Here is a 56,778-nt window from a genome sequence, read left to right on the forward strand (position 1 = left end):
GGGTCCTGGGCGCGAGCCGTCGACACGAGTGCGAGGAGCCGGGCGAGGCCGGTCGCGACCAGGTTGACGTCCGTACGGGCCGCCTCGTCCCAGGCCGCGCCGCCACCGCGTTTGGCGAACTCCCGGGCGATGTCGGGGACGGTGACGGGGAGGTAGCCGGCGACGTCGAGGAGGGCCCGGATGAGGTTGTGCTGGCGGAGTTTCCTGCCGAGTTCGAGGGGGTCGGCGAAGTCCATGCCGACGACGAGTTCCGCCAGTCGGTGGATGGCGGTGGGGTCGTTGAGGGGGTCGGGGATCGCGGCGAGGGCCACCGGTGAGGGGACGGGGAGGAGGAAGTCCGGCTCGGCGACGAAGTCGGCGGGTGACTGGCGGTCCTCGCCGATGAGGGCGGTGTCGGGGAAGGGCGTTCCGAAGACCTTCTCGGCGAATTCGAGGAGGAGTTCGCGGTCCGACTTCTGCGGGCCGTCGGCGTCCGGGGCGACCTTGTCGGCGGAGGCACCGCCGCCGAGGGTGGCGGAGGTGGCGACGGGAGTGATCGTGCCGAGCGGGCGGCCCGGCTCCGCCTTGCCGGTGGCCGCGCCGAGGCGGCGCAGCAGCATGGCGACGTCGGTTCCCTGGGCTCCGTCGTAGGTGTGGAACTCGTCCAGAACGACGTAGGTCAGCCCACCGTCCTTCCAGAGCGGGACGTCCGGGACCCGCTGGAGGAGGAGGTCCAGCATCTTGTAGTTGGTGAGGAGGAGGTCCGGTGGGTTGGCCCGGATCGCCTCGCGGTCGGTGATCAGGCGGCTGTCGGGCGACAGCTGGGCGGGGGTGATCGTGCTCGCGCCGGCCTCGCGGGCGTAGGAGCCGGGGGCGTCCTCGTCCTCGTCCTCCGGAGGGCGGTTTCCGGCGGTCCCGCCGATGTAGACGCCGGCGGTGACGGAGGAGAGGGCGGGGTTCTCGGCGAGCAGGTCGTCGATGCGGCGGGCCTGGTCGTCGGCCAGCGCGTTCATCGGGTAGAGCAGGAGGGCTTTGACGCCCTTCACTCCGGCGGCTCGGGCGCGGGCACAGTGGTCCAGGATCGGGATGAGGAACGACTCCGTCTTGCCGGAGCCGGTGCCGGTGGTGACGATCGTCGGCTCGGGGGCGTGGCCCGCCTTGCTGGACAGGCGTTGCCAGGCGGTGGCCTGGTGGGTGTAGGGGCGGAAGCCGTCGGGGTACCAGTCAAGGGCCTGTTCCCAGCCCCGGGGTGCCTCCCGGAAGGGGGTGCGGACACGGAGGTACGGGCCGCGGAAGAGCCTGCTCTCCGGCCGCTCCAGGAACGCCTCGAGCTCCTCGCGGACGTCGTCGTCGGCGAGCGCGAAGCTCGTCGTCAGGTACGCGGCGAGGGCACGACGCAGATCCTCGGCGGCCAGAGAGGGAAGCATGGCGGCGACTACTTGCCTTCCGGGGCGGGGGCGGGCGCGGGCGTGGTGAGGGGGTGCTCGGCGAGGTAGGCGGCGTAGTCGCCGTACTCGCCGGCGTGGAGGCGGGCGGTGAAGTCCGCGTGGGCGCGGGTCATCTCTGCCTCGCGGTTGGGCTTCACCCAGCCTTCGGGGATGGCGGGGGTGGGGTCGCCGGCTCGGGCGGCTTTGGCCCAGGCCTTGACGAAGGCGGTCTCTTCGGGGGTCTGACGGATGCCCACGTTGTGCGTCGCCGCGCCGATCTTGTGACCGTCGGGGGCGAAGAACATCTCCCACTCGTACTTACGGAGCACGGCGAACTGGGAGCGGTACATCGCGCAGAGCTGCTCGGCGGTGAGGCCGAGCATGATGGCTACGAGGGCGTCAATCTCGACCAGAGCCATGCGGCGGTCGTACTCGGTGCGGAGGGGGGTTGCCATGGACCAAGTGGGCTCGACTGCCTGAATCGGGGGCCGGGAGGAGCCAGGGTCAGTCCAACGGTCGGTACGCCAAGCGGGATCGAATAGTTCGTTCCAAAGCAGGTCGTAGTCGCGGGTGAGGCAGTTGAGGCGGAGAGTACGAAGGAGAAGAGGAACGACCAAAGGGTGAGCCAATGGGGCAGGAAACTTCGTAACCAACTCCATTTGAATGTCAGCTTTACCGGACACCTTCACCAAATAATCAAGCGGGAGACTTGCCCACATTCCCCCCACGATTGCAGTACCACTATTCTCCTGCAAAGCCAAGGTATGAACAGTGTGAACATGCGTCGGACCCGGCGGAATGAGTGCGGCATGGAAACCCCTCTCCAGCTCCGAAGAAGTCATGCGACGCCACGCAATCCGATAGAATTCAGTGAATTTCTTACCTCCCCACTTCGCTTGAGCACCGCTGAACTCCCAGCCTGCACAGGCGCGCACATAGTTAGTTCTCGGAAGGGCACTTTCCGACAGATCTTCCAGCGAGTGCGGCGAATAATCTTTGTTTGACTTACATTCTGGATTTGGTTGCTTATTGAAGGGGTTGCCGACACTAATGTGAGGCCCTTGGAGGACAACCTCACCCCAAGACGATGGAGTGCTAGTCTGCCATCGAATTAGACCATCCCTTTTGGACGTTTTCTCATTCAGAGCGGATGTCCACCAAGTTCCCACTGCAGCAATCCTGTCCGGGAAACGAGACAACGCGCGCAGGGCTTCGTTATCACTGACGCTGAGCGGCCTCGGCATACGAGCTTGCACAGATGGCGTCCCGAGGCCGTCAAGGAGTGCCGCCCAGTCTGTCAGCACAAGCGGGTCGACCGAAATGACCCGACCGGCATGTGGACGCACATCCCAACCACCGTCCTCAAACTGGAGGCCTGGCATTTCACCGAGGCCAGAATCAATGAGAGACCGCTCAGCAGTATCGGGATGGAAAATTGAACTCATACTGACAAAGCGAGGCACGCCAGGGGAGCCATAAATATGGATACCATATTCGAATGTATTATGCACTTCCTCGAACAGGCGAAGTTCATTTCTAAACTGAAAATGCCTTCTCAGGCGACTGTAAGTTGCTTGACGCAGCACCCCCGCCTTGGGGTCCGTGAAGTGTGACTCGGGGTGCAGCAACCCTACGACCCCATTCCCCCTAGCGCTCCGCCAGGATCGCTCCATGAAATTCATGTAAAGGTTCGTTCGCAGTTTACCCAGCGCCGGATGCTCTGTCGCGGAACCCAAGTATTCTGTCAGGCCAGCCCATGCGCTTAGGTCGGCGAGATATCCGTTCATTGCATCCGGATTGGCTAGCACCAACTGCCGCCTTTGTGTCCTATCCTTTTCCGGATTCTTCTCGTTCAGACCGAACCACGGATCGAACTCTGCAAGCGCAGTGTGGTCTTCCCAGTCCAAGCGGACCCAGGGAGGGTTACCAACCTGCAGGTCAAACCCACCATCTTCAAAAACGTGGGCAAACTCCAACTCCCAGTGGAAGAACCCTTCTCTCCTAGAGATTGCGTCAATCTCAGCCAGCCACGGAAACCGCAACATCACCGATGGCAAGTCCATGCACTGGCTCATGACGCGGTCAAACTCGTCGTCTATAGCCAGCTTTTCGAACTCGCCAGTGTCGGCGAACAGACCGAACTCGTCGTCTAGTCCAGCCGCTCCGCCGCCGATTCGACTGGCTGGCCTTGCCTTCGCCTTGGCGGCCGGAACACCCAGTACTGCCTCGCAGAAGGACAGCCACTCCTCCGTGGTGGGCGGCGTCGGTGTGTCGGGCTGGCCGACCGGCCAGAACCACAGGGCGCACCAGGCGTCCATGACCAGCTTCAATCGGCCCCGCGGCGAGCCCGGCTCATTCAGCGCGCTCTCGATCTGCTCTCGGGTCACGTCTCCCGAAGCCTTGGGCAGCGGCTTGTCGGGGTCGACCTCCCAGACATTGATCTGGCGCCGCACTTCCCGCTCACTCACGATCAGGCGGCGCTTCGTCAGCTCCCACAGGCGTTCGACTCGCGTCGCCAGTGCCAGCAGCCGCTTCCCCTGGGCCACCGACGGCGTCGCCGTGACCGCCGTACGCCACTTCGCCAGGGCGTCGCGCTCGTCCTTGACCAGCTCCTTCGCCTGCTTGGCGTCGGCGACCGCGCCCCAGCCCTTGGCCGGCAACAGGAAGTGGTGGATTTCCTCGCCCGCCCGGAACTGGCTCTCCTCGGCCCCTGCCCTCAGCGGACGGTCCGTCGGGACAGTCGTCAGCCAGGCCTTCTTCTTCAATGCCTCCGCCGCGTACACCGCCCGCCGGGCACCGATCAGCGAGTTGCCGCGCCGCAGGTGCAGGCCGAACCAGGGGGCCTTCAGACCCTCGTGCATCGAGTTCAGCCAGAGCGAGACCTCCGCCAGCTCCACGGCCGTCTGGTTGAGGTCGACGCCGTAGCAGTTGTGCAGCGCCAGGTACGCCTTGACCTTCTGGAGTTCTGCCTCGTAGCGGTCCGGCGGCAGTTGCTCGCCACCGAGTTCGGCCATCCTCCGACGCAGGTACTCCGCCGCGAGCTGGTTGATGGCCTCGTTGAGGAACGCGCCCGAGCCCAGGGCGGGCTCGCACACCGTGAGGTCGAGGATGTCCCGCGCGGGTGTCGTCTTCCCGTCCTGGTCCAGCAGCTCGGCCAGTGCGTGCTTGACCGTGCTCCGGGTCAGGACCTCCGGCGTGTAGTACGACGCCGAGCGCTGCCGCTCACGCCCGGACAGACGGTAAACGAAGGTGCCCTTCTTATGCTCGATGCGCTTGGGCGCACCCGTGAGCTCGTGCGGTCGCTTGGGGAAAAATTTCTCTTCATAGTCATCAGCGTCCTCGAACGGCACCATCCAAGTGCCGCTCAGTCCATCCGACTCTGGCTTGGAGACCTCGTACAGGTCGTCCCACGCGAAGAAGCCGGTGTAGGACATCAAGCCCTCGTATACCGCGCCCAGCTGGTTGATGCCGAGCTGCGCATACGAGATGAAGCCCTTGCCGGTGCCGCCGCCGGCCTTGCCGCGTCCGCTGCGGCGGCCCTGGGTGAGCATCAGCAGGTTGAGGACGCGCCACAGCACCTTGTTGCGCAGTCGCGTGTCGATCCGCTGTCCGTCGATCGACACCGTGCCGATCAACGGAGTCGCGTCGGCCTTGAACAGGTCGCTACGCAGCGCTTCGAAGCGCAGACCGTCCGCGTCGAGGACGGTGACGTTGTCGTCGGAGGGCTTCTTCTCCGTGCCCAGCGGGCGGTGGCCCTGGTCGACCAGGCGGAACAGTAGGTCCAGGGATTCGGCGAAGTGCGTGCCGTCCTGGGCCTCCTCCGGAAGGTCGTAGGAGACCAGTTCGCCGAGCCGTGCCAGGCCGTAGCCGTCCTGGTAAGCCTCGTCCTTGCTGGGCAGGATGCCGAGGTCGGGGCGGGCCTCCGCGTAGAGCAGGAACAGGATCCGGTAGAGGTAACGCAACGACTCACGGGTGAGGCGGCTCGCGAGGTCGGAGGGGTCGCCCAGTTCCGCCGGGTCCGCGCCGCCCTCCTTGATGCGGTTCAGGATCTCCTGGGCGATGAGCTCGACGGACTGGCGCAGGCCTTCGCGCAGTTCCTTCGACACGCCGACCGCGTGCTTGCGGCCCTTGTCGACCAGGTTGTCCAGGTAGCCGGCGACGCCGCCCTCGGTGAGCAGCGACTCGGCGCCGAAGAGCGCGGCCACCACTTCCAGTTCCTCACCGTCCGCGCTGAGGTTGCGGTCCAGGGCCTCGTCCACGCTCACCGCGAGGAACCTGCCCTCCTGCCACGCCGTGCGGTCGGCGAGCAGCACCGCGCCGCCCGCGAGCAGCAAAACGTAACGCGGGGCGTAGCCGTCGTCGCAGCCGAAGAGGAAAGTAACGGCCTTCTCCGCGCTGGTGATGAAGTCCTTACCGTCGAGCTGGATCGGGTCGAGCAGCCGGGCGCCGCCGTTCTCCACGTCAGCGACGACGAGCTCGCCGTCCACCTCCCATGTGACGTCCAGGGCGACGAGTTCCACGCCCCCGGGGCCCGTGACGGCCAGCGCCACCGGCACCGACCGCTCCTTGTCGCCTTGCATGACGTCGAAGTCGCCCCGGTGCAGCCGGGTGTGGGTGGAACCCTTGGGTTCCGACGTCTCCTCGGCGTCCTCACTCTTCGGCGCGATGTACGCCAGCGCCGCCAGCAGGCGGTCGTTGAGGTCCCGCACCTCGTGGCCGTCGACGGCGTCGTTCTCGGTGATGCGGACCTTGGCCTTGAAGTACTCGCGGCGCAGGTTCTTCACGCCCGAGCGGGACGACGGCGCGCCGGCCCGGTCCGCCGAGGTCCAGCGCTTGCGCAGGTCGGTGAGGTCGCGGGCGAACAGCTCGGCCAGGTAGTGGGCGGAGATGTACTCACCGCGGTTGGTGATCGCTTCGAATGCCACGGTGTCACGCGCCCTTCTGCTGCTGAACTGCTGCGCCGCCGGAGGCGGCGGCCGGTGCGAGGACCCCGATCACCCGCACCATGGATTCGCCCTGGGTGGCCAGCTGCTCGATGAGCTGCTCGACCTCCACCGCGGTCTTCTGCACGCGGTTCTCCTCGTGCTGCCGCCGGATGCCGGTGAAGCTGAGCTGTTCGAAGGCCGAGAAGCTCTCCCTCTTCCAGGCTTCCAGTCGCTTCTCGTACTCCACGAGCTGTTCGATCAGCGGGGTCTCCTGCTCCGCGCGCAACTCCGCCAGGTGCTCACGGGTCGCCCGTACCGCCGCCGGAACCAGCGCCTGCAAGGCGTCCTTGTCCCCGGTGAAGGGACGGTTGAGCATTCCCGGCTCGACCCCGGCCCGCCGGAGCACGCCCACCAGGTCGTCGTCGAACTTCGGCGTGCCGTTCTCCAGGCCCGTCACGCAGGTCCAGGCCAGCACCGTCGGGTGGCCCTTGGCGTTGGAGTACATGCCCTGGGTGAGGAACACCGGCTCGCTGACGTCCGCGGTGATGAGGGGTGCCGTATTGCGGGTGAGTTTGACGAGGACCTTGTCCGTCAGCCACTCCACCACCGGGTGCTGGTCCGTGAGGTAGCTGACGTCGGGCCAGCCGGACGTCTCGGCGCGCTCCTGCTTGGTGAGCGCACCCTTGCGGCGGTTGCTGCTGCGTTCGCGGGCGCGGTCCAGGCGGTCCTGGCCGAACTCCTTGTCGAAGGTGACCCGGAGCTGCTCCAGGACGCCCCGCTCGTCGAGGTACGACTTGGGCAGGACCAGCAGGCGGCGCTGGAGCTCCCGGTCCGGGGTGAAGACCATCATCTTGGGGTGGTCGTCGCTCCAGTGCTTGCCGATGCGCTGCTCCGGGTTCTCGTAGACCTCGTCCAGGGCCTCCTCGACAAAGGCGCGGGTCGACGCGAAGAGCTGCGGCACCTGGTATCCCGTGGAGTCGCTCTCGGGGGTGTGGTCGGCCAGGAATGCCTCGAAGGGGTCCAGCGGGACCGGCGGGACGACCGTGTCGAAGGGTTCGTCCCCGGCCAGGAGGCGTTCGACGATCTCGACCCGCTCGGCATCCTCGTCGCGCAGGCCGAGGATCGAGGCGGCCTCACCGAATGCGCGGTGGACCTCGTCCTCGCGCTCCAGCAGGCGCTGCGAGACGGCTCGGTCGGCCGAGGGGCGGTCGGGGTCCTCGTCGTCGGTGAGGAGCAGCAGGGCGCGGATCTCCGGGGAGTACTGCTGTCCGTAGCGGTCGATGCGGCCGTTGCGCTGCTCGATGGTGATCAGCGACCACGGGAGGTCGTAGTGGATCATCTGGTGGCACTGGCGGTGCAGGTTGACGCCCTCGGCGGCGATGTCGCCGGTGAGCAGCACCCGTACGTCACTGTCGGCGAGGCCGAAGTCCTTGACGGTGCGCTGCTGCTCGTCGTCGGAGAGGCCGCCGTGGAGCTGGCGGACGGCGCCGCCGGTCTTGCCCTTGCCCGGGGTGAATCCGAGGGCCGAGGGCAGGGTGTCCTGCAGTATCTGGAGCGTGGCGCGGCGCTCAGAGAAGATCACGACCCGCTTGTCGGACTTGGGGCCGACCTTGATCTCCTCCTTGAGGACCCTCACCAGCTCCCGGAACTTGGCGGACCCCTCGATGTCGATGGCCTCGGCGAGCGTGCCGAGGCTGACCAGGGCGTCGCGCTCGGCCTGGCGCTCCTGTGCCTCCTTGCTCTCGTCGATGCGGTTGATCCGGTTGGTGACCGTTTCGACGAGCGCCGAGTGGGAGGAGAGGAAGGACTTCAGCAGGGTGTAGGGGAAGAGCCGCGCGCCCTTGCCGGTGACGGGTGCCGGGCGGCCGTCCTTCGGGTGGATCCAGACGTCGTACAGCTCGTCGAAGACCCGCTGCTCGGCCGGGGTCGCCGTGCAGTCGAGGGCGATCGGCTCCTTGCGGGTGGCCCACTTGTGGCCGATCTCGGCGGAGACGTCGGGGGACATCTTGTGCCGCCGGATGTAGAGGTGATCGAGCTGCGTCTCGTCGTAGTCGCTGGTGTTGGGGATGGCCGTCGGGTCGAGCAGGCTCAGCAGTTCGCCGAAGGACTCCCGCTGGCCGTTGTGCGGGGTGGCGCTGGCCAGGATCAGGGCGTCGGTCTTCGGCGCGAGGAGCTGGGCGAGGCGGTTGTTCTTCGTGCCGGTGTTGATCAGCTTGTGCGACTCGTCGATGACGACGGCGTCCCAGGTGACCTGCATGAGGTGGCTGCGCCAGCGGTCGGACCGCAGGGTGTCGATCGAGATGATCGCCCGCTTGTAGTAGGAGAAGGGGTTGCGGCCGGCCGGAATGTCGTTCTTGATCCGCTCGATGCCGGCCGAGTCGAGCCGTACGACCGGGATCGCGAAGCGGGTCCACAGCTCGTGCTGGAACTGCTCCAGGATGTGCTTGGGCGTGACCACGAGAATGCGTTCGCCCCGCCCGCGCCGGATCAGCTCGGACAGCAGCAGGCCGACCTCAAGGGTTTTTCCGAGGCCCACCGCGTCCGCGATCAGCAGCCGGGGGCGCAGGGCGCGCAGGGCGGCCTTCGCGGGCTCGCGCTGGTAGGCGAGGTCGTCGACGAGGTGGGTGCCGACGGTGGCGAGGCGCTGCTCGGACAGGGGCAGCGGGGTCTTGCGGATCAGCGCGTCGATGAACAGGCGCGAGCGTCGGCACTCCTGCGAGGGGTCGGGCTCAAGCACGGTGTCCTCGGGGCGCAGGGGGGTCACCTGGTCGAGGTCGTCGTGGGCGAAGAAGACCGCCCGCTGGTCGCGGACCAGGGCCGAGATGCCGCGCACGTCCAGGCGGGTGCCGTCGTGCTCGGTCTCGGCGACCTCCACGACCAGCCAGTCCTCGTTGCGGGCCCGGACCTGCATGCCGGGGGCGAACCGGGTACCGCCGGATGTGTCGCCCGGAGCGTTGCCCGGGGCGTTGTCGGCAACGGTGGCCATCGGCGGGTCTCCTTCGACTGCTGTACTGCTTGCTGCTGCGTTGTTCGGGTGTGGTGGGTCCCACCACAGTGCAGGGAGGGCTTCCGAGCGAGGGCTCAGCCGCCGTAGTCGCCGCGACGGTCCTCGATACGGCTGCGCCACCGGGCCGCCCAGCGGTCCGGCGTGTCCTCCGGTTCCGGTTCGGCGACCGGTGTGGTCACCACCGGCCGTGGGTGCGGCACGGCATCGGGCTCCGCCTCCGGGACGTCGTCCGGTTCGATGTCCGGTACGGGCACCGGCTCCGGAGCCGGTGCCCGTACCGGCTCCGCCTGGTGCTGGAGGACGTCAGCGAGGAACGCCTCCGGCAGCGGCGGGTAGGCCTGTGCGTCCGCCGGCACCCCTGAGTCGAGCAGGCGGCCCATGGCCTCCTCCAGCACGCTCTGTGCCGTCGGCCGGTCCTCCACGTCGTAGGACAGGGTACGGGTGACCAGGTCGACTAAAGCGGTTGGGAGGCCGGTCAGGTCCGGCTCCAGGTCCAGCGTCCGCTGCACGGGCATCTGCGCGTAGAAGGGGGCATGGCCGGTCGCGGCGTGCACCAGCGTCGCGCCGAGGCTGTAGACGTCGGCCGCCTCGCTCGCCTTACGGGAGTCCTTGGCCTGCTCGGGCGCCATGTAGGCGAGGGTGCCGAGCGCCGCGCTCGCCGTCGTCAGGCCGGTGCCGCCGTTGACGTGGGAGATGCCGAAGTCGATGACCCGGACCCCGTCCGCCGCGACCAGGACGTTGGCGGGCTTGAGGTCGCGGTGCAGCAGCCGTACCGAGTGGATGTGCATCAGGGCGTCCGCCAGTCCCGCGGCCAGCCACCAGGCGCCGATCTCGCTGACCGCTCCGTGCTGGTCCAGCAGTTCCAGCAGCGACGGGGCGTGTATGTACTGGGTGGCGATCCACGGTGTGTCCGCGTTGGGGTCCGCAGCGACCAGGGCCGCCGTGTGGAAGCCGCCCACGCGCCGAATCGCCTCCAGCTCCAGGGCGAAGCGCCTGCGGAAGTACTCGTCCTCCGCGAGCTGCGGCCGGACGACCTTGACGGCCACGGGGCGGGTCGAGCGGTACCCGAGGTACACCACTCCCATCGCACCCTGACCCAGTCGGCCATCCAGCCGGAAGCCGCCGATCCGCTTGGGATCGCCCGCCCTGAGCGGCTGCAGCACCATTCCCCCCACCGTGTCCCGTCCTGAGCGGACAAGGACGAGATTATCAGCGGCTCGGTTCACCGTTCCTGCACATCCGGAGACTGATCCTTCTCTGCGGACACAGTGGTCACGGGGGACTGCAGGATGCTTCAGCGGACCGGGTCAGACCTCGCTACTGGGGCGCGCGGCGAAGCCGGTGAAGGCCGCCCATACGGCGGGAGTCACGGTGAGTACAGAACCAGTAACGATCTTCGAGTCACGGACGTGGACGGCTTGCTGCGAAGCGGCCACCTCTACGCACTCACCGCCCTCTTCACTGCTGTGGCTGCTCTTGATCCACTTCAGTCGAGGCACAGCGGACCCGAACTTGTCGACCTTCACGGCTCTCCCAGCAACTTCTCGACATAGGCAAGGGACTCCCGGGGTGTGAGCGCCTGCGCTCGGAGGATCCCGTACTTCACCTCAAGCCCCCGGACAAGGTGTCGCTCCGTGTGCACGTGGCTCACGTTCTGCACCTCAACGTACGCGATCCTGCGCTCTCCCTTGGTCTCGGTCAAGGTGAAGGGACCGGCCAGTCCTGCGTTCTCCTCTCGTTCCAGAGGCATGATCTGTACCTCGACTGTGGGCTTCTCCCCGATGAGAAGGACCTGCTCCAACTGGCCTCGCAGGATGCCTCGTCCGCCGATCGGCCTCCGCAGTACCGACTCGTCGATGACGAAACTCATCAGCGGTGCCGGGCGTTTGGTGAAGAGGCTCTGGCGAGCCAAACGAGCCGCCACACGCTGCTCGATGACTTCCTCGTCCATGGGCGGCCGCATCATCGTGAATACCGCACGCGCGTAGTCCTCCGTCTGCAACAGACCGGGGACCGCCTGGTTCGCGTACACGTGCAACTCGACCGCCTCGGCCTCCAACCGCGCCGCATCCCGGAAGAACGCCGGATACCGCGCCCGCGCGACCTCTTCCTTCATCGCCCGCAGGATGCCCCCGGCGTCCAGTACCTCGTCCGCCTTGTCGATCAGCTCCGGTTTGGGGATGCGTCGGCCGAGCTCGACCGACGTGATCTGGTCCTCGCCGTAACCGAGCCGGGACCCCAACTCCCTCCGCGTCAGCCCGGCCCGCTCCCGCAGGAGCTTCATCTGCCGCCCGAAGCACCGCAGGAAGCTCGCCCCGTCGTCCTGTTCCACCATGCCCGTCGCCTCCGGCACCTCATCACCCACGGTTCTGGTACGCGGCCGTACAGGCTGAGGCCGTGCACGCAGCGCGAGGCGTCACGCTACGAGCAGTGATGAAGGGCCGACCCTCGAACGCCCACAAGTTCCCTCGTACGAGAACTCACCTCTGTGCGTACGCGCTTGGCGGCCGGCTGTACAGCCCCAGCCAGTACAGGCGTTTCCGCTGGTCAGCGCCGCATTGCCTTCGGCAGGCTCGCCGTCATGGAAACCTCGGACACCACCACCGCACAGGCACCCGAAGTCCCGGCCGCCCTGCACGATTTCGCCATGCAGTTCACCTCCACCCCGCGCGGTGCCCGTCTCGCCCGGCGTCTCGTCTCACACCGACTCGACCAGTGGGGACACCCCTACGGCTCCCCCGTCAACGAGACCCTGACCCTGATCGCAGCCGAGCTCACCTCCAACGCCGTACGACACGGTCACGTCCCCGGCCGAGACTTCCACCTCCGGCTGACCGCAGCCCCGGACGCGCTCCGCGTCGAGGTGACGGACACCCGCACCGAGCAGGTGCCGCCCTCGTCCGTCCATGAGGCGCCCTGTGACGCGGAGTCGGGCCGGGGACTGCTTCTGGTGGCCCGACTGGCCACCCGCTGGGGCACCGACCCGCGGCCCGCCGCACCCGGCAAGACCGTCTGGGCGGAGCTTTCTCCGGCAGCCGCCTGCCCGGCCGCCCGGATCAGCGCGCCGGCTTCTCCGGACGTACGGTCTGGCGGGTAGGCGCACGGAACTCCGCCTGGTCCCGGCGCATTTCCCGGTAGAGGTCCGAGATGCGGGACTTGGCAGCGTCGGTGCGGGAGAAGTCGCCCTGCCGGACTGCCTCGGTCAGCCCTTCACCGGCCTGGCGAATGCGTTGCTGCAACGCCGGGTTCACGCCGTTCTGCGAAGCGAAGGCCAAGGCACTCATCACCTGGTACACGTCCTCCCCCAGGCGGCTTCGTATGGCCATCACCTCCAGGGCGATCTTGTGTCCCCGGTCGAAGTCTCCGGCCTTACGCGTCGTCTGCAGCTCGTTGCGGTGGTGCCGCATCGCCTCCAGGTCCTCCGGCGGCATCAGCTCCGCCACGTGATGCGGGTAGAGGAACGCGAGGGCGGATGCCCAGCGCACGGTCTTCTGCCGCTCCAGCAGGTTGTCCGCCTCTTCCAGGAGCGTGTCCAGGGACCGTCCGGGCGCCTCACCTCTGACGATCAGCTCCAGTGGACCCGCCGTCTCCTTCAGCACGGCGGATTCAGCCGGGGTGAGCTCGTGGCTCCACTCGGCGAGGAACGTCTGAAACCGCTGGTTGACGTCCTTCGCCCGCCTGCGGAACTCGGGAGTCAGCAGGTTGCGCCGGAAGACGGCAGGGACGAACTCCGCTCCGTCGAGCCGGGTCTCCAGGCGGATCGTGCGGTCCTTGTCGAGGTGTACGGCGAGGGTGAGGGGTTTCGTGCCCGTGATGCCCTCGGGCAGCGGGTACATTACGACGCCACACAGATCGTTGCGCTCCGCGGGCTGGAGGTCACCTTCGTACAGCGCGATCTCGAGCAGGTCACCCGCGTTGCCGGTGACGTGGAAATCGTGCCGGGCCGCCTGCTGTGTGGGGTAGGGGTCGCCGGCCGTGATCAAAGGAGTCAGCAGCCCGTCAGCGGTGTGGACGCCGATGGGCAGAGGAATCACCCCGGACGGGTCCGCGACAGGCAGCTCTTCCTTGCAGTACGAGCACGCGACAAGGCCCGGCAGGTTCACCAGCGCGCAGTTCGGGCACTTCAGGCCGCCACTGTCGTGCAGTCCGGCTCCGCACAGGTCGCATTCCAGGGCCTCCGGGGCGTTCACCTCTCCGCACTCGTCGCAGACTGCCGGGGACGGCGTCAGCCGTTCGGCCGTGAGCCCGGTGAGGTCGGACGCGCAGACGGGACACGCCTCCGTGTCCTCAGGAGCGGGTACGTGGCACGTCGGGCACTCCACCGTCGGGGCGCCCACCAGCGAGGTGGCGCATTCGGGGCACGCATCGGCCTCCAGCGTACAAGCCGCACGACATTCGGGACACTCAAGTTCCTCGACGAGCGCCGACTGAACAGCCGCACCCAGCGCGACGCATGTCATGGGGTCCACGTCCGTGCGCAGCTTCTCGCGGCCGAAGACGTCCGCCAGCCGCTCCCGCACCAGCGGGATGGCACTCGAGCCGCCCACCAGGAGAACCTGGTCCATGTCTTCCGGACGCAACAAGGCATCGGCCACGGTCTTCAGCGTCAGACGGACGGTCTCCTCAACCCTGTCGGAGATGAGGCCCTCGAACTCCTTGCGGTCCACGGTCTCCGAGAGGACCTCGCCGGAAGCGCCGAGCGTCGGGACGATCACCTCGGTCGAGGCCGCCGTCGACAGGTCGATCTTGGCACGCTCCGCGGCCTCGCGGATCCTCGCAGCGGCGCCCGGCAGCGGTTCGTATCCGGGGTTGCGTGCGTCGAGGAGTTCCTGAAGGCGATCGGCCAGGCTGCTGTCGAAGTCCGTACCGCCGAGCAGGTTGTTCCCACCCGCGCCGAGCTCGTCCATCACGCCTGGCATCAGGGTGAGGACGGAGACGTCGAAAGTGCCGCCGCCCAGGTCGTAGACGAGGACGGTTGCGGCATCCTCGTCCCGGGCACGTCCGAGACCGTGGGCGAGCGCCGCCGACGTGGGCTCCGACAGCACCCGGACGACGTGGAAGCCTGCCAGTCTGCCCGCTTCGCGAGTGGCGGCGATCTGCCGTTCGCCAAAGTAGGCCGGTGCCGTGATCACCGCGCGGCCGAACTCCGTTCCGAGACGGGCCTCGGCGTTCCGCTTGAGCCTCTGGAGGATAATCGCGGAGATGTGGACGGGGGTGTAGCGGTGTTCTCCCAACTGGATCAGAACGCCGCCGTCCGGCCCTTCGGTGATCTTCGGGCCGCCGTCTCCCATGCGGCGGAGGGCCTGCTGCACCTTCTCGTCCTTGAACTGGCGTCCCATGAGGCGCTTGACGGTGGTGATCACGCGCGTGGCATCCCTCGCCGCCCAGTTCAGCGCCTCCTGCCCGACGAGGAGCCCGTCGTCCGCGGTGAGACCCACGGCCGAGGAGGTCCCGCTGCCCTCCGGAGTGTCGGACACGACTTCCGGTTCGCCGTCCTTGAGCCAGGCCACGACCGAGTTGGTGGTGCCGAGGTCGATTCCAAGGGTTCTGCGCACTTCGGGGTTCCTGTTCTGCGAGTGGGCGGGGCAGGGCGGGGCGCGTGGGAGGGATCAGGAGCGGCGACGGCTGCGGCGTCTGTGCCTCGGCAGCCGGCGAGGCTGTCTGCGTGGGGTGGCCGGACCGGACCGCTTCGGCTCCCCCGTCGGCTCCTCGGGCGCTTCCGGGTCGGGTCCGGGGACAGCGACCACGACCTCGGCGGTCCGCAGCACCCGCTGCCCCAGATAGAAGCCCGCCACCCGCTCCTCCAGCACCGTGTCGGCGGGACACCTGGACGTGGGGCGCGTGTCCACGACCCGGGCAACGTCGGGCACGGCCTGCCGGTGAGTGAGGTCCATCGGCCGGACGTCGGCTTTCAGCAACCGGATACGCAACAGTCTGTGTGCCGCGGAGACCTGTTCGATCAGCCTCTCCATGGTCGCGGCCGTGCGGTTCGGGTCCTGACGGACCGACCACCGCACGGACTCCGCGAGCGCGTCGTCGACGTCGAGCAGGCCGGTGAGCAGGCGGTGCAGGGAAGCCTCCGACTCGGCTCTCTGCCGCGCCAGTTCGTCCTCGTCCCGGGCACGCCGCCGTTCCAGGGCTTCGCAGCGGGTGCGCAACTGCGCGATCAGGCGTTCCGTGTCGGAGTCGGGCCGGGCGGAGGACGGTGCGGTCAACGCATGCTCCAGAGGAAGTGAGAGGAGGGCTGCCGGGTGGCCTCGGGTCTTCAGTCGGGCCGTACGCCCAGGCTCGCAGGGTCGGGAGACAAGGGAGAGACCTCCGCCATACGCCGACGTGCCTCGGCCAGCAGGGCGGCGCCGCCCTCATCGGGCGACAGTCGGACGGGCAGCGGCGTCAGAAGGTCCGCCTCGTGGCGTCCGGCGGGACGCCTGAGGGCTTTGTTTGCCCGGGAGATACGGTCGCGCAGATCACGATCGCCCTGGGCCGACCTCATCGCCCGCCGGTAGGCGGCATGGATGTCGGCATCGGAGGCGCCGACATCCAGCCCCAGCACGTCGTAGGGGGAATCAGTGAACATGCTTCCCGGCACCCCGTCTTCCTGTCACCACAACTGGTCATCCTTATAGAGCCCGAAAAGGGGCAGTTGGCGGGCCGTGTTCCGCCCGCGTCCGGCTCGGCGGTCGGAACGCGCATCTGTACGAGCGCCCTTGGTCGGCCGTCGGCAGGTACGGGCTTCGACGACCGCTGCGTCGAGTCGGCTCCGGTCTTCGACATCGGACGGGCATCGACGGGCGAGGGCGATGACCTCGTCATAGCGCCCCTCCTCGCACAGAATTTCCGCAAGGTCGGCCAGCAGCCATACCTGGACGTCGGAGAGGTCTGGAAGCACTGCGTAGCTGCGGACGACGCTGAGCATGGCGAGTGCTTCTCGCAGCTCCTCCTCGTCCGGCTCCTGGGGCGACGGAACCCTCTCGAAGAGTCCTTGGGCGATGTCGTACTCCGGACTCTCTTCGCCGAAGTGCCGGAACTCATCGTCCGAAGCGTCCGAGAGAAGTCGGGCTTCCTGCATCAGGCGCAGAGCTTCCGCACGGTCGCCTCGCACGGCAGTGACCAAGGAGCGTTCATACAGCACTGGTGCCAAGGCGCGGCGAGCAGGCCGGAAGTCCGCGTCGCGGTCGAGGACTGCGCGTAGTGCGGTGACAGCACTCGTCCGTCCGGATGCGGACCGATCCTTGAGGAGGTGTTCGGCTTTCCTGGTCTCAGCCGCGTTCAGCGCTGCGGCGGCCAACTCGTTAGAGGGGTCCAGCTCGTAGGCGCGAGCGACGCGGACGAGGGCCTCGTCGTGCTCGTTCCGCTGTGAGGCCTGCTCCCCCAGGTTCACGCACCCGACCGCCAGGTCCCGTTTCAGCTGTTCATGAAGCGGGGCCATGGCAAGGGCACGCTCCAGGAGGCCGACGTACGCCTGCCAGTCGACCTTGGCACGGTTCTTGTAGAGGGCGAATCCCGCGTGCACGCCCGCCCGGCCGATCTCTTCCTCGTGGCCGGTGAGGGAGACACCGTTGGCCGCCGCGTCCTCGAAGTCCCGTATCGCAGCCGACCAACGTCTGGCCTCCACGTGGGCACGCGCCCGGGCGAACAGCGCGGCGCCGAGGACTCGCCGAGGACCTTGAAGGGACTCGTCGTTCTCCTGAGCACCGTGTCGTGCGGCGCCTTCGGCTTCGAGGCCTGTGATGACGTCGTCGAACCTGCCGAACTCCAGCAGCGTCAGGTAACGCCCCTCAGGGGACAACAGGCCCTCGATGCGAGCGCCGGCCTCGTCACCCTCGCCGCTTGCATCCGACACCGCACTGTGGACATCCGCGACCAGCTCTTTCCACCGCCCGCCGACCGACGACAGAAGGTCGAGGAAGCCCGGACCGAAGGAGAAGTCGTATCCGCGGGCCGGGGGCGTCAGGGCGCCTTCCATGACCTGGGGCAGTCTCCGGGCAACGGCCAGTTCGACCTCCCAGGCCAGTTCCAGGCTGTCCGCCGTCGGCCGTCCCGCGGTTCTGTCGTCGTCCCGCAGGGCTTGGCGGATGCGCTCGGTGAGAGCGTCCGAAGCGGCCTTCCGCTCGTCGGCCGTCAACGGGCGCCCGGAGTGCTGCCCGAGTTCCCGCCAGTACGAGACGGAGTGCAGAACCATCGCCCAGCAGGCGATGGCCTGCCGCGCGGCCTCCTCGCGCACCCGGTCGTCCGCCTCGGCGTCACCGGCGAAGACCCGCAGAGCCGTGAGCGCCAAGGCGTGCACCGCGGCAGTGTCGACCGGCCTCGCCAGCCACTCCTCGTACCGGACCCGCCACGCCTCGAGGTGACGGCCCGCACGGCTCAGCCGGCGTGCCGCCCATGGACGCAGCCACTCGTGCGCCTCAGGCAACGGCGAGTCCGAGGCGCCGGACTCCGGGACACAGACCCGTTCCAGATCCGTGGGGTGAAGGGTCCTGGACGCGCGGTACAGCAGAAGGGCCGCACGCCGGTCGGGTGCGAAGGAATCGAGAACGTCGGCCTGCTCACCGGGGTTCGCGGCTTCCTCCGGAGCGAGGCAGGCCAGCAGCGCCTTCGCCGTGTCCCAGTTCGCCGTGCGGGCCCAGGACGCGAGCGTTTCCACAGCGGTCCCGACACGGTCGGCCAAGATTGCCGCCTGCACCAGGTTGTGCAACGCCACGTCGAGACACGGACCGCAGCGGGCCACACCGTCTTCGCGCTCCGCGCCGTGCTCGGGGCAGAACCAGCGGTCGCACTGACCGCACAGGTCGCCGGCAGAGCCCGTGCAGTCTTCGGCAAAGCAGAAGAGGGTCTGTTGGCACGCGTGGTCCTCAGGAAGCGAGAAGGCCAGCGCCCGCTCGTACCAGTCACAGCACTCGGTCCAATTCTGCGCGCGGGCCGCGAGCGCTCCCCGTAGGGCGGCGTGACGGGCATCAACCACCGCGTGGCCGACCACCGCTGCTCGTTCCAACCGCCGCAGATGGCTGACGGTTATCGCGAAACGACCTTGGACGTAGGCGATGACAGCCTGTTCGAGCAGGGCGGACGGGTCACCGACCGTCGCACCGTCGTCCTCGGCACCTCCCCATACGGTGTGCGACACCACCGTTCCCCTTCGGTCTGCCCACGGCACGGAAGCAGGCATCGGCCAACGCCCCCTCCGGCCGATCTTCCACATATGCCTGTGCAGCATAAAGTCTCAGACGGCGTCCTCGAACAGCCGTCGCATCAACTCCGGGTACGGCAGATCCACTCCGGCCAAAGTTGTCCTCAATGCTTCGGGCGGACCCGTCCTGAGCGGGGTCGGAGCACCGATGAGGCCGGGGACGGTGGAGAGGTCACCACCGCTGAACCGTGACTCCGGTGTGGCCGGGGAGCGCACCTCGTACGTGCGCCATACGCGAGCAGGAGGGTTCAGCAGAACCAGCCAGGGCTTCGCCCAGGCGGCGAACGCCCAGCGCCTCCTGCCGCGGGCTCGGACGAGCACCCCCTCGGTGTGGTACCGACCGAGTCGGTCGGCGGCTCTGGCCACGACCGGGATCGGGTTTCCGAAGGAACCCCTGATGTCCCAGATCCCGTCCTCGTACGTAACGGACCAGCCCGCCTTGGAGAGCTCCTCGACCACCTCGGCGTGCGGGTCGTCCTCCTCGGCCAGGGCCACGAGCCGTTCCACTTCGGTCCAGGGCGCGACGCGGGCGAGCGCTTGCTCCGGCGGCAGCATCAGGTCCTCGGCCTCGGCGGGGTCGGCACGCGCGATCATGTTCTTGTGGTTCTGCCACGCGCGGGCGGCCAGCACGTCGTGCTCACCGCCGCCGGTGAGGGTGGCGTCCTGGCTGAGCAGGGTCATCAGGACGGCCGCCACCGCGTCCACGCGTCGTCCGGTCTCGGGTGGAGCCTGCTGTTCCGCCGTCCCGTCGTCCGGTGCGCCCTGGAGGGCGAGAGCATCGAGGAGATCGCTCAGTCCCTCGCGCCAGCTGTGGTCGTCGTCGTCCCAGACCCCTGCGGCCATGAGCTGGACGTACAGACCGGCGACCATCAGCCGCGCCGGAAGCGCGTACGCGGGCTTTCCCTCAGGAGTGACGAGTACGTCGACCCAGCGCTGAATCCGACCGCGGCAGCCGGCCCGCAACTCAGCGGGGACGTGGGGTACGGAAGCCGCGCCGTCGACGAGCGGGTCCGCGTCCTCCGTTCCTTCGTCGTACACCTCGTCCTCCCCCGAGACCACAGCGGAGGTGACCGCCGACACGATCCATCGGGAGGACGGCGGCCGGGGAAAGTCGATCGGCCCGGTGCCGAACGCCAGACCGGTCAGGGAAGCCCCGATCATCCGTCGGCAGTCGGCGAGGTAGGCGTCCCAGCGGTCGACGTCGCTCGTGGTCACCGGGCGCGCCGCGCCCTCCGTCGCCGGACTCACCGGAGAGGCGGACCTGCCGGTGGTGAGTTCACGCAGACGCAGCAGGTCCGCCTCGAAGCGTCGCGCCGCACGTTCGTCGGTGAACAACGCCTGTGCCGTGTAGTCGTACCGCAGCCGAGGTCCGCTGTCGTGGGTATGGCGACGTGCGCACTGCACGGGGCTGTAGACGAAGACCACGGTCGATTCAACGCTGCTGCCATCCGGTCTGCGGCAGGTCGCGCGTACGGCCGCGCCAGGCACTTCGGGCGTCGAGAAGGAGGAGGCCGTCCTTCCGGCGGGGATGGAGCCGATGTCGGTCCAGGAGCCCGGTGACCCGTCCGGGGAGGTGCTGATCAGGACGGGGGCCGGCTCGCTGCGGGCCAGGAAGACGTGGAGGCCTTCGCTGTCCGTCTTGGCACCCAGTAGGACGAGCGCACGACCGCCGCCGGTGGTGAAAGGCCGGAGGGTGCGGCCCTTCAGACTGGTGAGCGTGGTGGTCGGTCCTTCTTCGGGGAGCAGGGGCAGGGTGTCGGCGGAGAGCACGGCGAGTTCGCAGTTGCCTCCTTCCTCAGTGCTCGTGCACAGAGCGGCGCGGGTGAGGTTGGGGCTTCCGGTGAGGGCGTGCCTGCGCTCGCCGATGCGCCACTCGACGAACTTGCCGTGCCGCATCCGCGTCTCTTCGAGGAGTCGAATCCCGGTGGAGCGGCCATCGAGCGCCCTCTTGATCGTCTCGGCGTCGTAGCTCGACCAGCGGGGCTGGAGACCGAGAGTGACCTGGCCCGGCATCAGGTGGTCGACGAGTGCTTGCAGGGCGTGGGCCTGCGGATCGATGAACGGGGCGTACGCCTGGACCTCGTCCACGGGCCCCGGTGTCAGCTGTTCCACCAGGCTCCGGTGGAGATTGTGCAGGAGCCGCGGGCCGGTTTCCGGCCCGGCGGGGGCGTTGACGTGTCTTTCGGTCAGAAGGGTCGCCACTTCTCCGAGGTGGCTCGCCGTCCAGGGGGCCATGTCCACGACGGCGGGCAGTTCCTCCAGCCATTCCGCGAGATCGGCGAGCAGGGCGTGGGAGGCGTCGTCCTCGGTCTCCACCACGGTCCACAGTTCGTCGTTGGCTCCCCAGCCGGACAGCGTCGGGTTTCCCGATCCCACGGCCAGTCGACAGGCGTGTTCGCCGATCAGCAGGACCACTTTGGGGTGGAAGGCACCCCGACAGCCGGCGAGCCCATGGAGGTAACTGCGGCCTGCCATGCGTACATCGACCGGGTTGTACAGCCCTTGGGCCGCATCACCGATCACCGCGGTGCGTGCGCCCAGGCCGCGTGCGACCGGGATCGCGACCCGTTCCAGGAACGGGAGGTCGACGGTGAATCCGAGGAGGAGCACTTCGTGCAGCGGTTGCTTGTCGCCGCGTTCGGTCCATTCATGCAGCAGAGTGGCCGGGGACGCGAAGCGGGTGTGCTGCGCCGCGCTCATCGTTCCGTCTCCAGGATCCTCCGGCCGGAGGCCGTGACGACGTGGCAGCCGTCCCGGACGTCGAAGAGACCGAGTTGCCGCCCGAAAGAACCCAGTTGGGGAATGCGCGTACCGATGTCGGAGTCTCCCTCGTCACCGGTCTTGAAGTAACGCTCGTTGCGCACGTGCAGCCGGGAGAAGATCTTCAGCCCGCCCGTCGCCGGATCGGGGCTCAGCTTGGCGAGCGCCACCCGGCGGGACTGGGCCAGCATGTCGTCCACCAGCCGGGCCGCCAGGTCGCGGGCCGGTCGGTCGGAGTAGTCGCGGATGAGGCCGTCGACCCATGTCGGATCGAGGAACTCCGCCGAACGTCGCTGCCGGCCCAGGAAGACGGCACGCACGTCATCGGGCAGGTGACCCTCCCTGGACCGCAGGGCGCCCACGAGCAGCAACCGGACGTTGACCATGGGGGCGTCACCGCCCTTCTCGAGAAGTTCCCGTTCGGCCGGCAGCAGCAGCCCGTCCGGACTCTTGAGCGGCGGCAGATCCTCCAGGAGCCCTCGCACACTCCCCTCCGGAGCCTGCTGCGCCAGCCAGTCGCGCAGTTCCTGTGCCGTCCGGTCGGCCTCGCCCTCCTTGGACCCGATGTCGGCCACGAGAGCGGCCCACAGCCTGCGCCAGGCGCCCACGGAGTAATGCCGCAGCAGCAACCCTCGCCAGCCCGCTGCCTCCGGAATGGCTGCCAGGACGGGATCGGCGGTCATGTCCTCACCGAAGGCGACGGCCGAGCGCAGTGTCTCCTCGTACCCCTCCCCCTCCCGGCCGTGCAGGTCGATCGCCCGGCCGAGAATGCGGAAGGTGGCTCTCCGGGTACGGTCGGACGCCTCCCAGTCCTGAGGCGTGTGGATTCCCCCTGCATCTGTGGCCGTCAGAACTTGCGTCAGCCAGTCCTGCTCGACCGAGGACGGGACACCGAGACCGGCCTGACCGGCCTGCTCCAGCTCGACGAAGGACACCACGTTCTGTTCCACGAGGGAGAGCAACGGGGTGAACAGTTCCCGCAGGGGCTCAGGGCAGGCGTGCCGACCGGGTCGAAGCGCTCCGTCCCGGACCTCCACGGTGCCGAGAACCGTGGCCGATCCTCCGTACTGGTCCCAGAAGCCCCACCGGCGGGGCGAGTACGACTGACTCAGATGTTCCTGGTCGGCCGCGCGGGCCAAGTCCAACTCCTGTACGCAGAAACGTCGTACCCGATCGATTCCATGAGGGAACCATGTCTCGTCGGCAGCCTCCGCGTCGTGCTGGAGCGCGGCCATCAGCACCTCGCAGCGACGGACCAGTCGGCGGCAGGCGGTCAGGTCCAGGGCCTTCCGCTCGGCATGCGCGGCGATCGCCGCGTACAACGAGTGGTAACGGATGTAGCGGGTCACCGTGGAGACACCCGGCACCAACCGGTCGATCGCCCGCATCACCGGGCCCTCCACAGCCAACGGATACCGCCCCGACCGCACTCCGAGCCCTTCCAGCGCCCATGCCGGCCCTTGAACATCCGTGGTCACTACGCCGTTTCCCTCTCAGCAGGCCTGATGAAGCAGCGCACCAGCCGTCACTCTGTGATCCACTCGTCAGACTAGGTGTCGGGTTTCATGCGTGAGGGCGGTTTCGCCGGACTCGTAGGGGATCACAGTGCGGCATGGGACAGCGGCCCGGCACGAACCGCTGATCCGCAGCTCCCGCATCCCGGCCTTGAGAACGATCGGACAGAATGGTCGCCATGACCACACGTTCCTGCCCCTGCGGGTTGCCCGAGGCGTACGAGACCTGCTGCGGCCGGTTCCACACCGGGGCCGCCGCCGCTCCCACCGCCGAGCGGCTGATGCGGTCGCGGTACTGCGCGTTCGTGCGGCGGGACGGTGCGTATCTGCTGCGGACCTGGCATCCGGGGACGCGGCCGGAGCGGGTCGACTTCGATCCCGGGATGCGGTGGACCGGACTGGAGATCCTGGACACGGCCGACGGGTCCGCCTTCCACTCCACCGGGACGGTGACCTTCCGGGCCTCCTACCGGGGCGGCTCACTGCACGAGCGCAGCCGGTTCGAGCGGGTCGGCGGGGCGTGGGTGTACGTCGACGGGGAGTTCCTGGAGTAGTCCGGTGCGGGTGTGGGGTTCACCCCGGTCCTTCGAAGAACCCCATGACCGTCACCTCGTCGAAACGCCGTTCCGCCGCGTTCTGCCTGGTGATCGTCCAGTAGACGTCACCGTCGATGTGTGCGAAGCCGTGCCACTGCACGAGGAGGGCCCAGGCCTCGGGGCGGGGAGGCTTCCCCGTCCTGTCGGCTTCCCTCCACGCGGCGTAGGTGACGAGGTCGGTCTCACCGTAGGGGTCGGTGGAGTATCCGTCGATCTGGAGGTACGAGGCGCCGCGGAGGTGCCGGTCCTCGTACCGCACGTCGTTCCAGGCGCCGCGCAGGGCCTGGGCGTGGGGGTGCTCGGCGGGGTCGAAGAGGGATTCGTTGTCCGGCAGGGAGACGTCGTACCGCAGCCGCAGTTCCCCCGCCGTGCGCAGGCCCGAGTCCAGGCCCTCCCACGCGTCGTCCGGCGCGTGGCCGGAATCCAGCGGGCGTTCCTCGACGGGCGTCCCGGCCGGGACGTACACCGCCTCGCCGCCCGCGTCCAGGCCCTCGTCGTAGGAACGGGCGAAGAGCAGGAGCGCGCCGTCGCGCGGCAGGGGCAGCGTCGTCGCGTCCGCGGGCAGCGCCGCGAGGTCCAGGGACGCGATCAGGTAGGTGCGCTTCGGGAGGTCGGGGAAGTCGGCGGGGAGCAGTGCCGGTCCGCCGAAGCGGCCCACGACCGGTCCGTCCCCGTGCGGGGCGAGGGTCGCGCACGGGCGGGCGGCGTCCAGCCACCTCTCCACCTCGCCGGACGGTACGCCGCGCGCGAGCGCCTTCTCACGGACGCGGTCCAGTTTCCGGAGTGTCTCGGGGTTCATGCGAGGAACCCAGCGCCGAGGTCTGACACCGTACGGCCGTCAGGGCGCCAGGATGTCCAGTTCCTGGAGGGCGCCCTCGGTGATCTCGCGGGTCAGCTTCTCCGCGCGGGCGGCGTCGCGTTCGCGGACCGCCTCCGCGAGCTGGACGTGCAGGGTGACGGCGGCCGGGTCGGGGTCCTCGAACATCACGTCGTGGTGGGTGCGGCCGGACAGCACCTCGGCGACCACGTCGCCGAGGCGGGCGAACATCTCGTTGCCGGAGGCGGTCAGGATCACGCGGTGGAACGCCACGTCGTGGAAGAGGTACCCCTCCAGCCGGTGACCGCTGGAGTTGGCGACCATGCCGAGCGCGCACTCGGTCAGTTCGGCGCACTGCTCGGGGGTGGCGTTGCGGGCGGCCAGGCCCGCCGCGACCGGCTCGATCGCCGAGCGCAGCACCGTGAGGGAGCGCAGCTGGCGAGGGCGGTCCGCGCCGGCCAGACGCCAGCGGATGACCTGGGGGTCGTACACGTTCCACTCGTGGGCCGGCAGGACCGTCACGCCCACGCGGCGCCGGGACTCGACCAGGTGCATGGACTCCAGGACGCGGACGACCTCGCGCATCACGGAACGCGACACGTCGAAACGCTGTGCGAGTTCGTCGGTGCGCAGGACGCTGCCGGGCGGGTACTCGCCGGCGGTGATCTCGGGGCCGAGGGTGTCCAGTACGCGGCCGTGCAGCCCCCGGCCCGTGGTGCTCATGCACTCAGAGTACGGGGCGGGTCACGGGAACAAAAAGTCAGACTTATATGTCACAGACTCTTGAATTCGTCGTACCTAATGGGCTTCAGTTGCGTCGACATCACGTGTCGACGAAGACATCAGACAGTGAGGCAGCGATGAACACCCCCCATGTCGTCGTGGTCATGGGCGTCGCGGGCACCGGCAAGACCACCATCGGTCCCCTGCTCGCGGCCCGGTTCGGCGTCCCGTACGCCGAGGGCGACGACTTCCACCCCCAGGCCAACATCGCCAAGATGACGGCCGGCACCCCGCTCACCGACGACGACCGGTGGCCCTGGCTGGACGCCATCGGCGACTGGGCCCACGGCCGGGCCGGTCTCGGCGGGGTGGTCAGCTGCTCCGCGCTGAAGCGGTCGTACCGCGACCGGCTGCGGGCCGCCGCGCCCGGCGTCGTCTTCGTGCACCTCACCGGTGACCGCGCGCTCATCGAGGACCGGATGTCGCACCGGCAGGGCCACTTCATGCCCACGGCACTGCTCGACTCCCAGTTCGCCACGCTCCAGCCGCTGGAGCCGGACGAGGCCGGAGTCGCCGTGGACGTGGCGGGCAGCCCCGAGGAGATCAGCGGACGGGCGGCCACCGCCCTGGACGCCCTCCCCGAGCCGACCCCGTAGGTCCCTGACCGGACCCCCAGTTCCCGGGGCGCCCCCACCTCCCCGGTTCCTCCCCACCCCCGTACACACAAGGAACCACCGTGACCAGACTCAGCGTTGAGATGCTGGCAGCGGACGCACCCGAGCCGATCACCTCGGCCGGCCACGCCCAGCTGGGCATCGCCGTGCTCCTGGGCATCGCCGTCATCGTCCTGCTCATCACCAAGTTCAAGCTGCATGCCTTCCTGTCGCTGACCATCGGGACACTGGCGCTCGGCGCGTTCGCCGGAGCGCCGCTCGACAAGGTCATCACCAGCTTCAGTGCCGGACTCGGCTCCACCGTCGCCGGCGTGGGCGTGCTGATCGCTCTCGGCGCGATCCTCGGCAAGATGCTCGCCGACTCCGGCGGCGCCGACCAGATCGTCGACACCATCCTCACGAAGGCGAGCGGCCGTTCCATGCCGTGGGCGATGGTGCTGATCGCCTCGGTGATCGGTCTGCCGCTGTTCTTCGAGGTCGGCGTGGTGCTGCTGATCCCGGTGGTGCTGATGGTCGCCAAGCGCGGCAACTACTCCCTGATGCGCATCGGCATCCCCGCGCTCGCCGGTCTGTCCGTGATGCACGGTCTGGTGCCGCCGCACCCCGGTCCGCTGGTCGCGATCGACGCCGTCGGCGCCAACCTAGGTGTGACGCTGGCGCTGGGCGTGCTCGTCGCGATACCGACGGTCGTCATCGCCGGTCCGCTGTTCTCGAAGTACGCCGCCCGCTGGGTGGACGTCCCGGCCCCGGAGCGGATGATCCCGCAGCGGCCCTCCGAGGACCTGGAGAAGCGTCCGAGCTTCGGCGCGACGCTGGTCACGATCCTGCTGCCGGTCGTGCTGATGCTGGCCAAGGCGCTGGTCGACATCGTCATCGACGACCCCGAGAACAGCGTGCAGCGCGTGTTCGACGTGATCGGCTCCCCGCTGATCGCGCTGCTCGCGGCCGTGCTGGTCGGCATCTTCACGCTGGGGATGCCCGCCGGGTTCAGCAAGGAGCGGATCTCGTCCCTGGTCGAGAAGGGGCTCGCGCCGATCGCGGGCATCCTGCTGATCGTCGGCGCGGGCGGCGGTTTCAAGCAGACGCTGATCGACACCGGTGTGGGCCGGATGATCCTGGACATCTCCGAGGACTGGTCGATCCCGGCGCTGCTGCTGGCCTGGCTGATCGCGGTGGCGATCCGGCTGGCGACCGGTTCGGCGACCGTGGCGACCGTCTCGGCGGCCGGTCTGGTGGCGCCGCTGGCGGCCGACATGTCGACCACGCACGCCGCCCTGCTGGTGCTGGCGATCGGTGCGGGTTCGCTGTTCTTCAGCCATGTCAACGACGCCGGCTTCTGGCTGGTGAAGGAGTACTTCGGGCTGAACGTCGGCCAGACGATCAAGACCTGGTCGATCATGGAGACGATCATCTCGGTGGTCGCCGGTGCCCTGGTGCTGCTGCTGTCGCTGATCATCTAGCCGGAGACCGGACGCGTACGGCCCACCCGCTCCCCCTCGGGGCGCGGGTGGGCCCGTGTCGTCTCAGGGGCGCCACAGCGGGTGTTCGCGCTCCGCCCAGTCGCGGCCGACGGAGCCCGTGCGCATGCCGCGGCGGGCCTCGGGGTCCGCCAGGGCCATGCCGATGTGCCCGGCGAGGACGATGCCGATGGTCAGCGCCAGCCAGTCGTGGACGAAGGTCGCGCTGGTGCGCCACACCAGCGGGGTGAGGTGGGTGAACCACATCAGCAGTCCGGTGCCGAGCATCACCAGTGTGGCGCCCGCGATCCAGGCCGCGTAGACCTTCTGGCCGGCGTTGAACTTGCCGGCAGGGCGGGACGAGGGGCGTCTGTCGCGGCGCAGGGCGGCCCGCAGCCAGACGCGGTCGTGCGGGCCGAAGCGGTTGAGGCGCCCGAGGTCGGCACGGAAGGCGCGGGAGGCGAGAGCGGCGAGGACGGGGACGGGCAGGGCGAGTCCGGACCACTGGTGGAGGGTGACGACGAGGGCGCGGCGGCCCACCAGCTGGGCGAGCTGGGGGACGTAGAGGCAGGCGGCCGTGACCACGCAGACGCCCATCAGCGCGGCCGTGGCGCGGTGCGCCCACCGCTGGGCGCGCCCGAAGCGGCGCACGGCGGTGGCGGCGGGCGGGGCGTCAGCTCGTGGGCTCATCGTCGCGTCCGTTCGAGCGGCCGACCCAGGCGTCGACGTCGTAGCCGCGCTCCTCCCAGTAGCCGGGTTCGACGTCCTCGGTGACGGTGATGCCGGAGAGCCACTTGGCGGACTTGTAGAAGTACATCGGGGCCACGTAGAGGCGGACCGGGCCGCCGTGGGCGTGGCCGAGGTCCTCGTCCCGCATGCGCAGGGCGACCAGGACGTCCGCGCGGCGGGCCTGGTCGAGGGTGAGGCTCTCGGAGTACGCGCCGTCGAAGCAGGTGAAGCGCACCGCGCCGGCTGAGGGGCGCACTCCCGCGGCGTCCAGGAGCCGGGACAGGCGCACCCCCTCGAACGGCGTCTCCGGCACCCGCCAGCCGGTGACGCACTGGACGTCCCGGACCGTGCGGGTCTGCGGCAGGGCCCTCAGTTCGGCCAGGGTGTAGGTGGTGGGGCGGTCGACGAGGCCGTCGACCGTGAGGCGGTAGGTGTCGGCGTTCTTCCGCGGGACGGAGGAGGTGACCGAGTAGTAGCGGAAGCCGCCGCCGTTGGGGAGGAGTCCGGTCAGGCCGGTGGGGTCCTTGTCGGCGGCTCCGGCGAGGAAGGATTCGAGGCCGCGCTGGAGGGTGGGCGCGGTGACCACGCCGAGGGCGCCCAGGCCGAGGGTGCCGAGGAGGACGCGGCGGCCGACGGGCCTGCCCCGCGCGTCCTCCTCGTACGGGACGGGGCCGTCTTCCGGCGGCTGTTCGGAGTTCACCCCTCCATTCGAGCACCCGCGTCCCCGCCGGACCAGGGAGCGCGGGTGCCCGTCAGACTTCCGTAACACCGTGTCCTACGAGGTGCGCTCGGCCTCCTTCTCCAGCTGGAACGCCTCGTTGCCGAGCCCGATGCGGGCGTGCTTCTCGGGGGCGCGGGCGCGCAGGACGGCGCCCTGGACCAGGCCGGTGACCAGGGCGAGCCCGATGATGCCGGGGAGGACCCAGCTCAGCGAGGAGTCGGGTCCCGCGCCGACCAGGACGTCGAAGTCCCTGACCGTGTAGCCCGCGATGACGACCAGGGCGATGCCCGCCAGCGCGGAGGTGACCAGCCGCCAGCTCTGCGCGCCCGCGGCGCCGCGCCGGACGAAGAAGACGACGACGGACAGGGAGGCGATGGCCATCAGCACGATCACGCCGAGCGCGCCGACGTTGCCGCCCCAGGTGAACAGGTGCAGGACCGGCGCGGTCGGGTCGCCGGTCGGCTTGTCGTCGGTGAGCGCGAAGGCGAGGACGAGCACGGCGGCGATGACGGTCTGGAGCAGGGAGCCGGTGCCGGGGGCGCCGCTGGTGCCGGTGGTGCGGCCGAAGGCGGCGGGCAGCAGGCCCTCGCGGCCCATGGCGAAGGCGTACCGGGCGACGACGTTGTGGAAGCTGAGCATGGCCGCGAACATGCCGGTCACGAAGAGGACGTGCAGGACGTCGGTGAAGGTGCCGCCCAGGCGGTCCTCGGTGAGGAAGAAGAGCAGTCCCGCGCTCTGCTCCTGGGAGGCGCCGACGATCCCGGCCGGTCCGGTGGCGACGGTGAGCGCCCAGCTGCTGAGGGCGAAGAAGACGGCGACACCGGTGACCGCGAGGAACATCACGCGCGGCACGAGCACGTGCGGCCTGCTGGTCTCCTCGGCGTAGACGGGGGCCTGTTCGAAGCCGAGGAAGGCGGCGATGCAGAAGCACAGGGCGGTGCCGACGCCGGCGCCGGTGAGCGTGTCCGGGTTGAAGGCGTGCAGCGACAGGCCCTCCTTGCCGGGGTCGGCGACGGCGGCGACGTCGAAGACGACGACCAGCAGCACCTCGATGACCAGCAGCACGCCGAGCACGCGCGCGTTGACGTCGATCTTCAGCCAGCCCAGCGCGCCGACGGCGAGCACGGCCACCAGCGCCGGTATCCACCAGGCGACCTCGAGGTCGGCGTAGGTGGCGAAGAGGCCGGAGACCTCGAAGCCGAAGATGCCGTAGATGCCGACCTGGAGGGAGTTGTAGGCGACGAGCGCGACGAGCGCGGCGCCCGCTCCGGCGGTGCCGCCGAGTCCGCGGGAGATGTAGGCGTAGAAGGCGCCGGCGTTGTGGACGTGCCGGCTCATCTCGGCGTAGCCGAGGCTGAAGAGGACCAGTACGACGCCGAGGGCGACGAAGAGCAGCGGCTGGCCGACGATGCCCATCACCGCGAATGTGGTGGGCATGACACCTGCGACCACCATGAGGGGGGCGGTCGCGGCGAGGACGGAGAGCAGCAGGCCCCCCGTGCCGAGGCGGTCGGCGCGCAGGGCGCGCTCCCGCCCCTTGAAGGTGCTGATGCCGTCGGCTGTCGCTCTGCTCGTGCGGGAACTGTCCGTCGTCATCGAGAGGCCGTCCTTGGTCGGTTGTGGTGGTGACGGGCGGGTGCGGGGGCGGGTGGGGGCGTGGGGTCAGGCCGTGCCCAGGGCTGCGGCGCGGGCGGTGCGGAAGGCGGTCAGGGCGTCACGGTCGGGGTACGACCAGGGGGCGGGGGTGGCGTGGTCTCCGATGCGGTGGAAGAGGGCGGCGGCCTCGGCGCCCCTGCCCTCGCAGACCTTGGCGTGGGCGAGGAAGTTGAGGTCGACCAGGCGGCGCGGGTGGCCTTCGTGCTCCCACTCCAGCCACCAGTCGAAGGCGGCCTTCAACACCTGCCGGGCGCGGCGGCCGACCCAGTGGCCGGAGGCGACCGGGTCGGCGGGTTCGTGTCCGGCGGCGGCCAGGGTGCGGTAGCGCTCGGCGTGCGCGATGACCGGCAGGACCGCCAGCGGCGAGTCGGCGGGTGCCTGCTCGGCGGCCCAGTTGGCGAAGTCGTACACCTCGTGCAGCGGGTCCGGGCCCGCCTCCACACGGCGCTCGGCGAGCCAGGCGACCACCAGGTGGTGGGCGTGGTGGTGGTCCGCGTACCGGGCGCGGATCTGCTCGAAGATCCGCACCACGTCCCCCTCGGCCCCCTGGGCGCACTCCAGCAGGAGCAGTCCGAGCCAGGGGGTGGGGTCGGCGGGCACGAGCTCCGCCGCCCGGCGGCAGACCTCGCGGGCACGGGCCGGTTTCTCCTTGCCGCGCAGCGCGCGCCGCACCTGGGCCAGGGCGAGCAGCACTGACGCGTCACCGGAGTCGGGTTCGGCGAGCAGCCACTCGCGGGTCCAGGCGGCGCAGTACGGCTCCCCGGCGAGCACCGTGATCCGGTGGTCCCGGCGGTCCCAGTCCTCCCCCGTGCGGACCAGCAGCGAGCGGGTGCTCTGCCATCGGCCCTGCGCCAACGCGGCCCGCGCGGCGGCGAGTTCGGCGTCGTCGAGGGCCTCGTCGAAGGCCTGTGCCGCACGTCTGCGGGCACGGCCGAGGGGAGGCGGGGGTGGGGGCACCGCGGAACTTCCTCACGCGCTCTTCTTGTGGTCGCCGGCTCACGGCGGGCGGTCGGTACGGCAGTGGTCGGCTGCCGAACGCCATGGGCTGATCACTCACAGCAAACCGTCAGCCGACGGATCGCGTCAAGGGCACCCCATGCGTTACTCGCGTCAACTGCGTTCACGAACCGGCCACTTGTGACGTCCGAGGCAGGAAAGCCGCCCGGGTGGGGTGAGCGGTCGGGCATGGGCCGGCCGCTGCTTGGATGGCCGTATGAGTGCTGAGGAGATCATCGACATCGTCGACGAGAACGACCGGGTGGTCGGGCGGTCCCCGCGCGGGGAGGCCTACGCACGAGGGCTGCGCCACCGCTGCGCCTTCATCCTGGTCCGGGACGCCGAGGGGCGGATCTTCGTGCACCGCCGCACCCCGGTCAAGCAGGTCTTCCCCTCCCTGTACGACATGTTCGTCGGTGGGGTCGTCGGCGCGGGCGAGGGCTATGACGAGGCGGCGCTGCGGGAGGCCGAGGAGGAACTGGGCGTGAGCGGGCTGCCGCGCCCCGAGTACGTCTTCACGTTCCTGTACGACGACGGGGCGGGCCGCAGCTGGTGGTCGGCGGTGTACGAGGTGCGCTGCGACCGGCCCGTACGGCCGCAGGCGGAGGAGGTGGCCTGGTGGGACTTCCTGTCGGAGGCGGAACTGGAGCGGCGGCTCGGTGAGTGGGAGTGGACTCCGGACGGACTGGCGGCGTACGAGCGGCTCAAGGCGTACCGGTCGGGGCGGGCGGAGAGCTGAGCAGTCCCTCGCCACCGGTCGTCGGCCCGGCGCGGGAGCGGCCCCGATAGGGTCGCGGCGTGATCGACTTCATGCGGAACATCCGGTTGTGGTTCGCGCCCGGCGAGGTGCGGCGGGAGGGCGACACGCCCGACTACCGGTTCTCGCTGGCGAACGAGCGGACGTTTCTCGCCTGGTTGCGCACCGCGCTCGCGTTGATCGGTGGCGGGTTCGCCGTGGACCAGTTCCTGCCGGATCTGCGCTGGGGGTGGCGGGTCGGGCTGGCGCTGGCGCTGCTGGCCGCGGGGGCGTTGTGCGCGTTGCGGGCGGTCAACCACTGGGTGCGGTGCGAGCGGGCGATGCGGCGGGGGGAGGATCTGCCGGTGTCGCGGTTTCCGGCACTGCTGAGTCTCGTGGTGGCGGTGGTGGCCGTGGCGATGGTCGCCGTGGTGCTGTTCGGGTGGGACGGGTGAGCGGGGTGGCGGCGGCGGGCCGGGGCGCGGAGCGGGATCCGGGGCTGCAGCCCGAGCGGACGCGGCTCGCGTGGCGGCGGACGACGTTGTCGGCGACGGTCGCGGCGGTGCTGGCCGTGAAGACGGCGCTGGCGGGTGGGGCCTCGGCGGTCGGGGTCGTCGCGTGTGTGTTGTGTTGTGGTTGTTGGGTGGGGTTTCTGTGGGTCGCCCATCGGCGGATCCGGGGGCTGGCGGCGGTGAGTGAACCGGGGGCGCTTGTTCCGTCGTATGCGGCGGTCGCGGTGATCTGCACGGTGGCCATGGCCGGGTGTGGGGCGGTGCTTGTCGGGTCGGGGTGAGGTGGGGTGGTCGGTGGGTTTTTCGCCCCCGCCGCCCCTTCCCGTCCCGTCCCCGGGGGCTTCGCCCCCAGAGCCCCTTGTCGGCCTTCGGCCTCGTCCTCAAACGCCGGACGGGCTGAGTCAGCCCACCGTTACCACGATCTTGCCCCTGGTCCGGCCCTCCTGGTTCAGGCGGTGGGCGTCCGCCGCCCGTTCCAGGGGGAAGGTCTCCGAGACGTGGACGGTGACCGTGCCCTGGTCCGCCAGGTCGGAGAGGTGCCGGAGGTCCTGGGGGTCGGGGCGGACGAACCAGTAGCGTCCGCCGTAACTCACCACCTCGGGGTCGGTGATCGAGACCAGGCGCCCCTCGGGCGCCAGGAGGTTCGCGGAGGCCTTGAGGGCGTCGCCGCCCACCGAGTCGAACACCGCGTCCACGCCTTCGGGCGCCAGTCCCCGTACCCGTTCGGTCAGGCCCTCGCCGTGGCTCACCGGTTCCCCGCCCAGTCCGCGTACGAAGTCGTGGTTGCGCTCGCTCGCCGTACCGATGACCCGGGCGCCGAGGTGGGCGGCGAGCTGGACGGCGACGGATCCGACGCCGCCGGCCGCGGCGTGCACCAGGAGGGTCTCGCCCCGCTTGACCTCGAGGACGCGGTGCAGCACCTGGTACGCGGTGAGCCCCACGAGCGGGAGGCCGGCCGCCTCCTCGAAGGACAGGGCGCTCGGCTTGCGCGCGAGGGCGCGCACCGGGGCGGCCACGTACTCGGCGAAGGTGCCGCGCGAGAGGACATCCTCGCGCACGTAGCCGATGACCTCGTCGCCGACGGCGAACTCCGGTACGGCGGGACCGGGCTGGACGACCACGCCCGAGACGTCCCAGCCGGGGATCACCGGGAACACCGGCTGGAGGATCGCGTCGAGATGGCCTTCGCGGCACTTCCAGTCGACCGGGTTGACGGCCGCCGCCCGCACCTTCACCAGCACCGAGTCGGGGCCGATCCTGGGATCGTCGACCTCCCCGAGTTCCAGCACTTCGGGGCCGCCGTACCGGGAGTAGCTGATCGCCTTCATGGGTCCGACCCTCCGGGGTCCGCACGCACGGTGCAAGCCGAATGACCCGATATACGCCATTCGCGTGGCGGCCGGACGGGGTACGGGCGCCACGAGCGCCTATCGTGGCTCCGATCACGTTCGGCCGCCGCTCTGGACGACATACCGACCGGTCGGCATCATAAGGCGGGTACTGTTTCCTGCCCGTAGGAGCGACGATGAGCCCCGACCACCCGCCCGGACTCGATCTCGACCGGCTGCGCGGCCTGCTCGAACGGGAGCGGCCCGGCCTGGTGAACGGCCCGCTCACCGGCCGGCTGATCGAGGGCGGCAGGTCGAACCTCACGTACGCGGTCTCCGACGGCGGCTCCCGGTGGGTCGTACGGCGTCCCCCGCTCGGCCATGTCCTGGCCACCGCGCACGACATGAAGCGCGAGCACCGGGTGATCAGCGCGCTGCACCCGACCGCCGTGCCGGTGCCGCGCACCGTGCTGCTGTGCGAGGACGAGGAGGTGCTCGGGGCGCCGTTCTACGTCATGGACTTCGTCGAGGGCACTCCGTACCGGACGGCCGGCCAGCTCGCCCCGCTCGGCGCCGAACGCACCCGGGACGCGGTGCTGAACCTGGTGGACACGCTGGTCGAGCTGCACGCGGTGGAGCCCGGCGAGGTGGGGCTCGCGGACTTCGGCCGCCCCGAGGGCTTCCTGGACCGGCAGCTGCGGCGCTGGGGCAAACAGCTGGACGCCTCCCGCAACCGGGAGCTGGCCGGGATCGACGAGCTGCACGCGGCGCTCGGGCGCGAGCTGCCCGTCTCCCCCGCGCCCGCCGTGGTGCACGGCGACTACCGCCTCGACAATGTGCTGATCGGGGAGGACGACGCGATCAAGGCCGTCCTCGACTGGGAGATGTCCACGCTCGGCGATCCGCTGACGGACCTGGGGCTGCTGGTGATGTACAGCATGCCGCTGGGCATGCCGGACTCCCCCGTCTCCACGACCGCCGAGGCGCCCGGGCACCCCACGCCCGCCGAGCTGATCGAGCGGTACGCCGCGCGGTCGGGGCGCGACGTCTCCGCGGTCTCCTGGTACACGGCGTTCGCCTGGTTCAAGCTCGCCGTGATCCTGGAGGGCATCCACTACCGCTACACCCTGGGCCAGACGGTCGGGCGCGGCTTCGACCGCATCGGCGATCTGGTCCCGGTCTTCATCCGGCACGGTCTGACCACTCTTCAGGAAGGCTGACGGACCATGGACTTCGCGTTCGACGCGCGCACCGAGGAGCTGCGCGCCAGACTGCTCGCCTTCATGGACGAGTACGTGTACCCGGCCGAAGCGGTCGCCCACGAGCAGCGTGCCGGGCTGGACTCGCCGTGGGAGAACGTCCCCGTGGTGGAGGAGCTGAAGGCCGAGGCCCGTCGGCAGGGGCTGTGGAACCTGTTCCTGCCCGACTCCGAGTACGGTGCCGGGCTCACCAACCTCCAGTACGCGCCGCTCGCCGAGATCATGGGCCGGTCCCCGCAGATCGCCCCCACCGTCACCAACTGCGCCGCGCCCGACACCGGGAACATGGAGGTGCTGGCGCAGTTCGGCGACGAGGCGCAGAAGAAGCAGTGGCTCCAGCCGCTGCTGGCCGGTGAGATCCGTTCGGCGTTCGCCATGACCGAGCCGGAGGTGGCCTCCTCGGACGCCACCAACATCACCACGCACATCGAGCGGGACGGTGACGAGTACGTCGTCACGGGCCGCAAGTGGTACATCTCCGGGGCGATGCACCCGGACTGCAGGATCTTCATCGTGATGGGCAAGACCGACCCGGACGGGGCGGACATCCGCCGTCAGCAGTCCATGGTCCTCGTCCCGCGCGACACGCCGGGCGTCACCGTCAAGCGCGCCATGCAGGTGTTCGGTTACGAGGACCACTACCACGGCGGGCACGCCGAGGTGGTCTTCGACCACGCGCGCGTGCCGGTGTCGAACCTGATCGGTGAGGAGGGCGGCGGTTTCGCCATCGCGCAGGCCCGGCTCGGTCCCGGCCGGATCCACCACTGCATGCGGCTGATCGGCATGGCCGAGCGGGCCGTCGAGCTGATGTGCCGGCGGGCGGTGTCGCGTGACGCCTTCGGCAAGACGCTGGCGCAGCAGGGCGTGGTGCAGAACTGGATCGCCGACGCGCGCGTGGCGGTCGAGCAGCTGCGGCTGCTGGTGCTGAAGACGGCCTGGATGATGGACACCGTCGGCAACCGGGGCGCCCACACGGAGATCCAGGCCATCAAGATCGCCACCCCGCGCACCGTCGTCGGCATCCTCGACCGCGCGATCCAGCTGTACGGCGCGGGCGGGGTCAGCCAGGACTTCCCGCTGGCCGAGCTGTACGCCGGAGCCCGCACGCTGATGATCGCGGACGGCCCGGACGAGGTGCACCAGCGGTCGCTGGCGCGCCGGGAGCTGAAGAAGTACCTGTAGTCCCCGAACGTCCTGTGGCCCGCCGGTACCACCGGCGGGCCACAGGACGTGAAGGCGTCCTCAGGGGCGCAGGGCCCGCAGCAGCAGGTCCGCCAGGTGGTCGGCGACCTCCTGCGGGCTGAGCGGGCCGTCGGGGCGGTACCAGGTCGACAGGTGGTGCACGGAGCCGAAGTGGTAGTCGACCACCAGGTCGGCCGGGGTCGCCGTGGAGAAGACGCCCTCGCGCTGGCCCTCCTCGATCAGCGCGCGGAAGCGTTCGTGGTAGCGGCGGCGCTCGGCACGCACCTGCTTGTTCTTCTCCGGGCCGAGGTGGTGCATGGAGCGGAAGAAGATCGACGCGTCGTCGAGGTTCTCGATCGTGGTGACGACGACGTCGGCCGCCGCGCCGCGCAGCCGCTTCTCGATCGGCTCGTCGGCGTCCGCGAAGTGGTCCAGGCGTTCCTGCTGGAGGCGCAGCACGCGCGCGTACACCTCGTGCAGCAGGTCGTCCTTGGAGCCGAAGTAGTGGTAGAGCGCCCCCTTGGTGACGCCGGCCGCCTCGACGATCTCCTGCACCGAGGTGCGGTCGTAGCCCTGCTCGGCGAAGAGCCGGGTGGCGGCGGCCAGGAGCCGCTGCGGCACAGGAGTCCCGTCACCGTCCGTCGTCCTGGGCACTGCCGCCACCCGCCTTTCCGTGTCGCTGCTAGTCGTCGTGGGTCAGGGAACGCAGTTCCCTCCGGAGGATCTTCCCACTGGCCGTCTTCGGCAGGTCCGGCAGGATCTCCACCTGGCGCGGGTACTTGTAGGCGGCCAGTCTCTCCTTGCAGTACGCGGCGAGCGCGTCCGGGTCCGTGTCGGCGCCGGGGCGCAGGCTGATGAAGGCCTTGACGGTCTCCCCGCGGTATCCGTCGGGCACGCCCACGACGGCCGCCTCGCGCACCGCCGGGTGCGTGTAGAGCACGTCCTCGACCTCGCGCGGCCACACCTTGAAACCGGACGCGTTGATCATGTCCTTCTTGCGGTCGACGACGTACAGCCAGCCCTCGGGGTCCATGAAGCCGATGTCGCCGGTGCGCAGCTCGCCGTCCGGGAAGGTCTCGGCGGTGGCGTCGGGCCGCTGCCAGTACCCGGGCACCACCTGCGGGCCGCGCACGACGATCTCGCCCTGCTCGCCGAACGGCACCTCCTCGCCCCGGTCGTCGACGATCCGTACGACGGTGTCGGGGCCCGGCACGCCGACGGCCAGCGTGCCGGAGGCCTCGTCGACCGGCGCCTCCAGGTGCGGCGGGACGGAGGCGCAGGGGGCGGTGCACTCGGTCAGCCCGTAGCCGTTGCGGATGTACGGCCCGAAGCCGGCCCGGAACTTCTCCACCAGGGCGGGCGGCAGCGGGGCGCCGCCGGAGGAGATCACCCGGAAGGAGGAGAAGTGGTCGCGGCTCACGCCGGGGTGGGCGGCCAGCGCCATGAAGGCGGTGGACGGGCCGACGGTGTAGTGCGGCCGGTGCTCGGCGAAGGCGTCCAGGACCGTGCCCGGCTCGAAGCGGTACGCCAGGACGAGGGTGCCCGCGCTGTTGAGGCAGGCGCCGAGCTGGCAGACCATCCCGGTGATGTGGAACAGGGGCGCCAGCGCGAAGTAGACCGGCGCCTCGGGCAGGCCGAGCCCCGTGCGCTGCCGCTCGGCGTTGTACATGATGTTGCGGTGCGTGTTGGTGGCGCCCTTGGGGGTGCCGCTGGTGCCCGAGGTGTAGCTGATCAGCGCGGTGTCACCGGGGGCGGGGTCGCGGTGCTCAGGAGCCGGCCGGCCCCGGCGGGCGGCCGTGGTGAGGTCGTCGGCGTCCGGGGCCCCCGGGAGCCGCTCGAAGGTCAGCACGCGCGTGTCGCCGCGGGTCTGGAAGTCCAGCTCGCAGCCGGTGAGCACGATCCGCACGGGCGAGCCGGCGGCCGTCTCGCGCAGGTACGACTCCCAGGCGCGGTCGGAGCAGATCAGCGCGGCCACGTCGGCGTCCCGCAGGACGTGCGTCACCTCGCCCGACTTGTACATCGGGTTGACGGGCACGACGACCGCGCCCGCCTTCCAGGCGCCGAGCAGGGCGAGGACGAAGAGCGGGGAGTTCTGCAGCAGGACCGCCACCCGCTCGCCGCGCTCCAGGCCGCGCGCGGCGAGGTGGCCGGCGAGGGAGTCGCTGAGCTCGTCGGCCTCGCGGTAGGTCAGGCGGCCGTCGAAGTAGGCGAGGAAGGTGCGGTCGGGGGTCTCGGACACCGCGCGGCGCAGGGCGTGCACCAGGGAGTCGGCGGGCTCCAGGGGGGCGCGCTGGGCGTCGGTGAGGAGGGCCAGCCAGGGCTTGTCGGCGTAGCGGGAGGCGGTCACCGGGTCGCCTCCCACTGCTGCTGGACGCGGTTCATGCCGGAGAGCCAGCGGTCCGGCTCGGCGGCGCGGGCCCGGTAGTACTCGGCGACCTCGGGGTGGGGCAGGATCAGGAAGCGGTCCTCGTCCATGCCGCGGAAGAGGGCGTCGGCCACGTCCTCCGGCTCGATCGCGGTCGGCTTGAGGACCAGGTCGCCCGCGCTGCCGCTGGCGTCGAGCATGTCGGTGCGCACGCCCTGCGGGCAGATCGCGTGGACCTTCACCCCGCGGTGCCGGTACGTCAGCGACAGCCACTCCGCGAAGGCGTAGGCGCCGTGCTTGGTGACGCTGTAGGGGGCGGTGCCGATCATGGTGAGCAGTCCGGCGGCGGAGACGGTGGAGACGAAGCGGCCGCTGCCGCGCTCCAGCCAGTCCGGGAGCAGGGCGTGCGCCGCGCGGACGTGCGCCATGACGTTGACGTCCCAGGAGAGCGCCCAGCCCTGCTCGTCGAGCGGTTCGCCGGGCTCCCCGCCGTTGCGGCCGACGCCCGCGTTGGCGCAGTACACGTCGACCGTCCCGCCGAGCGCTTCCCGGGCCTCGGCGACGATCGAGGAGGCGTCGCCCGCGACGGCCAGGCCTCCGATCTCCTCGGCGACCGCCTTCGCGCGGTCGGCGTCCAGGTCGTTGACGACGACCCGCGCCCCCCGGTCGGCGAAGCGGCGGGCGAGCGCCGCCCCGATGCCGCCCCCGGCTCCCGTGACGACCACCTTCGCACCCTGCACGGCTTGCACCATCGGTCTCCTTCGACGCGGCTCCCAGCGGCTACCGGCGTCAGACTAACCGGTCGGTATGCCCGGTGGAAGGGGTGTTCCGCGCGGGGTCGGTCCGGTTCGTTCCCCGGGGCGGTCACGCGCGCTAGCGTGCGTGCGCATGACACCCGCCACGATCACGGAGGTCACCGCATGAAGCTGTCCAGACGGAGCCTGCTCGCCACCACCACGGCCGCGGTCGCGGCCGGTGCCGCACCGGCCGCCGCCGCTTCCGGCCCGGCGACGCAGGGGGGCGGGCGGGGGCTGCGCACCGGGTTCGAACGGCTCGCCGCGGACGGCTACGCGCTGCTCGACGGGCGGCGCGTGGGCGTGGTCACCAACCCGACGGGCATCACCCGGGAGGCGCGGCACATCGTCGACGTCATGCACGCCGACGACCGGGTGGCCCTGACCGCCGTCTTCGGACCCGAGCACGGCTTCCGGGGCACCGCCCAGGCGGGCGGCTCGGAGGGCCGCCACGACGATCCGGCGACCGGTCTGCCCGTCTACGACACGTACCTGAAGAGCGGTCAGGCGCTCGCCGACGTCTTCACGGCGTCCGGTGTGGACACGGTCGCCTTCGACATCCAGGACGTCGGCGCGCGGTTCTACACGTACATCTGGACACTGTTCGACTGCATGGAGGCGGCCGCGCTCGCGGGCAAGAGGTTCGTCGTCCTGGACCGGCCGAACCCGGTGACCGGACGGGCCGCGCTGGGCCCGGTGCTGCACAAGGAGTTCGCGACGTTCGTCGGGCGGCAGCCGATCTCGCAGGCGCACGGGATGACGGTGGCGGAGCTGGCGCTGCTGTTCAACGGGGAGTTCCTGACGGCTCCGGTGCCGCTGGAGACCGTACGGATGTCGGGCTGGCGGCGGTCGGACTTCCACGACGCCTCCGGGCTGCCGTGGGTGCCGCCGAGCCCGAACATGCCGACGCCGGAGACGGCGCTGGTGTACGCGGGGACGTGCCTGTTCGAGGGGACGAACCTGTCGGAGGGGCGCGGGACCACCCGGCCGTTCGAGCTGCTGGGCGCCGAGGGGATCGACGGCCGCTGGGCGGAGGGGGCGAACGCGCTGGGGCTCGCGGGCGTGCGCTTCCGGGAGGCGTACTTCGCGCCGACGTTCTCCAAGTTCCAGGGGAGGACCATCGGGGGCGTCCAGCTGCACGTGCACGACCGGGAGGCGTTCGACCCGGTGCGGACGGGGATCGGGCTGCTGATCACCGCCAAGCGGTCGTGGAGCGGTTTCGCCTGGCGTGCGGACCACTGGATCGACAAGCTCACCGGCTCCGCGCGCGTGCGCACCATGATCGACGCGGGCGCGGACACGGACGAGGTGGTGGCGGGCTGGCAGGAGGAGCTGGCGGCGTTCCGGAGGATGCGGCGGGAGTACCTGCTCTACCGCTGAGAGCGGGCGGTACGGGACGGCGGCGGGCGGCGGCCCGCCGCCGTTTTGCGTCGGGTGTGCATATCGGCGGGGTCTTCAGGAACCCGTGGAAGCCGCCGGGAGTTCTCAGGCTGACGAGGAGGGGCCTCTCCCCCGAGGGGAGGGCACGGAGCGGGTTACCGCCGGTATCCCCGTGTACGACCACAACTGAAGCAGGGATCACGGGAGTTGCCCCGTGAGTCCCCGCGGCCGGCTGATGGGGGCCATCGAAAAAAGGATGGAGCCGATTCGCGTGTCGATACGTCTATTCGGCGACGTCCGTTCGACGACGCCGAAGTGACCGGATTACAGGTGCAGGTGTGACGGAGGTGCAGGACGATGGCCGGTTTCCGGAGTCTGGCGAGACAGGTCCGAGATCCGCGGTGCGATCTGGCGCTGCGGCGCTATTCGCTGCGCAAGTGCCTTGAGCGGTTCGCTCCTTACGGGCACAGGGCGACCTGGGACCATCTGTGCTCGCGGGCCGGGTTCGATCCCGAGGACCGCTCCGTCGACCCGGCGCGGCTCGTGGCCGCACTGGAGGAGCTGGAGGAGGCCCGGGCGGTCTGGCTGGGCTATGAGGTGGAGTTCGCCGAGCGCCGCAGGAAGGAGAAGCACGACGGGCTGCGCAGGCCGGGCAGTGTGGACGACTGGCACCGGCTGACCTGGGGCGGTTTCGGTGTGGCCTGGTGCGACGACCCGCGGGTGCATCCGCGCGAGCCGCTGGCCGAGGTGCTGCGGCGGCTGATAGCCGCGCTGGAGCGCGAGCCGGGCACGGCCTGCCCCGTGTGCCGGGGGGAACGGCTCGTGTGGCGCTTCGACCTGGACCACGAGCCGTCGACGGGCCCGGTCTGCACGGACTGCGGGATCCTGGTGCCGCGTCCCGTGCTCACCTCCGGAGCCCTGGCGGACGCCCGTAGGGCGAGGCTGCTGGTGTCGGCCTGAGTGACAGGGAGCGTCGGGGTGCGGGGGTGCGCAGGGGATGCCGCGCCCCCGCTGTCTCCCGCCGGGGAAGACGTGGGGCCGGGAAGCCGTGGTGCGCGCGGGCCGGCCCGGGCCCGGGGATCGTGCCGAAGGGCCGGAGGCGCCCTCGTCGGCGGGTGCGCGGCGATCGCGACGGCTGCGGCGCGGGCGGGTGCCGGTCGGCGTGGGCGGTGGACGCCTCGGCCGGGGTGGGCGCGGCGGCGGTCGCCGGAGCGTGGCCGCGGCGACCGTAGCAGGCGGTAAACCGGTCGTACCAGGGCTTTGTTCCGTGGACAGTCGAGGGCGATGGAACACACCTGAGAGCCCTGGAGCCGTCCCGATGTCGACGCTGCGCGTCACCGCCGAAGTCCTGACCGTCCACGAGCACCCGGGCGCCGACGCCCTCGAACTGGCCCAGGTGGGCCTGTACCGGGCCGTCGTCGCCAAGGGTGCGTACCGCACGGGTGAGGCCGCGGTCTACATCCCCGAGCAGTCCGTGCTGCCGGCCGCGCTGATCGAGGAGCTGGGTCTGACCGGCCGCCTGGCGGGCGGGAACCACGACCGGGTCAAGGCGATCCGGCTGCGCGGCGAGCTGTCGCAGGGGCTCGTATGCCGGCCGAAGGCGCTCGCGGACGTCGACCTCGTACGGGCCGCCGCGGACGGCACCGACTTCGCGGAGCTGCTCGGCATCACCAAGTGGGTGCCGCCCGTCCCGCCGACGATGAGCGGCGAGGTGGAGTCCGCGCCCGAGCTGCTGCCCTGGGTCGACATCGAGAACATCCAGCGCTACCCGGACATCTTCGCTCCCGGCGAGCCCGTGGTGCTCACGGAGAAGCTGCACGGCACGGCCTGCCTGCTGACGTACTCCGCCGAGGAGGACCGGGTGTACGTCTCGTCCAAGGGGTTCGGCGCGAAGTCGCTGGCCCTGAAGGAGGACCCGCGCAACCTGTACTGGCGGGCGGTGCGCGGTCACGGCGTCGCCGAGGCCGCGGCGGACCTCGCCGCACGGCTGGGGGCCCGGCGGGTCGGTGTCTTCGGCGAGGTGTACGGCGCGGGTGTGCAGGACCTGTCGTACGGCGCGGACGGGCGGCGCGACACCCTCGGGTACGCCGTGTTCGACGTGTCGGCGGAGATCGACGGCCGGGTGCGCTGGCTGGACGCGGCGGAACTGCTGGACGGACGGCTGCCGTCGGTGCCCCGGCTGTTCACGGGTCCGTACGACAGTGAGCGGGTGCTGGAGATCGCCAGTGGCCGCGAGACGGTCTCCGGGCGGGAGCTGCACCTGCGCGAGGGCGTGGTGATCCGCCCGGCCGTCGAACGCCACAGCCCGGTGACCGGCGGCCGCGCCATAGCGAAGGCCGTGAGCCCGGCGTATCTGACCCGCAAGGGCGGCACGGAGTACGAGTGAGCGAGGCGGGCGGCGGCCCCGGCGGCTGCCGCCCGCCGCCCCCCGCCGGACCGCACGAACCGGCCCCCAGCACCACGCTCCCGCACAGCTGCGGGCAGCCGTCCTCACCACTGCGCGGCAGCCGCACCGCCGCAGCCGCGGGCGTGACGCCCCGTGCAGGTCAGCGGCCGCCCTGCCGCCGCCCGCCGTTCTCCGCCAGCAGCCGGGACCCCGTCAGGCGGTCGCCGAAGACGTCGTCCGGGTTGGACAGGACACAGCTGTCCAGGGAGAGGCAGCCGCAGCCGATGCAGTCCGTGAGGTGGTCGCGCAGGCGGTTGAGCTGTTTGATGCGTTCGTCCAGCTCGGAGCGCCACGCCTCGGAGAGGTGCGCCCAGTCGTCCCGGGTGGGCGTGCGTTCCTCGGGCAGCTCGGCGAGCGCCTCGCGGATCGTGGCGAGCGGGATGCCGACGCGCTGGGCGGCGCGGATGAAGGCGACCCGCCGCAGGGTGTCACGGCTGTAGCGGCGCTGGTTGCCCGCGGTGCGGCGGCTGCTGATCAGACCCTTGGACTCGTAGAAGTGCAGGGCCGAGACGGCGGCGCCGCTGCGCGCGGAGAGCTGGCCGACCGTGAGCTCGTGGATCTTCTCGGGAAGCTGGGGCACTCCTCGAACCCTACCCACCCGCCCGGCGGTGGTTGTCGTTGACAGGGATCGCCCGGCACACCATGCTAAGCAGTTGCTTAGGCATGCGCACACGGATGCGCTGCGACTACCTGACGCGAGAGGCCGGGACATGGCAGAGCCGAGGATCTTCACGTCCGTCGACGACCTGAAGGCGGCGGTGGGCGAGCAGCTGGGACACACCGACTGGCTGGAGGTCGACCAGAAGAGGATCGACCTGTTCGCCGAGGCCACCGGGGACCACCAGTGGATCCACGTCGACCCGGAGAAGGCCGCGGCGGGGCCGTTCGGGACGACCATCGCGCACGGCTACCTGACGCTGTCGCTGCTGCCGCTGTTCGGCCCGCAGCTGATCTCCGTCGAGGGCGTGAAGATGGGCGTCAACTACGGCACCAACAAGGTGCGCTTCCCCGCCCCGGTCCCGGTCGGCTCGCGGGTGCGCGCCACCGCGACGATCACCTCCGTCGACGAGGTGCCGGGCGGCGTCCAGGTGGCCACGGCGTTCACCGTGGAGCGCGAGGGCGGCGACAAGCCGGTGTGCGTGGCCGAGTCGGTGGCCCGGTACTACCTCTGAGCGGGGCCGGTCTTCCCGGCCCCGACCATCCTGAGCACGAGGTCGGCGTAGAGCGCGCCGACCTCCTCGGGGGTGCGGGGACCGTCGACGTTGAACCAGCGGGCCACGTCGATGCAGAGGGAGAGCACGGCGAGCGTGGTGCCCTGGACGTCGATGACGTCGAACTCGCCGGAGCGCACGCCCTCCTCGATGATCCCGCGCACCTCGGCGTCGACCTGCCGGCGCAGCCCGAGGATCTCGGCGCGGGCCTCGGGACCGAGCGAGTCGAGCTCGTACTGCACGACCCTGGCGGTGGTGCGGCCCCCCGCGTGCCAGCGGACGAAGGAGCTGACCGCTTCGGCGAGCCGCTCGCCGGGACCGCCCTCGGCGCGGGCCGCCGTGCGCAGGATCGCCACGGCCTTCTCGTGGCCGATCCTGCTGATGCGGTGGAGCAGCTCTTCCTTGGTCTTGTAGTGGATGTAGAGCGCGGCCGGGCTCATCCCGGCGCGGCTCGCGATGTCGCGGGTCGTCGTGGCGTGGTAGCCGCGCTCCGCGAACGCCTCCACGGCGGCGAGCAGCAATCGTCGGGCCGCGTCGGGCGTGACCTCACCCCACGGTTGCGCCTCGGCGCCGGCCGGCTCCTCCGCCGTACTCATCGCTCACCTCATTCGCTGGCAGGGGTAACACCATACCGGCAAGGGTGAGCGCTCGCTTAGCGCGCCCGTCGTCACAGCTTCTGCAGCGGGTCGTGCTCGGCGAGCAGCTTCTCCAGGCGGGCCTGGTCGACCCGGTTGACGATCTGCCCGGCTTCCTGGCGGTCGCGGATGACCTTGGCCAGGGTGAAGGCGGAGGTGACGAGGTACAGGACGGCGATGCCCAGGAAGGCGCGGACCCAGGCGTCGGTGTCGAGGTTGAAGATGCCGACCGCGGTGGCGCCCATGGCCACTCCGAAGGACGCGACGGCCTGGCCGTAGAAGGCGGCCGTGCTCTGCTGCTTGACCGGTGTGTCGCTCATGGGGACAAGGGTCGGCGGATGTGGCCGCGGCCACATCCGCTCAGCTACTCAGACGCGTACTCAGAACGCCGAGACCCCGGTCAGCGCACGGCCGATGACCAGTTTCTGGATCTGGCTGGTGCCCTCGTAGAGGGTCATCACACGCGCGTCGCGCAGGAGCTTGCCGGCCGGGTACTCGTCGATGTAGCCGTAGCCGCCGAAGACCTGCAGGGCGTTGTTGGCGGCGCGGACGGCCGCCTCCGAGGCGAAGAGCTTGGCCTTGGAGGACTCGACGGCGAAGGACCGGCCCCGGTCGATCAGATCGGCCACCCGCCAGGTCAGCAGCCGGGCCGCGTCGACGTCCACGGCGATGTCGCTGATCAGCTCCTGGACGAGCTGGTGACGGGCGATGGGCTTCCCGAACTGCTCCCGCTCCCCCGCGTACCGCACGGCCGCGTCCAGGGCGGCCTGCGCTATGCCGACGCAGCCGGCCGCGACCGACATCCGGCCCTTGGCGAGGGCGGACATGGCGACCGAGAAGCCCTTGCCCTCCTCGCCCAGCATCGCGGAGGCGGGCACGCGCACGTCCTCGAGGACCAGTTCGGCGGTGGCCTGGCCACGCAGGCCGAGCTTGCCGTGGACGGGGCGGCGGGTCAGGCCCGGGGTGTCCGTGGGGACGAGGAAGGCGGAGACGCCCTTGTGGCCGGGGGCGTCGGTGGAGCGGGCGAAGAGCAGGACGACGTCGGCCCAGGTGCCGTTGGTGATGAACATCTTGGTGCCGTTGACGACGTAGTCGTCGCCGTCGCGGACCGCGCGGGTGGTGAGGTTGCCGGCGTCGGAGCCGGTGCCCGGCTCGGTCAGGCCGAAGCAGCCGACGTACTCCCCGGAGGTGAGGCCCGGCAGCCAGGCGCGCTTGTGCTCCTCGCTCCCCCAGGCGGCGATCGTCTTGGCGACCAGGCCGAGGGAGACGGAGACGATGCCGCGCACGGACGAGTCGCCGCGGCCCAGTTCCTCGGTGACCAGGCAGTACGCGAGATGGTCGCCGCCGCTGCCGCCGTACTCCTCGTCGATCGTCAGCCCCAGGAAGCCGACCTCGCCGAGCTTCTTCACGATGCCGCGGTCGACCTCCTCGGCGCGGTCCCAGGCGGTGGCGTGGGGCGCGACCTCGCGCTCCACGAAGTCCCGGGCGAGCCGGCGGACGGCCTCCTGCTCCTCGCTGAGCTCCAGGTTCATACCGAGTCACCCCATGTGAGATCCACGTGCCGCGCACGTCCGGAAGACCGTGCACATTTAAATTAGCACTGCTAGTTTCCTGTCGCGGTCCTACTATGTGCGCCATGGCCCGACCGCGCAAGCCCTTGCTCAGCACCGACCGGATCGTCGGTACGGCCCGTGCGCTGGTGGACACGGAGGGCCTCGCGGCCGTCTCCACGCGCCGGCTCGCCGCGGAACTGGGGGTGAGCGGACCCTCGCTCTACAACCACTTCCGCACCAAGGACGAGATCCTGGAGGCGGTGGCCGACTCGGTGAGCGCGCTGGTCGACCTGTCGATGTTCGAGGACGGCCGGGACTGGCGGACCGCGCTGCACGACTGGGCGGTCTCCTACCGGGCCGCGCTGCGCGACCACCCGAACATCGTCCCGGTCCTGGCCCGCGGTCCGGGCCGCCGCCCGGCGGCGCTGCGGCTGGCCGACGCGGTCTACGGCGCGATGGTCGAGGCCGGCTGGCCGCCCGCGCAGGCCACCTCCATCGGCGCGCTGATGCGCTACTTCATCATGGGCTCCGCGCTCGGCTCCTTCGCGGGCGGATTCGTGGACGACGCCGGCGCCTACGACCCCGCCGACTACCCGCACCTCGGGCAGGCCCATCTGCTCGCCGAGCAGCAGGAGAAGGTCGACGAGCGGGCCTTCGAGGCGGGGCTCACGGCGCTGCTGGACGGGCTGACGCTCCAGTACGAGCAGGTGCGGGCCGACGCCTAGGACGCGTCCGGCCGGTCGGGTGACCGCTTCACGTCCAAGCCGTTGTCATGGACACGTTGCGGGGTGGTCCGGCGGACGCGGAGCGGGAACCGCTGCGGCCGCTCCCGCCCGTCGGCAACGGGCGTTGCGGGCGACCACCCCCGGTCGTCACCGGCGGGCAGCCCCGTGCAACCCTCACAGCCCGTCGCACGTCAGAGACATCACGACGGGGTGAGGACCTCCGCACGGCCGGACCACGGGAATGGCATACGATGCGATCCTCATTAAGATCACATAAGAGGATGTACACGTCATGGCGATCCGCGCCCCCTACCGTTCCCTTCGCGGCATATCCGCCGTCGTCGCCCTGCTCGCGATCGGCGCGGTGGGATGCTCGGACGTCTCCGACGCCGTCGACAGCGCCAAGGAGGGCGCGAAGAAGGTGGCTCGCCAGCGCTCGGTGTTCTCGCTGGACATCGGCGACTGCTACAACCCGAACGGCAAGGCCGAGGGGGAGGCGTACTCCGTCGAGATCGTGCCCTGCGACGAGGCGCACGAGGGCCAGGTCGTCGGCGAGTTCGCGATCGACGAGGGCAAGGAGTACCCCGGCGACGACGGGATCTCGGCGATCGCGGACGACCGCTGCCCGGTCGAGGCGCAGAAGTACGCCCCGGACACCTGGGCGCTCCCCGAGGGCGCCGCCCTCTTCTACTACACCCCGACCAAGGAGAGCTGGGCGACGGGTGACCGCGCGGTGAGCTGCACCTACACCTCGGAGAAGGGCACGCTCAGCGGCTCGCTGGACACCGCGAAGTCCCTCAAGCCCGAGCAGGCCACGTACCTCGAGGGTTCGAACGCGGTCTACGAGGCCCTGTGGGCGAACCAGCCCGCGAAGGACGCCGTCGAGGACGACCTGGCCGGCTACAAGGCGCAGGCCAAGGCCGTCGCGGCCGCCCTCGACACACACGTCAAGGGCCTGGGCGGCATCGAGGGCACCGAAGTCGGCAAGCTCCGCGCGACCCTGACGAAGGCGGCCGGGAACTGGAAGAAGGCCGCGAACGCCGCCGACACCGACGCGTTCTACATCGCCTACGACCCGGCGTTCACCGACATCGACCCGAACAAGTCGGTCGCCGCCCGCAAGGAACTGGGCCTGGCCACCACCGTCCCGGCCGACGAGGCCGAGGTCTGGGCGGGCTGACGCTCCGCGGAAGCCGGCCGCCGTGCCCGCCCCCGTGCTCACCGGCCTGTTCGGACCTCGTCTCCGCTTCGGCGGTGAGCCCGGCACGCCCTTCACGCACCGGTCCGGCAACCGGTTCCGCGCCAGGCGTGGCCGGTCCTCCGGCATGACCGGCCGGACAGGACCCGGGCGGGGGGTACGGATGCTTCGGTGAACGCCGAAGCATCCGTACCGCATGCTGGGGGCATGACCACCAAGGACCCCCGGGCGGCCGGTCTCGCGCGGCTCGCCGCGCTGGTCGCCGACGAGACGCGGGCCGCGTGTCTGCTGGCGCTGCTGGACGGGCGGGCCTGGACGGCGGGCGAGCTGGCCCGGCACGCCGGTGTCGCCGCGTCCACGCTGAGCGAGCACCTGGGCAAACTGGTCGCGGGCGGGCTGCTGGCCGAGGAACGGCAGGGGCGGCACCGGTACGTGCGGCTGGCCGACGCGCGGGGCGCGCAACTGGTGGAGGACCTGGCCGCACAGGTGGCCCCGGGTATCGCCGAACGCCCGCGCACGCTGCGGCAGGCGGGCGCCGGGTCGGCCATGGCCCGCGGGCGGACCTGCTACGACCATCTCGCCGGACGGCTCGGCATCGCCGTCACGGACGCCCTCACCGCGCGGGGGCTGCTGCTCCAGGACACCGGGTTCGCGCTCACGGACGCGGGGCTGCGCTGGTTCGGCACGGCGGGCATCGGCCTGGACCGCCGTGGACGGCGGCCGCTGGCCCGCGCCTGCCTGGACTGGACGGAACGCCGCCCCCACCTCGCCGGAGTGGCGGGCGCGGCCCTGTGCCGGCACGCCCTGGAGACGGGGTGGTGCGTGCGCATCGGCTCCGAGCGGGCGGTGAAGGTGACGGAGGCGGGCGAACGCGCGCTGTCCGAGCTGCTGGGGATCCCGGCGCAGGCCCTCCGCTGACCGGCAGGTTTCGCCGGAGAACCGCGGGCTTCCCGCCCCCGTACCTCCTCCTGGCCCCGGGGCGCCGGCGGGTGGTTCCCGTGTCTCGCGGGCGTGTCGGCGTCCCGGTCCCGGTCGGCGCGGCACGGCACAGCACAGCACGGCACGGCACGGCACGGCCGAGCGGGACATCGGCACGGCTGAGGCCTCGGCTTCCAGGGGCGGTGCCGGTTCCGCGTTCACCGGGCGCTCCGGGGCCGTTCGCCGGGCGGTCCGGGGGCGTGCGGCGGACCGTGCCGCGGTCCGGGAGAGTGACACGGTCCGCGGCACGGCCGAAGGCGCGACGGGCGCGCTCTAGAAGACCACCAGGGCCCGTCCGCCCTTGCCGGCCAGCATGGTGTCGAAGGCGGCCGGGATGCCGTCCAGGGCGATGTGTTCGGTGACCAGGGCGCCTAGGTCGAGGCGGCCGGTCCGGATGTGCTCGGCGAGGACCGGCAGGTCGCGGGCCGGGTCGGAGTTGCCGTAGACGCAGCCGGAGAGGGTCCGGCCCCAGTGGAAGATCTCCAGGGCGTTGAAGGTGACCTGCTGGTCCTTGCCGCCGATGCCGACGACCGTGGTGCGCCCGCCGCGCCGGGTGGACTCCCAGGCCGTGCGGATGGTGGCCGCCCGGCCGACGCACTCGACGGCCACGTCCACGCCCTCCTTGCCGGTGAGGGCGCGGATCCGCCGGGCGGTGGTGTCCGAGGCGACGAGGTACTCGGTGGCGCCCGCGGACCGCGCGAGCTCCTCCTTCTCCGGGGAGACGTCGACCGCGACGATCGTGGACGCGCCCGCGATCCGGGCCGACTGGAGCGCCGCGAGGCCCACTCCCCCGACGCCGAACACCGCGACCGTCTCGCCCGGCCGGACCCGCGCGGAGTGGTGGACGGCGCCGTAGCCGGTGAGCACCGCGCAGCCCAGGAGCGCGGCGTCGGTGAGCGGGACGCCGTCCGGGGCGGGCAGCACGCAGGACGCGGGCACCACCGTCTCCTCGGCGAACGCGGCGACGTTCAGCCCCGGGTACAGGTCGGTGCCGTCGTCGGCGCGGCGGGCGTGCACCTCGGCGGCGCCGGCCAGGGCGTCCGCGCACAGCCAGACCTCGCCGCGCGCGCAGGCGGGGCAGGTGCCGCAGGAGGGCGCCCAGTTGAGGACCACGCCGTCACCGGGCGCGACATGGGTGACGCCCTCGCCGACGGCGACGACCGTGCCGGCGCCCTCGTGGCCGAGGACGGCCGGGACCGGCAGGCGCATGGTGCCGTCGGACAGGGACAGGTCGGAGTGGCAGACCCCGGCGGCGGCGAGCCGGACGCGGACCCGGCCGGGGCCGGGTTCGGGCAGCTCGATCCCGGTGATCTCCAGCGGGGCACCGACGGCGGGCAGAACGGCGGCACGTACGGCCATGGTGGATTCGACTCCCCTAGAACTGGAGGGACTTGGTCTGGAGGTACTCGGTCAGGCCGTGCGTGCCGAGTTCGCGGCCCACACCGGACTGCTTGTAACCGCCGAAGGGGGCCAGCGGGTTGAAGCGGCCGCCGTTGATGTCGACCTGGCCGGTCTCCATGCGGCGGGCGAAGGCCACCGCCTCCGCCTCGTCGCCGGCCCAGACGGCGCCGGCCAGGCCGTAGACGGTGCCGTTGGCGATGCGCAGGGCGTCGTCCTCGTCGTCGTAGCGCAGGATCGACAGGACGGGGCCGAAGATCTCCTCCTGGGCGATGGTCATCTCCGGGGTGACGTCGGCGAAGACCGTGGGGCTGACGTGGTAGCCCTTCTCGTGCGGGGAGTCGGGGCCGCCCGCGACCAGCCGGGCGCCCTCGGCGACACCCTTCTCGATGTAACCGCGCACCCGTTCCCGCTGCCCCGCGCTGACGAGCGGGCCGATGCGGTCGCCGTACTTCGCGGCGGCGGCCGCGGCGAGTTCCACGGCCTCGTCGTACCGGTCGCGGTGGACCAGCATGCGGGTCCAGGCACTGCACGTCTGGCCGGAGTTGGACATGACGTTGGCGACGCCGACGTTGACCGCGCGGGCCAGGTCGGCGCTCGGCAGGATGACGTTGGCGGACTTGCCGCCGAGTTCCAGGGCGACCCGCTTCACCATGCCCGAGGCGATCGCGCCGATGCGGCGGCCGACGGCGGTGGAGCCGGTGAAGGAGACCAGGTCGACGCCCGGGTGCTCGGCCAGGGCCTGCCCGGCCACCGGGCCGAGCCCGGTGACGAGGTTGAACACGCCCGCCGGGATCCCGGCCTCGTGCACGGCCTGCGCGAACAGCCGCGCGACCAGCGGGGTGTCCTCGGCGGGCTTGACCACGACGGTGCAGCCGGCCGCGAGGGCGGGGGCGGTCTTGGCGACGATCTGGTGGAGCGGGTAGTTCCAGGGAGTGATCGCGCCGACCACGCCGACGGGCTCGTGGAGGACCGTCGAGTTGCCCGTCTTCTCCTCGAAGGGGTACGTCGCCGCCAGCTCGGCGTACGAGCCGGTCACGGCGATCGGCACGCCCGCGTGGACGGCCTGCGAGAGCTTGAGGGGCGAGCCGAGTTCGGCGGTCACCGTCCCGGCGATCTCGTCCTGCCGGGCCACGAGCACGTCCCGGAGCGCGGCCAGCCGGGCGGCGCGCCCGGCGGGCGGGGTGGCGGCCCAGGCGGGGAGGGCGGCGCGGGCGGCGCGCACGGCGGCGTCGACGTCCTCCACGGTGCCCGCGGGGACGGTGGCGATCACCTGTTCGTCGGCCGGGTTCACCACCTCGATCACGTCCGGGCCGGCGGCGGGGCGCCAGGCGCCGTCGATGTACATGCCGTCGTATGCCTTCATCGCGCTTCCTCCGGGGCGGGGCGTCGGTGTCCGACCGCTCAGTTCGTGCGAGGGTCCTAAACTAGCGATGTTAGTTTTACCGCGCCAGAGGTCTCCGCGTCCCCGTCTCACTCCTCCAGGTCGGGCAGCCGTGCCGGGTTGGGGCAGATCCGTTCGCCGTTCTGGTCGAAGACGAAGAGGTGGGCGAGGTCCACCAGGAGCGGTACCTGCATGCCGTGCCGGAGGCGGATGTCGGGGGTGGTGCGGACGATGAGGTCGCCGGGCACGCGGGGCTCGGCGGAAGCGGGGGCCGGATCCGGCTGTCCGGGCGGGGCCGGCGCTGCCGCCGGTCCCGTGCTCAGCGCGCCGGCCCGTTCCCGCAGCCGGTGCAGGACCGTGCCCCCGCGGCGTCGGCGCCGGGCCGGGCGCTCGGGCCGCGGGCGCGGGGCCTCGAGGTCGGGGACGACGGCGGGGCGGGAGCCGGTGTCGAAGTGGACGAGGACCTCGTGGCCCTGGAACTCCAGGTGCTCCACCAGGCCGGTGAGCGCCACCTCGCCGGTCCGTGCGGCGGACGGCTTGGCGATCCGTACGGCCTCCGAGCGCAGGCCCACGATGACCTCGCGGCCCTGCTGGACCCGCAGCAACTGGTGGTCCAGGGAGAGGGGTTCGGGCAGCCGCAGGAACTGCTTGCCCAGGCTGATGGTCATCGCCCCGTCGAGCGGGGCGCGCACCAGGCCGCGCAGCAGATTGATGCGCGGGGTACCGATGAACGCGGCGACGAAGACGTTGCTCGGCAGGGAGTACACCGCACGCGGGGTACCGACCTGCTGGAGGACGCCGCCGCGCAGTACGGCGACGCGGTCGCCGAGCGACATGGCCTCGGACTGGTCGTGGGTGACGTAGACGGTGGTGACGCCCAACTCCCGGGTGAGCTGGGAGATCTCGGCACGCAGACGGTTGCGGAGCTTGGCGTCGAGGTTGGACAGCGGCTCGTCCATCAGGAAGGCGGAGGGGTGGCGGGCGATGGCCCGGCCCATGGCGACGCGCTGGCGTTCACCTCCGGAGAGCTGGGCGGGGAAGCGGTCGAGGAGGTCCTCGATGCCGAGCATCCGGGCGGTGGCGTCCACGCGCGGGGCCGGGTCGGCGCCGGGGGACTCGATGCGCAGCGGGAAACCGATGTTGTCGCGGCTGGTCATGCTCGGGTACAGGGCGAAGTTCTGGAACACCATCGCCATGTCCCGGTCGGAGGGGGGCAGTTCGTTGCCGTACTCGCCGTCGAGGAACAGCCGGCCCTCGTCGATGTCCTCCAGTCCGGCGATCATCCGGAGCACGGTGGACTTGCCGCAGCCGGAGGGGCCGAGCAGGACGAGGAATTCGCCGGGCGCGATGTCCAGCGACAGCCGGTCCACCACGCGGACGCCTCGCGTGTATGCCTTGCTCACGTCGTGCAGGGAGATGGCGCGTGTCATGAGAGTGCCCCCGGGGGCGGATCAGGGCGCTGGTGCTCCGCGTTCGGAACGCCCCGCGCGGGTCGCACGGGGCGCATGGGTCACGGAAGCTAACGGAAAGTAGCAGCCGGGGGAAGATGCCGGGCGGGATCAGGGCGCTCCGGTCCAGCAGGTGAGAAAGCGGACGTCCGAATTCAGCGGACGTCCGGATCCGATGGGGTGACCGGCGTTCCGTGTCAGTCGTCGCCGCTTCCCGCGCGGCCGTTCGAACGGCCCGACCGGAGCGGTTCGCCCGCCGGCAGGGTCGCCTTCGCCACCCCGCGAGCCCAGCGCGGACCGCCCCGGGCCGCCCGGACGACGCAGGCGCATCCTCCGACGGCGAGGACGAGAACACCGGCCAGGACGAGCAGAAGCATATGGTCCCCCTCTCTGTGCGTACGGCATACGTGCGTACGGCATACCTGTGCACGGCATACGTGCGTACGGCATGGGTATGCACAGCCCGCCTCTCGGTGGGCGGCATGTGCGATCGCGCCGTCCTGCCAGCGCGGACGCGCCCGCCGGGCACCGGCTAGCGAGCCGTACGGCGCCGGGGGCCGGCCCCGGTGCCCTTCCGGGGGGACGGCGGGTCCTCCGTCGGCCGGGACGGGGTGCGCAGGGCGACGCCCGAAGCCAGGAACAGCAGGGCGCCGAGCATCACGAACGGGGCCGCCACGCCCGCGACTCCCGCGACCAGGCCCGCCGCCGCGGGCGCGGCGACCTGGCCCAGGCGGTTGCCGGTGAGGCGCAGGGCGAGGGCGGTGGAGCGGGCGTCGGCGGGGGCGGCCTGGACGACCGTCGTCATGGACAGCGGCTGACCGACGCCCAGGCAGAAGCCGAGGACGGCCAGGACCAGGGCCAGCGCCCAGACCGGCAGCGGCAGCGCGAGGCCCGCGCACAGCAGCGCCGCCAGCAGGCAGGTCACCGTCAGCAGCACCGTGCGGCCGAGCAGGCGCAGCAACGGGGTGAGGACCAGCCGGCAGGCGATGGTGGCCGCCGCGCGGAGGCTGAGCAGCAGGCCGACGACGGCCGGGTCGATGCCCCGGTGCTCGCCGACCACCGGGAGGTAGGCGGTGAGGATGTCGGTCGCGGACAGCACGGCCAGGCTGATGAGGATGCCCGCGGGGACGCCCCGGGCGCGCAGGATGCCCCGTACCGGCACCCGTGCGCCCTGTCCCGTACGGGATTTCGGGGCCCCGGGCCGCTCTATGCGCCACAGCGAGGTGAGCGCGACGGCGCCGCCCGCGCCCGCCGCCAGCAGGGCGAGCGCGCTGGTCCGGGCCATGTCCGCGCCGATCAGCGCGCCCGCCGCGATGGGGCCGACCAGCTGGCCGAGCGAGGCGCCGATGGTGAAGTGGCCGAAGTTGCGGTCCTGTTCGTGCGGCGCGGACTGGCGGGCGACGAGGGACTGCGCGCCGATGACGAAGCAGAGGTGGCCGAGGCCCATCACCCCGCTCCACAGGGCCATCGCCCACAGTGAGCCGGCGAGGCCGCTCAGCGCGCAGCCGCCGGAGATGAGCACCACGCCGGCCGGGAGCAGGGGCGCGCAGCGGCCGTGGTCGGTGCGCCGGCCGAGCGGTACGGCGGCGAACAGCGGCAGCAGCGCGTACACGCCCGCGATCACACCGATCGCCCGCTCGTCCGCGCCCAGTGCCAGCGCCCGGTAGGAGACGGCGGGCCGGGCCATCGACACCGCCCCCTGCGCGAAGCCGAAGGCGATGACGAGGCGGAGCAGCCAGCCGCGGTTCCCACCGGGCGCCATGATCGGGTCCTTCCTGAGACGGGCCGGGACGGTCAGATGATGCCGAACAGGATTCCGGCCGCGAGGATCACCAGGCAGATCAGGGCCGCCCACTTCACCACGAACCGGGTGTGGTCGCCGAACTCGACCTTGGCCATGCCGACCAGGACGTACACCGCGGGGACGAGCGGGCTGGACATGTGCAGCGGCTGGCCGACGAGGGAGGCGCGGGCCATCTCCAGCGGGGAGACACCGTGCGCGGCGCCGGCTTCGGCGAGGACGGGCAGGACACCGAAGTAGAAGCCGTCGTTGGACATGAAGTAGGTCAGCGGAAGGCTCAGCAGGCCGGTGACCAGGGCCATGTGCGGGCCCATGCCCTCGGGGATGACGTCCACCATCCACTTGGCCATGTGGTCGACCATGCCGGTGCCCTGGAGGACACCGGTGAAGACGGCGGCGGCGAAGACCATGCCGGAGACGTTGAGGACGTTGTCGGCGTGGGCCGCGAGCCGGGCCTTCTGGTCGGGGATGTGCGGGAAGTTGACGGAGAGCGCGAGGGCGGCGCCGAGCAGGAACAGCACCGGGATCGGCAGCAGCTCCATGATCATGGCGGTGAGCAGGGCGACCGTGAGCAGCGCGTTGAACCAGTAGAGCCTGGGGCGCAGGGTGGGGCGGTTCGGGTCGAGGCCCTGGAAGCCGTCGTCGTCCTCCGCGTCGGCGTCCGTACCGGCGCCGGATCCGCCGGCCGGCCGGGCGTCCTTGCCGGAGCCGCCGGCGGAACCCGCGCCGACCAGCACGGTCTCCGTCTCCTCGGCGTTCTCCTTCACCAGCGCCTCGTCCAGCGTCAGCACGCCCAGCCGCCTGCGCTCGCGCAGACCGAGCACGTACGCGAGGACGACGACGCCCAGCAGGCCGACCAGCAGGGCGGGGATCATCGGGACGAAGATGTCGCCGGCGTCGAGCTTGAGCGCGGTCGCCGCGCGGGCCGTCGGGCCGCCCCAGGGGAGGGTGTTCATCACGCCGTTGGCCATGGCGGCGACACCGGTCATCACGACCAGGCTCATCTTCAGGCGCTTGTACAGCGGGTACATCGCCGAGACGGTGATCATGAAGGTGGTGGAGCCGTCGCCGTCCAGCGACACGATCGCGGCGAGCAGCGCGGTGCCGACGACGATCCGCATCGGGTCCGCCTTGCAGAACCGGAGGATGCCGCGGACGATCGGGTCGAAGAGTCCGACGTCGATCATCACACCGAAGTAGACGATCGCGAACATGAGCATCGCCGCGGTGGGGGCGAGGGTCGACACGCCGTCGATGACGTAGTCACCGAGGTGGGC

The 56,778-nt window shown here is 70.8% G+C and carries 48 protein-coding genes (2 of these 48 cut by a window edge); 16 read left to right on the plus strand and 32 right to left on the minus strand.

Features of this window, described 5'->3' with window-relative positions:
- The 6 genes from KUM38_RS17630 to KUM38_RS17655 all read right to left on the minus strand — a co-directional run.
- Window positions 1-1,406, minus strand: the beginning of a protein-coding gene (locus tag KUM38_RS17630; protein WP_217130327.1) for a DEAD/DEAH box helicase. Its footprint begins 5,239 nt before the window's first position; 1,406 of the gene's 6,645 nt are visible here — the first part of the coding sequence; the start codon lies at window positions 1,404-1,406; its stop codon lies beyond the left edge, outside the window.
- Between the two features lie 8 nt (window positions 1,407-1,414).
- Entirely contained in the window at window positions 1,415-6,331 is a 4,917-nt protein-coding gene (locus tag KUM38_RS17635) for an Eco57I restriction-modification methylase domain-containing protein (protein ID WP_217130328.1), read from the minus strand.
- 4 nt (window positions 6,332-6,335) lie between these two features.
- Window positions 6,336-9,317, minus strand: a complete 2,982-nt coding sequence (locus KUM38_RS17640; RefSeq protein ID WP_217130329.1) for a DEAD/DEAH box helicase — start codon at window positions 9,315-9,317, stop codon at window positions 6,336-6,338.
- A 95-nt stretch (window positions 9,318-9,412) separates the two neighbouring features.
- On the minus strand, window positions 9,413-10,504 hold the full coding sequence (locus tag KUM38_RS17645; RefSeq protein ID WP_254397317.1) for a serine/threonine-protein kinase: 1,092 nt from the start codon (window positions 10,502-10,504) through the stop codon (window positions 9,413-9,415).
- A gap of 141 nt (window positions 10,505-10,645) precedes the next feature.
- A complete protein-coding gene (locus KUM38_RS17650; RefSeq protein ID WP_308408986.1) occupies window positions 10,646-10,864 on the minus strand; it encodes a DUF397 domain-containing protein in 219 nt (72 codons plus the stop codon).
- Entirely contained in the window at window positions 10,861-11,673 is an 813-nt protein-coding gene (locus KUM38_RS17655; protein ID WP_217130331.1) for a helix-turn-helix transcriptional regulator, read from the minus strand. Before KUM38_RS17655 ends, KUM38_RS17650 begins: the two co-directional genes overlap by 4 nt.
- 246 nt (window positions 11,674-11,919) lie before the next feature.
- On the opposite strand from KUM38_RS17655, the gene KUM38_RS17660 reads away from it, so the two are divergent.
- Window positions 11,920-12,435 carry an ATP-binding protein gene (locus tag KUM38_RS17660; RefSeq protein ID WP_254397318.1) on the plus strand — a complete coding sequence of 172 codons (516 nt, stop codon included), beginning with the start codon at window positions 11,920-11,922 and terminating at the stop codon, window positions 12,433-12,435.
- Here the strand turns inward: KUM38_RS17660 and KUM38_RS43300 are convergent.
- The 6 genes from KUM38_RS43300 to KUM38_RS17690 all read right to left on the minus strand — a co-directional run bounded on the left by KUM38_RS43300 (window position 12,395) and on the right by KUM38_RS17690 (window position 22,763).
- On the minus strand, window positions 12,395-14,893 hold the full coding sequence (locus tag KUM38_RS43300; RefSeq protein WP_217130332.1) for an Hsp70 family protein: 2,499 nt from the start codon (window positions 14,891-14,893) through the stop codon (window positions 12,395-12,397). The genes KUM38_RS17660 and KUM38_RS43300 overlap by 41 nt on opposite strands.
- A gap of 54 nt (window positions 14,894-14,947) precedes the next feature.
- Window positions 14,948-15,553, minus strand: coding sequence for a nucleotide exchange factor GrpE (grpE, locus tag KUM38_RS17670; RefSeq protein WP_217130333.1), 606 nt, complete (start codon window positions 15,551-15,553; stop codon window positions 14,948-14,950).
- A 50-nt stretch (window positions 15,554-15,603) separates the two neighbouring features.
- A complete protein-coding gene (locus KUM38_RS17675) occupies window positions 15,604-15,915 on the minus strand; it encodes a J domain-containing protein (RefSeq protein ID WP_217130334.1) in 312 nt (103 codons plus the stop codon).
- A 24-nt stretch (window positions 15,916-15,939) separates the two neighbouring features.
- The gene (locus KUM38_RS17680; RefSeq protein WP_217130335.1) at window positions 15,940-18,465 is read right to left on the minus strand and encodes a hypothetical protein; all 2,526 of its coding nucleotides are present in this window, start codon (window positions 18,463-18,465) and stop codon (window positions 15,940-15,942) included.
- A gap of 93 nt (window positions 18,466-18,558) precedes the next feature.
- Window positions 18,559-21,225: a hypothetical protein gene (locus KUM38_RS17685; protein WP_217130336.1), complete on the minus strand. Its 2,667-nt coding sequence runs from the start codon at window positions 21,223-21,225 to the stop codon at window positions 18,559-18,561.
- Window positions 21,222-22,763 carry a hypothetical protein gene (locus KUM38_RS17690; protein WP_308408987.1) on the minus strand — a complete coding sequence of 514 codons (1,542 nt, stop codon included), beginning with the start codon at window positions 22,761-22,763 and terminating at the stop codon, window positions 21,222-21,224. Before KUM38_RS17690 ends, KUM38_RS17685 begins: the two co-directional genes overlap by 4 nt.
- 215 nt (window positions 22,764-22,978) lie before the next feature.
- Here KUM38_RS17690 and KUM38_RS17695 point away from each other — a divergent pair, with 215 nt between their 5' ends.
- A complete protein-coding gene (locus KUM38_RS17695; RefSeq protein WP_217130337.1) occupies window positions 22,979-23,353 on the plus strand; it encodes a YchJ family protein in 375 nt (124 codons plus the stop codon).
- Window positions 23,354-23,372: 19 nt separating this feature from the next.
- Here the strand turns inward: KUM38_RS17695 and KUM38_RS17700 are convergent, their stop codons facing one another.
- Both KUM38_RS17700 and KUM38_RS17705 read right to left on the minus strand, forming a co-directional pair.
- Window positions 23,373-24,194, minus strand: coding sequence for a DUF1963 domain-containing protein (locus tag KUM38_RS17700; protein ID WP_217130338.1), 822 nt, complete (start codon window positions 24,192-24,194; stop codon window positions 23,373-23,375).
- Window positions 24,195-24,233: 39 nt separating this feature from the next.
- Window positions 24,234-24,935 (minus strand): FadR/GntR family transcriptional regulator, encoded by a 702-nt coding sequence (locus tag KUM38_RS17705; RefSeq protein ID WP_217130339.1) that lies wholly within the window; start codon window positions 24,933-24,935, stop codon window positions 24,234-24,236.
- A gap of 137 nt (window positions 24,936-25,072) precedes the next feature.
- On the opposite strand from KUM38_RS17705, the gene KUM38_RS17710 reads away from it, so the two are divergent.
- Both KUM38_RS17710 and KUM38_RS17715 read left to right on the plus strand, forming a co-directional pair.
- Window positions 25,073-25,591: a gluconokinase gene (locus KUM38_RS17710; RefSeq protein WP_217130340.1), complete on the plus strand. Its 519-nt coding sequence runs from the start codon at window positions 25,073-25,075 to the stop codon at window positions 25,589-25,591.
- Window positions 25,592-25,671: 80 nt separating this feature from the next.
- Window positions 25,672-27,069, plus strand: coding sequence for a GntP family permease (locus KUM38_RS17715; protein ID WP_217130341.1), 1,398 nt, complete (start codon window positions 25,672-25,674; stop codon window positions 27,067-27,069).
- A 63-nt stretch (window positions 27,070-27,132) separates the two neighbouring features.
- Here KUM38_RS17715 and KUM38_RS17720 read toward each other — a convergent pair whose 3' ends face one another.
- The 4 genes from KUM38_RS17720 to KUM38_RS17735 all read right to left on the minus strand — a co-directional run bounded on the left by KUM38_RS17720 (window position 27,133) and on the right by KUM38_RS17735 (window position 31,129).
- On the minus strand, window positions 27,133-27,756 hold the full coding sequence (locus KUM38_RS17720; RefSeq protein ID WP_217130342.1) for a cytochrome b/b6 domain-containing protein: 624 nt from the start codon (window positions 27,754-27,756) through the stop codon (window positions 27,133-27,135).
- Window positions 27,740-28,495 carry a molybdopterin-dependent oxidoreductase gene (locus KUM38_RS17725; protein ID WP_217130343.1) on the minus strand — a complete coding sequence of 252 codons (756 nt, stop codon included), beginning with the start codon at window positions 28,493-28,495 and terminating at the stop codon, window positions 27,740-27,742. The genes KUM38_RS17720 and KUM38_RS17725 overlap by 17 nt, the downstream gene beginning before the upstream one ends.
- A 75-nt stretch (window positions 28,496-28,570) precedes the next feature.
- Window positions 28,571-30,112 (minus strand): APC family permease, encoded by a 1,542-nt coding sequence (locus tag KUM38_RS17730; protein WP_217130344.1) that lies wholly within the window; start codon window positions 30,110-30,112, stop codon window positions 28,571-28,573.
- Between the two features lie 66 nt (window positions 30,113-30,178).
- Window positions 30,179-31,129, minus strand: a complete 951-nt coding sequence (locus tag KUM38_RS17735) for a hypothetical protein (RefSeq protein WP_217130345.1) — start codon at window positions 31,127-31,129, stop codon at window positions 30,179-30,181.
- Window positions 31,130-31,385: 256 nt separating this feature from the next.
- On the opposite strand from KUM38_RS17735, the gene KUM38_RS17740 reads away from it, so the two are divergent.
- Genes KUM38_RS17740 through KUM38_RS17750 form a run of 3 tightly spaced genes read left to right on the plus strand, consistent with a single transcriptional unit; the run spans window position 31,386 to window position 32,697 of the window.
- Window positions 31,386-31,907: an NUDIX domain-containing protein gene (locus tag KUM38_RS17740; protein ID WP_217130346.1), complete on the plus strand. Its 522-nt coding sequence runs from the start codon at window positions 31,386-31,388 to the stop codon at window positions 31,905-31,907.
- Window positions 31,908-31,966: 59 nt separating this feature from the next.
- Entirely contained in the window at window positions 31,967-32,359 is a 393-nt protein-coding gene (locus tag KUM38_RS17745; RefSeq protein WP_217130347.1) for a DUF202 domain-containing protein, read from the plus strand.
- Between the two features lie 5 nt (window positions 32,360-32,364).
- A complete protein-coding gene (locus KUM38_RS17750; RefSeq protein ID WP_217130457.1) occupies window positions 32,365-32,697 on the plus strand; it encodes a DUF202 domain-containing protein in 333 nt (110 codons plus the stop codon).
- A 120-nt stretch (window positions 32,698-32,817) separates the two neighbouring features.
- On the opposite strand, the gene KUM38_RS17755 is transcribed toward KUM38_RS17750, so the two are convergent.
- Entirely contained in the window at window positions 32,818-33,744 is a 927-nt protein-coding gene (locus KUM38_RS17755) for an NADP-dependent oxidoreductase (protein ID WP_217130348.1), read from the minus strand.
- A 197-nt stretch (window positions 33,745-33,941) separates the two neighbouring features.
- Between KUM38_RS17755 and KUM38_RS17760 the strand changes: the two genes are divergently transcribed.
- A complete protein-coding gene (locus KUM38_RS17760; RefSeq protein WP_217130349.1) occupies window positions 33,942-34,964 on the plus strand; it encodes a phosphotransferase family protein in 1,023 nt (340 codons plus the stop codon).
- A gap of 6 nt (window positions 34,965-34,970) precedes the next feature.
- Window positions 34,971-36,185, plus strand: coding sequence for an acyl-CoA dehydrogenase family protein (locus tag KUM38_RS17765; protein WP_217130350.1), 1,215 nt, complete (start codon window positions 34,971-34,973; stop codon window positions 36,183-36,185).
- A 60-nt stretch (window positions 36,186-36,245) separates the two neighbouring features.
- On the opposite strand, the gene KUM38_RS17770 is transcribed toward KUM38_RS17765, so the two are convergent.
- Genes KUM38_RS17770 through KUM38_RS17780 form a run of 3 tightly spaced genes read right to left on the minus strand, consistent with a single transcriptional unit; the run spans window position 36,246 to window position 39,302 of the window.
- Window positions 36,246-36,839 carry a TetR/AcrR family transcriptional regulator gene (locus KUM38_RS17770; protein WP_217130351.1) on the minus strand — a complete coding sequence of 198 codons (594 nt, stop codon included), beginning with the start codon at window positions 36,837-36,839 and terminating at the stop codon, window positions 36,246-36,248.
- Between the two features lie 28 nt (window positions 36,840-36,867).
- A complete protein-coding gene (locus KUM38_RS17775) occupies window positions 36,868-38,532 on the minus strand; it encodes a class I adenylate-forming enzyme family protein (protein ID WP_217130352.1) in 1,665 nt (554 codons plus the stop codon).
- Window positions 38,529-39,302 (minus strand): SDR family oxidoreductase, encoded by a 774-nt coding sequence (locus KUM38_RS17780; protein WP_217130353.1) that lies wholly within the window; start codon window positions 39,300-39,302, stop codon window positions 38,529-38,531. The genes KUM38_RS17775 and KUM38_RS17780 overlap by 4 nt, the downstream gene beginning before the upstream one ends.
- Before the next feature lie 168 nt (window positions 39,303-39,470).
- Between KUM38_RS17780 and KUM38_RS17785 the strand changes: the two genes are divergently transcribed.
- The 3 genes from KUM38_RS17785 to KUM38_RS17795 all read left to right on the plus strand — a co-directional run bounded on the left by KUM38_RS17785 (window position 39,471) and on the right by KUM38_RS17795 (window position 43,110).
- Complete coding sequence (locus KUM38_RS17785; protein WP_217130354.1) at window positions 39,471-40,724, plus strand: exo-beta-N-acetylmuramidase NamZ domain-containing protein; 1,254 nt, start codon at window positions 39,471-39,473, stop codon at window positions 40,722-40,724.
- Between the two features lie 357 nt (window positions 40,725-41,081).
- Window positions 41,082-41,684: a hypothetical protein gene (locus KUM38_RS17790; protein ID WP_217130355.1), complete on the plus strand. Its 603-nt coding sequence runs from the start codon at window positions 41,082-41,084 to the stop codon at window positions 41,682-41,684.
- A gap of 358 nt (window positions 41,685-42,042) precedes the next feature.
- Window positions 42,043-43,110: an RNA ligase (ATP) gene (locus KUM38_RS17795; protein ID WP_217130356.1), complete on the plus strand. Its 1,068-nt coding sequence runs from the start codon at window positions 42,043-42,045 to the stop codon at window positions 43,108-43,110.
- A gap of 160 nt (window positions 43,111-43,270) precedes the next feature.
- On the opposite strand, the gene soxR is transcribed toward KUM38_RS17795, so the two are convergent.
- Window positions 43,271-43,750: a redox-sensitive transcriptional activator SoxR gene (soxR, locus tag KUM38_RS17800; protein ID WP_217130357.1), complete on the minus strand. Its 480-nt coding sequence runs from the start codon at window positions 43,748-43,750 to the stop codon at window positions 43,271-43,273.
- Between the two features lie 130 nt (window positions 43,751-43,880).
- Between soxR and KUM38_RS17805 the strand changes: the two genes are divergently transcribed.
- Window positions 43,881-44,342 carry a MaoC family dehydratase gene (locus tag KUM38_RS17805; protein ID WP_217130358.1) on the plus strand — a complete coding sequence of 154 codons (462 nt, stop codon included), beginning with the start codon at window positions 43,881-43,883 and terminating at the stop codon, window positions 44,340-44,342.
- On the opposite strand, the gene KUM38_RS17810 is transcribed toward KUM38_RS17805, so the two are convergent.
- The 3 genes from KUM38_RS17810 to KUM38_RS17820 all read right to left on the minus strand — a co-directional run bounded on the left by KUM38_RS17810 (window position 44,333) and on the right by KUM38_RS17820 (window position 46,548).
- Entirely contained in the window at window positions 44,333-44,977 is a 645-nt protein-coding gene (locus tag KUM38_RS17810; RefSeq protein WP_217130359.1) for a TetR/AcrR family transcriptional regulator, read from the minus strand. The genes KUM38_RS17805 and KUM38_RS17810 overlap by 10 nt on opposite strands.
- Window positions 44,978-45,048: 71 nt before the next feature.
- Window positions 45,049-45,336 (minus strand): YiaA/YiaB family inner membrane protein, encoded by a 288-nt coding sequence (locus tag KUM38_RS17815; protein ID WP_217130360.1) that lies wholly within the window; start codon window positions 45,334-45,336, stop codon window positions 45,049-45,051.
- Between the two features lie 60 nt (window positions 45,337-45,396).
- Window positions 45,397-46,548 carry an acyl-CoA dehydrogenase family protein gene (locus KUM38_RS17820; protein ID WP_217130361.1) on the minus strand — a complete coding sequence of 384 codons (1,152 nt, stop codon included), beginning with the start codon at window positions 46,546-46,548 and terminating at the stop codon, window positions 45,397-45,399.
- Window positions 46,549-46,643: 95 nt separating this feature from the next.
- Between KUM38_RS17820 and KUM38_RS17825 the strand changes: the two genes are divergently transcribed.
- The 3 genes from KUM38_RS17825 (at window position 46,644) to KUM38_RS17835 (ending at window position 49,410) form a co-directional block, all read left to right on the plus strand.
- On the plus strand, window positions 46,644-47,294 hold the full coding sequence (locus tag KUM38_RS17825; protein ID WP_217130362.1) for a TetR/AcrR family transcriptional regulator: 651 nt from the start codon (window positions 46,644-46,646) through the stop codon (window positions 47,292-47,294).
- Window positions 47,295-47,586: 292 nt separating this feature from the next.
- The gene (locus tag KUM38_RS17830) at window positions 47,587-48,474 is read left to right on the plus strand and encodes a septum formation family protein (protein WP_217130363.1); all 888 of its coding nucleotides are present in this window, start codon (window positions 47,587-47,589) and stop codon (window positions 48,472-48,474) included.
- A gap of 225 nt (window positions 48,475-48,699) precedes the next feature.
- Entirely contained in the window at window positions 48,700-49,410 is a 711-nt protein-coding gene (locus KUM38_RS17835) for a helix-turn-helix transcriptional regulator (protein ID WP_217130364.1), read from the plus strand.
- 333 nt (window positions 49,411-49,743) lie between these two features.
- Here KUM38_RS17835 and KUM38_RS17840 read toward each other — a convergent pair whose 3' ends face one another.
- The 6 genes from KUM38_RS17840 to KUM38_RS17865 form a co-directional block, all read right to left on the minus strand.
- On the minus strand, window positions 49,744-50,829 hold the full coding sequence (locus KUM38_RS17840; RefSeq protein WP_217130365.1) for a Zn-dependent alcohol dehydrogenase: 1,086 nt from the start codon (window positions 50,827-50,829) through the stop codon (window positions 49,744-49,746).
- 16 nt (window positions 50,830-50,845) lie between these two features.
- On the minus strand, window positions 50,846-52,234 hold the full coding sequence (locus KUM38_RS17845; RefSeq protein WP_217130366.1) for an aldehyde dehydrogenase family protein: 1,389 nt from the start codon (window positions 52,232-52,234) through the stop codon (window positions 50,846-50,848).
- Window positions 52,235-52,341: 107 nt separating this feature from the next.
- On the minus strand, window positions 52,342-53,682 hold the full coding sequence (locus tag KUM38_RS17850) for an ABC transporter ATP-binding protein (RefSeq protein WP_217130367.1): 1,341 nt from the start codon (window positions 53,680-53,682) through the stop codon (window positions 52,342-52,344).
- A 215-nt stretch (window positions 53,683-53,897) separates the two neighbouring features.
- Window positions 53,898-54,077 carry a hypothetical protein gene (locus tag KUM38_RS17855; RefSeq protein WP_217130368.1) on the minus strand — a complete coding sequence of 60 codons (180 nt, stop codon included), beginning with the start codon at window positions 54,075-54,077 and terminating at the stop codon, window positions 53,898-53,900.
- A gap of 155 nt (window positions 54,078-54,232) precedes the next feature.
- Window positions 54,233-55,462 carry an MFS transporter gene (locus tag KUM38_RS17860; RefSeq protein WP_217130369.1) on the minus strand — a complete coding sequence of 410 codons (1,230 nt, stop codon included), beginning with the start codon at window positions 55,460-55,462 and terminating at the stop codon, window positions 54,233-54,235.
- Between the two features lie 32 nt (window positions 55,463-55,494).
- Window positions 55,495-56,778 carry the 3' portion of a CitMHS family transporter gene (locus tag KUM38_RS17865; protein ID WP_217130370.1) on the minus strand. Its footprint extends 126 nt past the window's final position, so 1,284 of the gene's 1,410 nt are visible here — the last part of the coding sequence; its start codon lies beyond the right edge, outside the window; the stop codon is at window positions 55,495-55,497.

This window comes from Streptomyces sp. AC558_RSS880 (assembly GCF_019049255.1).
Classification (GTDB): Bacteria; Actinomycetota; Actinomycetes; order Streptomycetales; family Streptomycetaceae; genus Streptomyces.

Excerpts from the sequence above, each read along its gene's own strand:
- KUM38_RS17845 (WP_217130366.1), bottom strand. The coding sequence starts at position 52,234 with ATGAAGGCATACGACGGCATGTACATCGACGGCGCCTGGCGCCCCGCC.
- KUM38_RS17640 (WP_217130329.1), bottom strand. The coding sequence starts at position 9,317 with ATGGCCACCGTTGCCGACAACGCCCCGGGCAACGCTCCGGGCGACACA.
- KUM38_RS17820 (WP_217130361.1), bottom strand. The coding sequence starts at position 46,548 with ATGAACCTGGAGCTCAGCGAGGAGCAGGAGGCCGTCCGCCGGCTCGCC.
- KUM38_RS17805 (WP_217130358.1), top strand. The coding sequence starts at position 43,881 with ATGGCAGAGCCGAGGATCTTCACGTCCGTCGACGACCTGAAGGCGGCG.
- KUM38_RS17765 (WP_217130350.1), top strand. The coding sequence starts at position 34,971 with ATGGACTTCGCGTTCGACGCGCGCACCGAGGAGCTGCGCGCCAGACTG.
- KUM38_RS17760 (WP_217130349.1), top strand. The coding sequence starts at position 33,942 with ATGAGCCCCGACCACCCGCCCGGACTCGATCTCGACCGGCTGCGCGGC.
- KUM38_RS17695 (WP_217130337.1), top strand. The coding sequence starts at position 22,979 with ATGACCACACGTTCCTGCCCCTGCGGGTTGCCCGAGGCGTACGAGACC.
- KUM38_RS17710 (WP_217130340.1), top strand. The coding sequence starts at position 25,073 with ATGAACACCCCCCATGTCGTCGTGGTCATGGGCGTCGCGGGCACCGGC.
- KUM38_RS17830 (WP_217130363.1), top strand. The coding sequence starts at position 47,587 with ATGGCGATCCGCGCCCCCTACCGTTCCCTTCGCGGCATATCCGCCGTC.
- KUM38_RS17700 (WP_217130338.1), bottom strand. The coding sequence starts at position 24,194 with ATGAACCCCGAGACACTCCGGAAACTGGACCGCGTCCGTGAGAAGGCG.
- KUM38_RS17790 (WP_217130355.1), top strand. The coding sequence starts at position 41,082 with ATGGCCGGTTTCCGGAGTCTGGCGAGACAGGTCCGAGATCCGCGGTGC.
- KUM38_RS17785 (WP_217130354.1), top strand. The coding sequence starts at position 39,471 with ATGAAGCTGTCCAGACGGAGCCTGCTCGCCACCACCACGGCCGCGGTC.
- KUM38_RS17655 (WP_217130331.1), bottom strand. The coding sequence starts at position 11,673 with ATGGTGGAACAGGACGACGGGGCGAGCTTCCTGCGGTGCTTCGGGCGG.
- KUM38_RS17835 (WP_217130364.1), top strand. The coding sequence starts at position 48,700 with ATGACCACCAAGGACCCCCGGGCGGCCGGTCTCGCGCGGCTCGCCGCG.
- KUM38_RS17685 (WP_217130336.1), bottom strand. The coding sequence starts at position 21,225 with ATGAGCGCGGCGCAGCACACCCGCTTCGCGTCCCCGGCCACTCTGCTG.
- KUM38_RS17780 (WP_217130353.1), bottom strand. The coding sequence starts at position 39,302 with ATGGTGCAAGCCGTGCAGGGTGCGAAGGTGGTCGTCACGGGAGCCGGG.
- KUM38_RS17825 (WP_217130362.1), top strand. The coding sequence starts at position 46,644 with ATGTGCGCCATGGCCCGACCGCGCAAGCCCTTGCTCAGCACCGACCGG.
- KUM38_RS17855 (WP_217130368.1), bottom strand. The coding sequence starts at position 54,077 with ATGCTTCTGCTCGTCCTGGCCGGTGTTCTCGTCCTCGCCGTCGGAGGA.
- KUM38_RS17840 (WP_217130365.1), bottom strand. The coding sequence starts at position 50,829 with ATGGCCGTACGTGCCGCCGTTCTGCCCGCCGTCGGTGCCCCGCTGGAG.
- KUM38_RS17740 (WP_217130346.1), top strand. The coding sequence starts at position 31,386 with ATGAGTGCTGAGGAGATCATCGACATCGTCGACGAGAACGACCGGGTG.
- KUM38_RS17755 (WP_217130348.1), bottom strand. The coding sequence starts at position 33,744 with ATGAAGGCGATCAGCTACTCCCGGTACGGCGGCCCCGAAGTGCTGGAA.
- KUM38_RS17815 (WP_217130360.1), bottom strand. The coding sequence starts at position 45,336 with ATGAGCGACACACCGGTCAAGCAGCAGAGCACGGCCGCCTTCTACGGC.
- KUM38_RS17730 (WP_217130344.1), bottom strand. The coding sequence starts at position 30,112 with ATGACGACGGACAGTTCCCGCACGAGCAGAGCGACAGCCGACGGCATC.
- KUM38_RS17675 (WP_217130334.1), bottom strand. The coding sequence starts at position 15,915 with ATGTTCACTGATTCCCCCTACGACGTGCTGGGGCTGGATGTCGGCGCC.
- KUM38_RS17720 (WP_217130342.1), bottom strand. The coding sequence starts at position 27,756 with ATGAGCCCACGAGCTGACGCCCCGCCCGCCGCCACCGCCGTGCGCCGC.
- KUM38_RS17660 (WP_254397318.1), top strand. The coding sequence starts at position 11,920 with ATGGAAACCTCGGACACCACCACCGCACAGGCACCCGAAGTCCCGGCC.
- KUM38_RS17810 (WP_217130359.1), bottom strand. The coding sequence starts at position 44,977 with ATGAGTACGGCGGAGGAGCCGGCCGGCGCCGAGGCGCAACCGTGGGGT.
- KUM38_RS17850 (WP_217130367.1), bottom strand. The coding sequence starts at position 53,682 with ATGACACGCGCCATCTCCCTGCACGACGTGAGCAAGGCATACACGCGA.
- KUM38_RS17795 (WP_217130356.1), top strand. The coding sequence starts at position 42,043 with ATGTCGACGCTGCGCGTCACCGCCGAAGTCCTGACCGTCCACGAGCAC.
- KUM38_RS17705 (WP_217130339.1), bottom strand. The coding sequence starts at position 24,935 with ATGAGCACCACGGGCCGGGGGCTGCACGGCCGCGTACTGGACACCCTC.
- KUM38_RS17860 (WP_217130369.1), bottom strand. The coding sequence starts at position 55,462 with ATGGCGCCCGGTGGGAACCGCGGCTGGCTGCTCCGCCTCGTCATCGCC.
- KUM38_RS17645 (WP_254397317.1), bottom strand. The coding sequence starts at position 10,504 with ATGGTGCTGCAGCCGCTCAGGGCGGGCGATCCCAAGCGGATCGGCGGC.